Below are 57041 nucleotides of genomic sequence, written 5' to 3'. Positions count from 1 at the left end.
GTTGCTGGGCCATGGCCATCGCGTACGGCGTGACCCACTGGGGCAGCCCGTCATTGATGAACTTGCTCCACACCTCGCGGAGTTCGCCGAGGCGATGAGCAGACTGCTCGCTCTGCTCATATCTCGACTCGAACTTCACCTGCTCCGCCAGGGCGAGCCTCTGCAGCTCCCGTACCTCTGCCGGCATGTCGACCCGGACCCGCGCGCTGCAGCTGAGATACACGCCGTCCTCGTCGGGCACGCCGGCCAACGCCGCTTCCACCGCCTGCTGGATCGCACGGGAGACGGGTGGCTCGGCCGCACCGGGCCGGAACGGAGGGAAGTCGCGGGCGATCGGGCGCGCCGAGGTCATGAGTTCGGCGGTGAGGTCGGGCAGTCGCGCGTCGAGTTTGGCGTCGAGCCGAGCGGGGGCGACCACACCGGTGGCGCAGAAGCAGAGATCGACAGTGATGGAGAAGTCGTATGAGTCGCCTTTCGCGGGCGTCGTGAACGTCACGCTTCTGACGCGGTTGACGGTCTGCGTCGCCGGGAGGTCAATCTGGGGGACCCCCGTCGATGTGTTGGGCGGCTCGCCGATCAGATTGCGCAGAACTCGGCCAATCCAGCGCCTCACCCGGCCGCGCCGGGGCCTGGAGGGGTCGATATGCGATGACACGCCGGTCATGGCGTTTCCTCCTGATTGGGGGACAGTGATGAGGAACGGGCAACCTGCCGCTTCGCTTTGCGGAAAGCCCAGATGCGTCGGTGGAAATCGAGGTTGTCGGCCAGGGCCGAGCTACTGGCTCGGATATCGGCGAGGAGCTTTTCGGTCAGTGCGGCGGACTCCGCGGCGGCCGGGTCTCCGCGGAGCTCGTCAGCTTGATCGCACCAGCGCCGCAGCGCTTCCCAGGGCGCCTCGTCCCGCTGCCCGGCGTCCAGGGCGTTGCGCCACAGGGCCAGCACCGCGTCGTAGAGGTTGTCCTGGACACTGGTCAGCTCGATGAGCAGCGGCCATCGGCTGGCGCCTTCTTTGCGGGCCAGCTCGAGCAGTGACCTCGCCGCCGCCTTCCGCCAGCGCCAGTGGGGCAGCCCGGCCCACCTGGCGAGGGCCTGGATGACCTTCTCCTGGGCACCTGCGGCGAAGACGTCCAGCAGCGCCCGCTGGACGATATTGGCCAGCTCACGCTCCACGTGATCGATGGAGGCGTCGCGCCGGCCGTCCCACCGGCGAACCCGGCCACCGACGATCTCCTCCATCCGGGCCAGCGCCTCGTCCGGATCCTTCGCCCCGAGAAATGTCCCGTAGGCGGCCATCGCGGCCGCCAGGAGCCGGACGTTGTTGCTGTGTGCCCAGCCTTGCACCAGACCCCGGACACGTCGCGCGAACCGGCCCTCCGCGGCGACCGCCAACGCTTCCAGCGCGACCGCGGCCGACTGCCGGGGGCGAAATCCACCGTTGAGCGCCCAGACGTGAATGACCTCACGGACCACGACGTCGAAGTCGTAACACGCGAGCTGCGCGGCGGCTTGTGCGGCCTTGACCCTGACCCGCTTGATCGGATGCGCACCGAGCCCGCACAACCAGTCGAGCAGCACGTCACGCTCGCCGACGTGGTCCTGCCAGATGACTTCCAGCAGGGGGATGGCCAGCCTCGGATGTGCCAGCCGGAAGATCTGCCCGGCGCCACTGTCAGCCTGGTCTCCTACCAGATCGACGCAGGCCGACCAGTATCTCGGCCCGTTGAACCAGTCGACCTTCGGCACTTCCGTCTGGATGCCGTTCGGGACGTGCAGCTCGGCCAGCCGCTTCGCTTCACGCACCACGGTTCCCGCGGACAGGTCGTACATCACCGCCGTGGCCACCAGCAGGATGCGGTGCCACAGTTCGCCCTCGTTGAGCTCCTGTTGCGCCTGGCCGAGTTTGGCCGTGGGCTCGCCTTTCAGCAGTTCCTGGTCCGGCAGACCGCTGGCCATGTCTGCCAGAACGTCCGCGGCGAGCATCGCGGCGTCCCGCGGGACCCTGCAGCGCTGCAGCGCCATGCGTACATCTGGAAGCGCACATAACGCGTCGACACGGGACGGCGGTCGGCTCGCGAGGTGCTTCTTGAAGATCGCGTCCAGCGGCGGTGGCGTGTAGGGCACCAACCAATCCGCTTTGAGTGCGGCAGATCCCTTGGGTTCGTTGACGCTCACGAGGATCAGCACGCTGTGCCGCTGCTCAAGGTCGGCGCCGATGGACCCGAACCAGGCGATGTCGGGTGCCGCGACGCTCTCCGGCAGCACGAGGATGAACGCCTTGCCCGCGGGCAGCGCCGATCCGTCGATACTCGAGATGTCGTCGGTCGCGAGGATGTGCACATTGCCCCGCGCGGTCTGACCCACGCGTTCCAGGTGACGGGCCGCCGTTGCGATCGCGGCCGTGGTGCGGCCGGAACCGGACGGCCCGACCAGGCACTGCACGGGTGAGACACGCAGAGCGTCGAGCAGCCGCTGCGCGCAGGAGGGCTGGACGTATGCGGTGACCAGCTTGCTGAGCACATGCCCTGGCACCTCACCGGAGCGGGGAACCACGGAGGTCTCGCCACCGAAGATGCTGATCTGTTCCGCCTGGAACAGTCGTGCCCGGTCACCGGTCATCATGCTCAGATTGCGAATGCCGTGTTGCCGGTCGGCCTGCGCAGCTCGGTCGTCGGTGCTGTCCTCATCCGGCTCGGGGTCGGCGTCCTCCAGCTTGTTCGGTGCGGAATCCGCCTCCGTGGATCCGCCGGGCTGAGCCGTTTCAGCGCTCTCTTCGGACGAGCCGAACTGCGTGGCGAATGAGGTGGAGTCACCCTCGCTGAGGTCGACGTCCGGTGTGGATACGACGTCCTCGGGCTCCGGCGACTCGGCCTCGTCCGGAGCCTCGCTCACGTGTTATCAGACCCTTCGTTGTATGTGATGTGTTGCGCGACGAAGGACCTGGCGTGTTCACCCGTCTGGTAGACGTTCGTGCCGGTGAAACTTGGCGCGGCCTGGGCGGCCGCGTCGCCGGTTGCTGCGTGAGCGACGGCTTCCGCACCTTCGAGATTCAGTGTCTCGTCGTCCTGCTTGATTTGCCGATGCATTTCCTTGGTCTCCTCGTCCGGGCTGCTTCCGTGCTTTTCGGAGAGCACATCCTGAAGCTTTACATACACCATGATCGCTTCCTTCTTCTGGCCTGATCGGAAATGCGCGAGCATGCGCAGGCGGGCCAGTTCCTGGTCGTCGGAGCCGTAATCGTCGGCAGCGAGCAACGCCAACTCGGGGAGTAGTCGCCGGTGTTGCCCACAGCGCATCTCCGCGTCCAGGCAGAGCATGAGCGTCGCCCGGTAGTCCAGCTGCATGGCACGGATTCGGCCTTGTAACTGGCGTTCTTCACGCTCCAGCGGCGTGCCGCCGAGCAGGCCGGCGGGACTGCCCCATTCGGCCAGCGCCAAGCGGCCGAGTCGGGCCGCCTCGTCTGCACGACGATCGTTGAAAGCCACTTCGGCGCGGGCCCGCAAGGCCCGGAAACGGTGGTAGTCGACCTGATGAGCCGCGACCTTGAGTTCGTAGCCGATGTTGTGAGAGGTGGCGAGGACCGCCGCGCCGTCCACGCCCGCCTTGGTGAACGCGGCGCGGATTCGGTTGACGTAGTTGTAGACCAGTTCTGCCGGGTTCTCGGGAACTTCTTCCTCCGGCCATAGCCGCTCAATGATCTGCGACTTTTCGACGAGCCGCCGCTCGATTGCCAGGTTCGCGAGCAGCAGTCGCTGTTTACGGTCGCCGAGATTCACCTCGGAGTCGTTGACGAACAGCTTTATCTTGCCGAGCACTCTGACATCGACATGCATACAGAACGCCTCCAGATCTCATGTGGAGAGTCGCGGAGAAGAGTTACAGATTTCCCCAGGAGATTCGACCTCGGCGACAGGCGCCATCACAGAAAGAGCGCGAGAAAGAGGTCGAAAAAATGTTCGATGAGCAGGCATCAACGCCGCAGTTCCGGACCGCCTGCGAGGGTGCGGGCACCTGTGTGGAGGTTGCGACGCTGGCCAACCAGGTCCTGGTGCGTGACTCGAAGGACCCGAACGGGGCCGTGCTGGCATTCACGGTGAGCGAGTGGAGCGACTTCGTCGCCGGCGTGAAGCGCGGCGTGTTCGACATCGCGTGATCAGGATGGGTGCCGGGGCGGCCCCCTCAGTCCGCCCCGGCTCCCGGCCTGCGGGTTCCCGTTCACTGAACCGCCTGCATCTCCGCGATCAGGTCGTGCAGCAGGCGACGCGCAGCGTCCCCATACACGGCGCGGCGACTCAGCGATGCCCAGCGGCGTCGATACGCGTCGACATCCGGCTCATGCCGGACCTGGAGATTGCCATGGATCATCTCGACGTTCACGAGATCGTCGAGCTCGTCGTCAGCCGACTCGTAAACGGTGAACGCGTGTGAGTAGGGCACCACCGCCTGGGTCGCGTATGGCAGCAAGCCGATGGTGAGGTTGCTCAGCGTGCTCAGCGTGCTGATCCGGTCCAGCTGTGCGGCGAGCAGCATCGGCGGCCCCGGCCGCCAGCGCAGCGCGCCCTCGGTGATGAGGAACAGGAAAGTCCGTGTGTCGTCGAAGAGCAGCAACTGCCGGTCGAGCCGGGCGGCGATGACTTCGGCAAGATCGTCAGGCCCGTACGGCACCTCCTCGAACGACTCGAAGACACGCCGGGCGTAATCGGCCGTCTGCAGGAGACCGGGGACGACCGAAGGTTGGAACGTCAGGATTCTGGCCGCCCCTCGCTCGGTCTCCTCGATCTCGCCCTGGATGTGGCCCTGGGCGGACAGCTCGCTTCGCCATCGTTGGATGCTGCCGTGGGCGGCGTCGGTGAGCGCGAGGAGCAGTTCGCTCAGGTCGTCCGGCGCACCAACCGCATCCACCCAGGCCTGGACCTCAGGCATTGACGGGACGGAAACGCCGGCTTCGATGCGGGAGATCTTCGATTGGCTCATCCCGATTTTCCTGCCGAGGTCACGACCCGACAGGCCAGACCGGGTGCGGGCATGCTTCAGCTCCTCGGCGAGGCGCCGTCGGCGCTCGTCCAGGGACCAGGCGGAACCACGCTCTGTCACCAATTCTCCAAAGATCGAACGACGGGGCCTCGCTAGCATCCCTTGATGCGCAGCGATTCGTCGATCATGAATCAAGCAGGAGGTCGATTCACAGTGAACCATTTTGATGCAAGCTGTCAAGAGGGCTTCTCGTCGCCGACGATGATCACGTGGCGAGTGTCGGGCGCCAGGTCCGGGCCGTTCGGCCCCATTCCGCCCGGCGGCGAGGTCATGATCCAGGCCGGTGAGGTGTTCGGGCGCGAGATTCTCGTCATTCAGGCGCGCAACGCACACGTGACGACGCACCCGGTGTGTGGCCTCGCGGATCATGAAAACGCCGCCCCGCGCGCCGAGGTGGAGACCCCGGCGCCACGCCGTGGCGGACGGATAGCTGTGGTCACCGCGCTCATCGGCGCCGTCGGGGTGATCGTCGCCGCATTGGTGGCGGGAGTGTTCACCGTCTGGCACGGCTGATGGTGCACCGCCGGCCTTGGCGAGGGGTGAACCCGCGCAAAGGCCGGCGGCCCGCGTCACCTTGACTTCGCTACATAGGCGTGGATGCACTTCCTCAGCTTCACCGAACATCACGAAAGTAAGGTTCGGCCGTTCCGGCGCAAGCGATCGGCGTCACGACAGCAATACCGGGCCGAACCCGGTTGACCGGCCGTCGTCCGTAGTCCGTCCGAGTCCACTCGTTGACCACTCGCCGACGAAGTATTCGGCTGGTCATCCTGGCAGTGCACGCAACATGGACCTGACATCGGTGTGCGCCGTCGATTGACGGCGGTCGGCACCTGATGGTCGAGCCCTCACCGCTGAATCCGACGATACGCACTGAACTTGGATAGCCGGACTCCCGGCCTGATGGGAGCATTCACAGCACGATTGGTCGGGAGCACACTCGTGCCGAAATCAGATGCATTGGGTTCGGTAGATCCGCGTACCGCATCGCCGGGGCGGCCCGTGCGTGCGGGGTCAGTCGCCGCCGGACATGGAGGCGCCCATGCCGTTGCCGGTGGTCAGGAACGAGGTCGGGGGCAGGGAGCCGTCGAGCGGGCGGGGGGACTGGGCGGTGACCGGGTCCGTGGTGCGGAACATCGACCTCGTCCAGGTGCCCTCGTCCCAGGTGTTGCGGCTGGACTGCACGGCCGCGTTGGCGCGGACCGCGGTCTCGTTGTCGATCGACACGGAGCTGCGCAGGGTCGCCGGGGCGTCGGTCACGGCGAAGCCGGTGGCGCCGTTGCGGAAGGCGGTGTTGTTGGTGAGCTGCAGGGCCGCGCGGTTGCCGCTGTCGGTGAAGCCGTGATGGACGTTGTCCCAGGCGGCGTTGTGGCGCAGCCGGTGCGCGGCCGCGGCGGGCGGGCTGCCGCCGCCGAGCGTGAAGCCGTTGCCGTTGCTCTGCCAGTCGCGCACGCCCCAGCGGTTGACGCCGTTGCCGAAGGCCCAGTTGTACTCCAGCGTCACCGGGCTGCGGAAGTCGCCGAGGTCGAAGCCGTCGTCGGCGTTGTCGAAGGCGCGGCAGCCGCGGATGAGGTTGCCGTCGCCGTCGCCGAACTTCACGCCCAGGCCGATGCCGGTCTGGCCCTGGTCGGCGGGGTTGCGGTTGCGGTAGAAGTCGCTGTCCAGGACCTGGTTGCCGACGGTGCCGTCGTCGCGCAGGGTGAGGCCCGACTCCACGTTGTCGTGGACGGACAGGCGGCGGAAGACGTCGTGCTTGCAGGAGAGGCAGACGTACGCGTGGCTGCGGGAGCCCTTGATCTCCAGGCCCTGCACGGTCCAGTAGTCCGCCCGCTGGGTGATCGCCCACTTGTCGGCGGGGATGCGCGAGGCGTCGATCACGGGTGCCTCGTCGCGGTAGTTGGTGAGCGTGATCCGCTGCTCGGCGGTGCCGCTGGTCGTGATGGTGACCGGGTCGGCGGGCCGGTAGGTGCCGCCCCGCAGCGTGATGGTCTGCCCGGGCCGCACCAGCGCGACCGCCGCCGAGAGCGTCGCCAGGGGGCGGTCGATCGAGCCGTCCCCGGTGTCCGCGCCGGTCGGTGACACGAAGATCTCGCCGGTGGTGCGGGCCGGCGGGGCCGCGGAAGAGGCGGCCGGCGGCGCCGGGGAGGCGGCCGAGGGGGCGGCGGGTGCCTGCGGCGCGGACACGGCCGGTGCCTCACGCCCGTCCGGCGTCTCGTACACCGCGAACGCGAAGCCGCCGCCCGCCACCACGGCCACGGTCGCGATCGCGGCGGCCTTGTGCTGGAACAGCTGCAGCAGAGACGTGCCGGGCAGCGCCGCCTTCGTGAACACGGCCGGCACGGCGACCGCGCCGATCCCGTGCAGCAGCCGCTCCGGCGGGATGAGCCCGTGCCGGTGGCCGCCGCAGCCGGTGCACTCGCGGACGTGCCGGGACAGCCGCTTGCGCCACAGTGGCCGGGCCACGCCGTTCCAGCCGTCGACGACGGTCGCGAGGCCCTCGCAGCGCGGGCTCGCCGCGAGGGCCCGGACGATCGCGCGGGCCGTCTCGAGCTGCGCCTTCATGCGCTGCAGGCGGACGGCGGCGTGCGGCTGGCCGATGCCGAGCGCGGCCGCGAGCTCGGTGCGGGTCAGGTCGCCGGCCGCCTCGTGCCACCACAGCGCGAGCAGGTGCCGGTCGCCGTCGTCGAGCCAGCGGGTCGCCTCGACCAGCTCGCGGCGCTGCCCGGTGAGCACCAGCTCGGTGACGGTGCGCTCGGCGAAGTCACCGGCCGGGTCGGGCACCTCGGTGAGCGCCTCCTGCCGGCGCGGGAACCCCAGCCGGCGGGCCTTGCGCAGATGGAGCTGGATCTCGCGGTACGCGATGGCGACGACCCACGAGCGGAACCGCTCCGGCTCGCGCAGGCCGCGCAGGTTGCGCACGACCCGCTCCATCGTCTCCTGCACGAGGTCGTCGACGTCGGCGTGGCCGTTCAGGGCCCGGCCGATCACGTTGTACACCAGCGGCAGGTGCGCGGCGGTCAGCTCCTCCAGCGCCGCCCGGTCGCCGGCCTGGGCCGCCGCGACGAGCTCGGCCGTCTCGACGATGGTCTCGGCCACCGGGCCTCCCGCCTGCGATGTTAACGCTCTCAACAGCCGCCGCATGGTTCCACGCCGCCCGGCGGGGTGTAAAGGGAGCGCCGTCGCGGCCAGCGGCGACGGGCGCAACTTTCAGAAAACACAGCGGTGGGCCCATCGCTGATCGCGATGAGCCCACCGTTGGTGGTGCCGGGTGTTACGCGACGGGGTAGTCCGCCAGGTAGATCGGCACGCCGATCATGGTGGTGTCGGCCGCGTTGCCCACGCCGTTGACGACGTGGTTGATGACGCCGGCGCTCAGGTTGACCGTCATGATGTGGTGCAGCTTGACGCCCGGGGTGTTCGGGGCCTCGAAGCCGTTCTCGGTCTGGATCGACGGGTTGTTCTGGTTGAAGACGTACACGCCCGCGCCGTACAGGTTGTGGGTCTTCACCTTGTTGTTGACCTTGTAGCCGGCGTAGCCCTTGACGCTGCCGTTCATCCAGTCGGCCTGCGTCGGCGGGTCGTACGGCAGCTCGTTCTGGTACAGGATCGTGGTGCCGCGCTCGCCGTTCCAGACGGTGTTGTACTTCTGGAAGTGCTCGACGAAGAGGCCCGTCGCGGTCACGTTGTCGCCGTTGATGATGGCGCCGTAGCGGCCGGTGTTGGTGGCCCAGCGCTGGTTGTCGCCGTTGACGCCGCCGGTGAAGCCCTCGACGCCGTGGTCGCCGCGCCACACCCAGGTGTGGTCGATGAGCACGTTGTCGCTGTTGACCTCGAGCGCGGTGTCGGTCTTGCCGATGTGCGGGCCGCCGACGCGGAAGTAGACGTCGGACAGCGTGGTCGGGTTCTTCGGGTCGCTGAAGCCCCAGCCGTGCTCCTTGCCGACGCGCAGCAGGACCTTCGACTCCTTGAGGCCGGCGTCGATGGTGACGCCCGCGACGATGATGCCCGGGACGTCGGCGACGTCGAGCGGGGTGGCGCCGTTGACCGCGGTCAGCGTCGCGTGCCCGATGCCGAGGACCACCTGGTTGGGCCAGCGGACCTCGATGCTGCGGGCGATGTCGTACATGCCGGGGGTGAGCAGCAGGTTCTTGCCGGCGAGCAGCGCCAGGTTGATCTTGGTGACCGAGTCGCCCGGCTTGGCGACGTAGAAGTCCGACAGCGGGATGGTGCGGCCGGCCGTCTGACCGTTGGCCCAGGAGAGGCCGCTGGTGTTCTTCTGCGCCGACGGGACGCGGACGTTGTACTTGCCCTTGGCGTCGACGAAGAGGTACGGCTTCTCCCGGCTGATCGGGGTCTGCGCGATGGTGGTGTACGGCGGGTTCGGGAACGCCGAGTCGTCCGGGGCGCCGACGACGCCCGAGAAGACCTGGTTCCAGACACCGTTGGACCAGTTGTCGACCTGGCTGTTGCGGGTCAGCCACTGCTGCTGCGAGCCGTTGACGATCGTCCCGGCCTTCGAGTCGGCGATGAAGCCGCCGCTGGCGTACTGCGGGCCGGCGGTGCAGTAGTCCATCAGCGACAGGTTGCCGCCGGTGACGTTGAGGCGCCGCAGCGAGACGGCCTGCGACACGGCCCAGAAGTTGGCCGAGCCGCGGCAGCCGTCCTGGCCCTTGCCGTTGACGTTGATCGACAGGTTGGACAGCGTGCGCCAGAAGTTGACCAGCGCGAGGCAGTTGCTGGTGCCGCCGTTCTCGAGGCAGCGGTTGTACACCTCGACCTTGCCGTTGATGACGACGTCGCCCGGGTTGGCGCCCAGGCCGGCGATCTCGGTGTAGTAGCCGACCTTGAACTGCAGCGGCTGGTCTGCCGTGCCGTACGTGCCGGGCTTGAAGTAGTAGGCGTACCGAGCGGTGCCCATCTCGTTGTCGACCTGCTTGGCGTAGGTCGCGTCCAGCTTCGCCTGGATCTCGCTGACCGGCGTGCTCGGGTCGAACACGGTGACGTTGGGGCCCAGGTCCTGCGACCCGCCGTTCAACCCGGGCGGGGTCGCGCCGGCCGCTGTCCCCATCGAGGCGGTGGCGGTCGTCAGCGCCAGGCTGAGCACGAACGCCCTGCCGACGTTGCGACGGCTCGACCACCGCCTCACGGAATGCTCGGACTGGATCGTCATACGGGTGCGTCCTCTCGATCGTGCGGGCGGGTGAGGTACACGGTGGATGGGGTGTGGGAGGAGCCGGCGGCGCATCGGCGTCCGCGTGTGAGAGCGCTCTCTCCAGCGTGTTGTTTCTACCGTGTAAATCCGCCGTGCGCTACGTCCGCGCGCCCTCGATTTCCACGAAACCGCTCGGCGGTCACGGGAAATGCGGACGTTCCGTGCGATCCATCCGGGCTGCGGCGATTTGTGAAAGCGCTCCAACGACCGGGTGAGACGGAGGGTGATTCTGCTGTTTCACCCGGTCCGGCCGGGATCGGTCATCGCTGATGGCCGCTACGGTCGTGCTATGTCTCCGGTGCTGGTCCGCCCATACGTGAGAGTCATCGCGCACCATCAGATTCCACCCGCGGCACACCCCAACAACGCACCGGCGGTGGCGCGCCCCGAACCGCCGGAATACCACCCACGGCATTCCTGGATGACCCTCGTGAATCCGGCACCGCCGGCATCGCCGGGCTCCCGGCCGGCGCATCGCCGGGCGGGGCGGCACCACCCCGCGTTCGCGTGGACGGTGCTGGTCGTGACGACCGCGACGACCGCCCTGGCACTGTCGGCCGGCGACCGGCCCGCGACGTCCGCGCCCTCCGCGGACTCCGCGCCAGCGTCCGGCCGGCTGCAGATGGCCGTCCTCCCGCCGCCGGTCGAGGCGGGCCTCGGGTCCGCGCCGGCCGCTGGGTCCGGTGCTGAGTCCGGCGCTGGGTCCGGTGCCGAGTCCGGTGTCGTGCCCGCGGCCGTCTCCGGCGCCGCGTCGGGGCCGCTGGTCGGGTCCGCCGGGCTCTGCCTGGACGCGTCCGTGCGGCTGCGCCGCTGCTCCGGCGCCGCGGCGCAGACCTGGACGCTCGTCGCCGACGGCACGCTGCGCACGGCGGGCCGCTGCCTGGACGCCTCGCTGCGGCTGGGCGCCTGCTCCGGTGCCGTCGCGCAGCAGTGGGACGCCGTCCGGGGCGCGCTGGTCACCCGCTCCTCGAAGCAGTGCCTGACGGAGTGGGGCGGCAGGCCGTACATCACCCGCTGCGCCGGCACGAGGCAGCAGCGCTGGCAGGTGCCGCCGGCTCCGGCACGGTGACCCGTCCTCCGGCGCGATCGCTCCCGCCGGAGCAGGAAGCGCTCGGTGCGGGCCGGCCAGCTCAGGATCCGGCCGCGCCCGTGTCGGGGTGGCCCGCCGGAACCCCGGCGGGCCACCGCCGTCTCAGGACAGCAGCGCCCGGACGCGGTCGGCGCCGACGGCGAGCAGCAGGGTGGGCAGGCGCGGCCCGGTGTCGCGGCCGACCAGCAGGTGGTACAGGAGCGCGAAGAAGCTGCGCTGCGCCACCTTCAGCTCGGCGGTCGGCTTGGTGTCCAGCGGGAGGCCGGCCATCACCTTCGGCACGCCGTAGAGCAGGGTGGTCAGGCCGTCGAGCGACCAGTGGTCGTCGAGCCCGGCCAGCAGCAGGCGCAGCGACTCGCGCTGCTCGGCGGTCAGCGAGTCGAGCAGCGCCTTGTCGGGCTCGTCGAGGACCTTGGTCCGCGACTCGGCCGGCACCTGCGTGTTCACCCAGTGCTGCGCCCGGTCGAGCCTCGGCCGGACCTCGTCCAGCGACGTGATCGGCTGCTCCGCGTCGAGGTCGCGCAGGATCCGCAGGGTCTGCTCGGCCTGCCCGGTGGTGATGTCGACGATGGAGGCGAGCGTCCGGAACGGCACCGTGCGCGGCGTCCGGGGCAGCTCCAGCGCCGCCGTCCGGGAGGCCCGCAGGTAGGCGGAGCGGTCGGCGGGGACCGCGGTGCCGGCCGTGTAGCGCTTCTCCAGCGCGTCCCACTCGTCGTAGATGCGCTGGATCTCCTGGTCGAACGCGACCTGGAACGACTGGTTGGGGCGGCGTCGCGCGTACAGCCACCGCAGCAGCGGCGCCTCCATGATCTCCAGCGCGTCGGCGGGCGTCGGCACCGCGCCGCGGGAGCTGCTCATCTTCGCCATGCCGCTGATGCCGACGAACGCGTACATCGGCCCGATCGGCTGCTCGCCGCCGAACACCTCGGTGACGATCTGCCCGCCGACCTGGAACGACGAGCCCGGCGACGAGTGGTCGACCCCCGACGGCTCGAAGATCACGCCCTCGTAGGCCCAGCGCATCGGCCAGTCGACCTTCCACACCAGCTTGCCGCGGTTGAACTCCGACAGCAGCACGGTCTCGGTGAACCCGCAGACGCACGTGTAGGTCAGCTCGGTGGTGTCGTCGTCATAGGACACGACGGTGGTGAGGTCGGTGCCGCAGCTGCCGCAGTACGGCTTGTACGGGTAGTAGCCGGTCGCGGCGGTCCCGTCGTCCTCGCTCGCGGCGCCGGAGCCCTCCACCGCCTCGGCCTCGGCCTCGCTCGCGCCTGCCGCGGCCGCCGCGGCGGGCTTCTTCGTCCGGTACCGCGCCAGGACCGCGTCGATCCGGGCGCGCTCGCGCATGGCGAGCAGGATCTGCTCGCGGTAGGCGCCGGACGTGTACATCTCCGTCTGGCTGATCCCCCGGTACTCCACCCCGAGCTCGGCCAGCGACGCGATCATGGCGGCCTTGAAGTGCTCCGCCCAGTTCGGGTGCTCGCTGCCCGCAGGCGCCGGCACGGCACTCAGCGGCTTGCCGATGTGCTGCGCCCACGACTCGTCGATCCCCGCGACCCCCGCGGGCACCTTCCGGAAGCGGTCGTAGTCGTCCCACGAGATGATGTGGACCACGTCGTGCCCGCGCCGGCGGATCTCGTCCGCGACCAGGTGCGGGGTCATCACCTCGCGGAGGTTGCCGAGGTGGACGGGGCCGGACGGGCTGAGGCCGGACGCGCAGACCACCGGCTTGCCCGGGGCGCGTCGCTGCGACGCCGCGATCACCTCGTCCGCGAACCGGTCGACCCAGTCGTTGTCTGTCTCACTCGCCACGATCGCCACTCTTCCGTCGGCAGCTGCATGGAAGAGGCCCCCCACCAGCGGCGGGGGGCCTCTTCATCGACCCTGCGCAAGCCTACTGTCCGGTGGTGCGACCGCGCACATCCGTTACCCCGGCCACGGGCGGCGCTCAGGTCACCTCCGCCGCGTCGGCCACCCCGGTCGCCTCCGCCGTGGCGGCCGTCTCGATCCGGTACGCCGCCGGCACCGAGGTGCCCTGCGCGGTCATCGAGAGCCCGAACGAGTCGAGCATGCCCGCGATGTACAGGATGCGCTCGGCCATCGGCGCCGGGTTGCGCAGCCGGCACTACCGGCAAATCGGGCCGGCGGCCGGACGTGTTACCCGATGGCCTGTCCACCGGCCGTCCCCGGCCGTCACCGTGACGCTCAGCGGGCCAGCTTGCGGTTGAGGTAGCGCTGCTCCGGCAGGCTCGCCGTGAGGCGGGCGGCGATACGGTACTGCTCGACCGCGCCGTCCGGGTCGCCGCTGAGGTCGAGCAGGTGGGCGCGGACCGCGTACAGCCGGTGATGACGCTGCATGGCGGGGTCGTCCAGCAGCGGCTCGAGCATGGCCAGGCCGGCCGCGGGTCCGTGTGCCATGGCGACGGCGACGGCGTGGTTCAGGGTGACGGCCGGGCCGGGCGCGACCTTGCTCAGCATGTCGTAGAGCACGCTGATCTGCAGCCAGTCGGTCTCCTCGTAGGTCGCGGCCTCGGCGTGGACGGCGGCGATCGCGGCCTGCAGCTGGAACCGGCCCACGTGCCCGCGGGGCAGGGTGCGCTCCAGCAGCTCGACGCCCTCGGTGATCAGGTCGTGCCGCCAGCGGAGCCGGTCCTGCTCGGCGAGCGGCACGAGGTCGCCGGCGGCGTCGACGCGGGCGGCGGACCGGGCGTGCGTGAGCAGCATGAGGGCCAGCGCGCCGGCGACCTCGGCGTGGTCGGGCAGCGCAGCGTGCAGCTGCCGGACCAGCCGGATCGCCTCCTCGGCGAGCTGCACGTCGAGCAGCGCCTCGCCCGACGTCCGAGCATAGCCCTCGGTGAAGACCAGGTGGCACACGTCGATGACCGCGGCGACCCGGTCGGGCAGCTCCTCAGGCGACGGCATGACGAAGCGCGCACCGGCCTGGCGCAGCGCGATCCGCGCACGGCTGAGGCGCTGCGTCATCGTGCGGGCCGGCACGAGGTACGCGGCCGCGATCTGCTCCACGCCCAGGCCGGCCACCGAGCGCAGGCAGAGCGCGACCTGCGACGGCCGGGTCAGCGCCGGATGGCAGCAGAGGAAGAACAGCCGCAGCGTGTCGTCGCCGTCCTCGGTCGTCGCCTCCTCCGTCGTGGCCGGGCGCTGGGCCGCGTCCAGCGTCTCGCGCCGGGTCCGGGCCGAGTCCGCCCGGGCCCGGTCGATCAGCCGCCGGGAGGCCACGGTGATCAGCCAGGCCCGCGGCGAGTCGGGCACCCCGTCGACGGGCCACCGGGCGGCGGCCACCTCGGCGGCGTCCTGCAGCGCCTCCTCGCAGTCGCCGAGGTCGCCGTACTTGCGCAGCAACGCCCCGAGGACGTGCGGCGCCTCCCGGCGCCACACGTCACCGAGCACCGAACCGGTCATTGGTCGTCGCCGCCGGGCCACATCATCGGGCGCAGCTCCACCGTCTCGTCCGGGCCGGAGAACCGGGCGGCGACCGCCTCGGCCCGCGCCTGGCTGTCGACGTCGATCAGGAAGAAGCCGGCGAGGTGCTCCTTCGCCTCCGAGTACGGCCCGTCGCTGGCGAGGGGCTCGCCGTCGCGCCACCGGTACAGCCGGGCGTTCGCCGGGTCGCCGAGCGCCTCGCCGCCGAGCAGCTCGCCGTTGGCCTGCAACTCGGTCATCACCTGCTCGAACTCGGCGTTCAGCCGCTTGCGGACCTCGCCGGGCAGTGCCTTGTGGGCCGCGAGGTAGTCGCTGGTCGGGTGGCCCCAGGGCTGCGGGTTCGAGTGGATCAGGATGACGTACTTCATCGGGCTCTCCTCGCGTGGACGACGGCAGTTTCCGTCGCTCGCCTGGTACGTCGGAGCGCCGCCTTCGATGTCTACATCCTCCACGGAAGTTTTTTCGGGCATCGCGCCGATCGCGGCTGGTGAGCCGAACGTGTTCACTAGCACACGAAGAGTGCTGGCCACCTGTCGAAGAGCCTTATTACCTAATTTGCTCCGGAAAGTACAACACCGCCCTACATTGCTAGGAGATGGCGCGTCGGCACCGTAGCTGGCGCCTCGCAACGGGGGGTTGGACGCAATGATTCAAGTGAGCAAACCGCGCGACCGCCGGGCAGGGCCCAGACGCGGCCTGCTCGGCTCGGCGGTTGTTCTGACGGTGGCGACAGGCTCCCTGTTGGTGGCCCAGCAGCCCGCCTCGGCGGCGGTCCTCGCCAGCGTCACCGGCGTGTCGGCGCTGGGTCCCAACGAGACGCTGGTCGTCACGGTGACCCCGGACGAGCCGAACGCCACGGACGTCAACACAAGCCCTGCCTACATCGTCAACGCGGACGGCCCGGACGCCGGCTCGTCGCCCGACCAGTCCTGCCAGGTCGCCGCGAAGGCCGGCGGTCCCTGCACGCTGACGGGGCTGATCGCCGGCACGACGTACACGATCACCGTCGACCCGCAGGGCGCCACGCTCGTCGCCGACGCCACCGTGACCGGTGTGATGACGCCCGTGCTGGCCCCGCCCGCCATCGGGACCCCGGTCGCCACGGGCAAGACCGGTGAGGTCAACGTGGTGTGGACCGGCGCGGCGAACGCCCTGTCCACCGTCGCCAACTACACCGCGACCGCCTACCTCGGTGGGGTCACGACGGGCAAGACCTGCACGAGCGCGACCAACGCGCTGAGCAACAGCTGCAAGATCACCGGCCTGACCGACGGCACGGAGTACACCTTCAAGGTCGTGACGAACGGCGCCAACTCGGTCCCGAACTCCGCGGCCAGCAGCGCCAGCGTCGGTGCCACGCCGGGTGTCGGCCCCGAGGCGCCGGTCGACGTGGTCGCCGCCACCACCACCGCGGGCGTTCCCACCGTGTCGTGGGGTGCCTCGCCGACGGCGGGCGTCACCTACACGGTCGACGCGTACAAAGAGGGCGTCGCCATTCCCGGCATCACGTGCCCCGTCGTCGCCGGTTCGATGGCGGTGACCTGTGGTGGCACCGCGGTCGCGCCGGGCTTCTCGTACGAGTTCAAGGTGACCGCCACCAAGGACGGGCTCAGCTCGGACCCCGCGGCCTCCGGCGCGATCTACATCCTGGGCACGGTGAACGACCCCACTGACGTCACCGTGACCGGTGGCGACGGCGAGGCGACGCTGACCTGGGTCGCGCCCGCGTCCGGCACCGTCGCCAAGTACCGGGCCGCCGCGATCGCCGGTGGCGTCGTCAAGTACTGCATCACCGACAAGCTGACCTGCACGATCACCGGTCTGACGAACGCGACCGTGTACAACACGGGCGTCATGTCGATCAACGCCAACGGCACGGCGTCGACCGGCGTCGCCTCCACGCCCGCGACGGTCACCCCGGCCGTGGTGCCGAAGCCGGGCCCGCCGGTCGTCACCCCGCCGGCCGACGACGACGTCTCCGCCACCTCGGCGACGCTCGCCTGGACCGCAGCCGCTCCCGTCGGTGGTGCCGCCGTCGTGTACTACGTCGCGACCGCCACCCCGTCCGAGCCCGCTCAGGCCAGCTCCGGCGCCCTGAGCTGCACCGCGGTCGCCCCGGCCGTCACCTGCACGATCAACGGCCTGGCGGCCGGCACCGCGTACGACGTCACCGTCGTCGCCTACGCCAGCCCGACGGCGTACAGCACCGCGGCCACCACCACGATCACCACCAAGGCCGCCGCGCCCGGCACCACCGGTGCCATGAGCGGCCCGATCATCGCCAACAGCGACGGCCTGCAGCAGATCTTCGCCCGTGGCGGTGACAACAACCTCTACACCAGCGTCCAGGCCGCCGACGGCACCTGGGGCGCGTGGACCAACCTCAGCGGCCTGATCTTCAGCGACCCGGTCGCGGTCAAGAACGCCAACGGCCGGCTCACGGTCTTCGCCATCGGCGGCGACCACGCGATCTGGTACCGGCTGCAGAACGGCGACGGCTCGTTCGCCTGGTGGGTCCGCCTCGGCAACTGGATGTACGCGGACGACATCGAGACCGCGCAGAACGCCGACGGCACCATCGCGGTGTTCATCCGGGGCACCGACGGCAACCTGTACTCGAACACCGAGATTGACGCCGCCGACCCGAGCCAGTGGAGCGGCTGGACCAACCTCAGCGGCCTGATCTTCAGCAACCCGACCGCCTTCACGCGGGCCGACGGGATCATGGAGGTCTTCGTCGTCGGTGGTGACGGCAAGGTCTGGCACCGCGTCCAGTCCGCGCCGAACTCCGGCACCTGGGACTGGTGGACCCACGTCTAGGACGCGGGCCGGCAACACGTAGCGGCGGACGCCCCGGGGCCCTCCCCCGGGGCGTCCGTCTGCCCGGACCCCCGGCATGATCGAGCCATGCGCGTCACGACACTGGGGGAGCTGGCCGTCGACGGCCGGCCGGTGAAGGGCGCACGGCTGGCGGCCGTGGTGCGGGCGCTGGTCGAGGCGCGCGGCCGGGCGGTGTCCGTCGGCGCGCTCGCCGACGCCGTCTGGGACGACGGCCCGCCCGACGACGCGCCCGGCGCGGTGCAGGCGCTGATCTCCCGGGCCCGGCGGCTGGGGCTGCCGATCACCGCGGCCCCCGGCGGCTACCTGCTGCCCGCGAGCGCCGTGGAGGTCGACGCCGTCGTCGCGAGGTCGCTGCTCGACGGCGGCCGGAAGGCGCTCGACGCCGGCGACCACGAGCGGGCGCGGGAGGCGGCCTGTGCGGCGCGGGCGCTGTTCCCGGAGGTGCCGGACCGCTCGACCCCGCTCCTCGCCGACGTCGCCGGCCTCGCCGCGGAGGCCGCCCTCGCCGCCGGCGTGCCCGCGGACGAGACCGATCTGCGCCGCCTCGTCGCGGACCAGCCGCCGCACGAGCCGTCGGTGGTGCTGCTGGTGCGGGTGCTCGCCGCGCAGGGCCGCGACGCCGAGGCCCTCGACGTCGTGGAGCGCCTGCGCGCCGCCCTCGCCGACGGCTACGGCGCCGACCCGTCCGCGGCGGTCGCGGCGGTGCACGTGGCGCTGCTCCGGGGGGAGCTCGCCCCGCGGGCGGAGCCCCGAACGGCGCTGCTGCCGGCGGGCTGGCGGCGGGCGGTGACGACCCTGGTCGGGCGCGACGGCGACGTGACCGCGGTGCGCGCGGCCCTGGCGTCCGCGCCGCTGGTGACCGTGGTCGCCGCCGGCGGAGCCGGCAAGACCCGGCTCGCCGCCGAGGTCGCCCGGCTGGCCGTGACCGAAGGGCGGCCCGTCCACGTGGTGGAGCTGGCCGCCCTGCGCACCGACGCGGACGTCCTGCCCGCCGTCCTCGCCGCGGTCGGTGCGGCGGACCTCGCGGCCGGCACGGCGCAGTGGCGGGGGGTGGATTCGCGGGAGCGGCTCCGGCTGGCCGTACAGGAGCTGCGCGGTCTTGTGGTGCTCGACAACTGCGAACACGTCCTGGACGGCGCGGCCGGCGCCGCCGCGGAGCTGACGGCGCTGGCCGAGGCGCCGGAGCTCGCCGTGCTCGCGACCAGCCGGGCGCCGCTGAGCCTGCCCGGCGAGGTCGTGCACCGGCTCGGGACCCTGGCGGACGACGCCGCGCTCGACCTCCTCGACGCGCGGGTCCGGGCCGGCGGCGGCGTGCCGGCCGACCCGGACCGGGCCCTGGAGCTGTGCCACCGGCTCGACAACCTGCCGCTCGCGCTGGAGCTCGCCGCGGCCCGGCTGCGGCACATGCCGATCGACGACGTCCTGGCCGGGCTCGCCGACCGGTTCGGGCTGCTCGACGCCGCGCTGCGCGGCCTGCCCGACCGGCACGCGAGCCTGTGGGCGCTGGTCGACTGGAGCCGCGAGCTGCTCGGCGGCGCCGACCGGGAGCTGCTGGAGCGGCTGGCGGTGATCCCGGCGCCGTTCACCGCAGCCCTGGCGGGCGCCGTGGTCGGCGGCCGGGACGTCCGCCGGGGGCTGGCGACGCTGGTCGAGCAGTCGCTGCTGGTCCTGGACGCGGGCGAGGACGGCGCGCTGCGGTACCGCATGCTGGAGACGGTCCGCGAATACGGCGAGGTGCGCCTCGACGGCGCCGGCACCCGCGACGCGGCGATGGCGGGCCTGGTCCGGTGGGCGGCGGCCGAGTCCGCCGACCTCGCAGCACGGTTCCGGTCCCCGGCACAGCTGCCGGCGTTCCGGCGCTGCTCGGCCGAGCAGGACAACCTCGTCACGGCGCTGCGCTGGGCGCTGGAGCACGAGGACGACGCCGCGACCGTCGACGTGATGCTGCCCCTGGCCCACCTGTGGACGGTCCGCGGCCTGCACGCCGAGGTCGTCGCCTGGGCGCTGCGGGTGTTCCGGGTCGGCGACCCGCTGGCGCGGCGCCGCTTCGCGCTCGCCTCGGTCGACGCCGATCGGGCCACCTGGCTGTGCCTGTTCACCGGGCTCAACGCGTTCGTCCGGGACACGACCCGCCTCTTCGCGCTGGTCCTGCGGATGCTGCGGGCCCTCGGCACGCGGCGCGCGGAGATCTCGGACCGGGCGTGGACGCTCGCCTCGATGGTCCGGCGGCTCGCCACGCCCTACCTCGACCACGCGGCCGGCGCGACCGCGCTCATCGCGGACCCCGACCCCTACGTGCGCGGCTTCGGCTACTACTTCCGGGCCACCGTCAAGGAGAACCTGGGCGCGCTCGCCGAGTCCGTCGCCGACGCGACCGCCGCGTACCGGTGCTTCGAGGAGGTCGGCGACCACTGGGGGATGGGCACCGCCGCGCAGAGCATCGGCGCCCGCGGCGGCCCGGACGCGCACGAGTGGCTGCGGCGCAGCGAACGGCACATGGACCTGCTCGGCGCCACCGAGGACGTCGGCTCGATCCGGGTGATGCTCGACGCGCGGGCGGCGTTCGGCGGCGACGCGGCCGCGGCGGAGCGGCTCAGGGCGGTGGCGGGCTCGCCCGACAGCCAGGAGCACGACGCCGGGCTGGCGTCGCTGGTGCTCGCCCAGCTGGCGATGGCGCACGGCGACCACCCCGGGGCGCTGGCGCACATGACGCGGGTCGTGGCCCTCGTCGACACGATGGAGCCGGCCGTCCCGCAGCTGCGGGTGCTGTACCGCAGCGCCGTGGCCGTGCTGTGCCTGGGGCTGGACGACGCCGACCGGGCCGCCGCGTTGCTGCTGCTGGCGCGGGACGAGGCGCTGTCCACGCAGGACGTGCCGATCCTGGGGGCGTGGGCCCTCGCGGGGGCGGCGCTGGCGGCTCATGGTGGGCTCGGTGCCGCCGACGAGCTGTGGACGCTCGGGCTGCGGGTCGGCGGCAACCCCGAGCACCTCTTCCCCGGCGGCGACTTCCCCCTCGGCTCCGGCGGCTCCGGCGGCTCCGGCGGCTCCGGTGGCTCCGGCGGCTCCGGTGGCTCCGGCGGCTCCGGTGGCGCTGGCGGTTCCGGCGGGGACGGCTGGGGGTGGCGCGAGCGGCCGGTGACCGAGGCCATCGACCGCATCCGCGCGCTGATGTCAGACCTTCTTGCGGTAGGCGGCTAGCGCGAGGGGCATGAACACCGCGACGAAGGCGGCGCACCAGCCGAGCGTCCACCACACGTGGTCGCCGACCGGGGTGCCGAGGAACAGCGCCCGCATCGACTCGACCAGGTGCGTCAGCGGGTTGACCTTCACGAACCCCTGCATCCAGCCCGGCAGCGTCGCCACGCCGACGAACACGTTCGACGCGAACGTCAGCGGCATGATCACCAGGAAACCGATGCCCTGCACCGCGCCGGACGTGCGCACCAGCATCCCCACGAACACCAGCGCCCAGCTCAGGCACAGGCCGAACAGCACCGCGAGCAGGCAGCCGGCGACCGCGTGCACCGGGCTGGCGTGCAGCCGGAACCCCATCAGGTAGGCGAACGCGAACGTCGAGATGCTCACGACGACGTACCGGACGACGTCGCCCAGCACGGCGCCGATGAGCGGCGCGGAACGGGCGATCGGCAGCGACCGGAACCGGTCGAAGATGCCCTTCTCCAGGTCGCTGTTGAGGTTGACGCCGATCGAGATGGCGCCCATCGCGACGGTCTGGGCCAGGATGCCCGGCATGAGGAACTGCAGGTACTGGTGCGTGCCGCCGGCGACCGCGCCGCCGAAGATGTAGACGAAGATGACCATGAACAGGGCCGGCTGGACCGTGACGTCGATCAGCGCCTCCGGGGTCCGCCAGGTCTTGATCAGGCTGCGTTTCGTGAGCTCCAGCGAGTGGCGTACGCCTCGGAACGGGCCCTTGTGGACCTTGTTCTCGGGCAGGACGGCTACGGCGGTCATGCGGCTGCGACCTCTTCCTTGGGCTTGCCGGTCAGGGTGAAGAAGACCTCGTCGAGGCTGGGCAGGTGCATCGAGAGCTCGGTGACGGCGATCCCCGCCGTGGCGAGCCGGGCGACGGCCTCGGTGAGTGCCTCGTCGCCGGCGACCGGCACCGACAGGACGCCCTTGCGGGTCTGCTCGGCGGTCTGCCCGCCGGTGGCGACCGCGGCCAGGATCAGCCCGGTCTTCTCCAGATCGGCCGGGTTCGTGGGGCGCACCTCGAGGGTCTGCCCGCCGACGATCCGCTTGAGCCGGTCCGGCGTGTCGTTGGCGATGACCCGCCCGTGGTCGATGACGGTGATCTCGTCCGCGAGGGCCTCGGCCTCCTCCAGGTACTGCGTGGTCAGCAGCACCGTCGAACCGTCGCGGACCAGGGTGCGCACGACGCCCCACATGTCCTCGCGCTTCGACGGGTCCAGGCCGGTGGTCGGCTCGTCCAGGAAGATCACGTCCGGCCGGCCGACGAGGCTCGCGGCCAGGTCGAGCCTTCTCCGCATGCCGCCCGAGTAGGTCTTCGCGGGCCGGTCCGCGGCCTCGGTCAGGTCGAACCACTCCAGCAGCTCCGCGGCCCGCGCCTTCGCCGCCGGCTTGCGCAGGTCGAGCAGCGTGCCGAACAGCACCAGGTTCTGCCGGCCGGTCAGGTCCTCGTCGACGCTCGCGTACTGGCCGGTCAGCCCGATCCTGGACCGCACCCGCTGGGCGTCGCGGACGACGTCGGCGCCGCCGATCCGGGCGCTGCCGGCGTCCGGGCGCAGCAGCGTCGACAGGATGCGCACGGCGGTGGTCTTGCCCGCGCCGTTGGGGCCGAGCACGCCGTGCACGGTGCCCCGGGGGACGGCGAGGTCGACGCCCTGCAGCGCCCTCGTCTCCCCGAACCGCTTGACGAGGCCCTCGGCCTCGACCATCAGATCCGTCATGCCACCACCGTGCGCGGGCCCGCTGACACGGGACCGACACGGCGCCGACACGACTTTTGAACCCCGTGCCGGGCGGCGAGCATCTTCCTGTGTGACGCCGGTTGGTTTTCGTGGAGGTCACCCTTGCGCGCCGAACAGGAGCACGAGTACGTCGAGTACGTCCGGGCGCGGATCCCGCGGCTGCACCACGTCGCCTACCTGATCCTCGGTGACGGCGACCGGGCAGACGACGCCGTGCAGAACGCGCTCACCGTGCTGTACCGCCGCTGGCACCGCATCGCGGACGTGTCGAACCTCGACGCGTACGTGCACACCATGGTCGTCCGGGTGTGCCTCGCCGACCGGCGGCGGCCCTGGTCACGGGTCCTGCTGCGGGACGCCGCCCCGGACGGCCCGGTGGCCGGCGGCGAGGGGCGGGTCGACGAGCGGCTGCTGATCCGGCAGGCCCTCGACCGGCTCCCGGAGCGCCAGCGGGTCGTCGTCGTCCTGCGCTTCCTGTGCGACCTGCCGGTCGCCGAGGTCGCCCAGCTGATCGGCCGCTCCGAAGGCACGGTCAAGAGCCGCACCGCCTATGCGCTGGCCGCCCTGCGCCGCGCGATCCCCTCGACCACCTGGAGCGCGCCATGATCTTCGTTTTGTCGCTTTCTGCCGTCCGGGGTGCGTCATGATCGACGAGCAACTTCGTGACTACGCCCGGCGTACCTCCAGCGCCTCGCGCCTGCGCGCCGAGGACGTCCTGGTCCGTGCCCGCCGCTCCCACCGGCGCCGGCAGGTCGCTCTGTCGGCGTTTTCCGCTCTTGTACTGGTCGCTGTCGTCGCCGTGGCCCTGCGGCCGTCCGGGGCCCGGCCGCCCGTGCCCGCGATCACGGGTGCCGCGCCGGACGGCTGCTCGGTGCGGTCCCTGCCCCTGCCCGCCGGCATCACCGGCGGCTCCGTCATCGCCGCGGACCCGACCGGCCGGTACGTCCTCGGCGTCCCCTTCCCGAACGACGACATGGCCCCCGCCGTGACGATCCTGTGGACCGACGGCACCCCCCGGCTGCTGCCGACCGGGTTCGCCGGGACCGCCGTGAACGCCTCCGGCCTCGTCGCCGGCATCAGCGGCCGGCTGGAGGCCCGCCGTGCCGCCGTCTTCCGCGACGGCGCCGTGGCGGACCTGCCCGCCCCCACCGGCGCGATCATGTCCGAGGCCGTCGCCGTCAACGCCCGTGGCGAGATCGCCGGCACCGCGTACCTCCCGGGCACCCCGGACTTCTCCGCCCGCGCCGTCGTCTGGCCCCCCGGCCAGGGCATCCCCAAGCTGCTGCAGTCGGGCGGCAAGGACACCTTCGCCGCCGGTGTCGCTGACGACGGCACGGTCGTCGGCACCATCGGCACCCGCGAGCACCCGTACCGCTGGACCGCGGCCGGCGCCGGCACCGCCCTCCCGCTACCGTCCGGCTACCGCGGCGGCGAGGGCCAGGCGGTCACCGGCGACTGGGCGGTCGGCTCCGCCTCCACCAGCCGCGGCGGCGAGGACGGCAAGGACGAGCTCACCGCCGAGTCCGTCGTCGTGCGCTGGAACCTGCGCACCGGCGCCCTCGACCACGGCATGCGCATCGTGCCCACCTCGGTGTCCGCCGCCGGCGCCCTGGCCGGCCGCGTCGGCAGGGACGAGCCCGGCATCTGGCGGGACGGCACCGTCGTCCCGCTGCCGATGCTCACCGGCGGCACCCGCGGCGCCGCCGCGACCATCGTCGGCGACGGCCACACGGTGGCCGGCTGGAGCGCCACCGCGTCGGGCCTCCCCGCGCCGGTGCTCTGGCAGGGCTGTTGAGGGTCTCTAGGCTTGAGCTCATGTATGTGCCTGCGCACTTCGCCGCCCCGTCCGAGGCAGCCGTCCACGAGCTGCTGTCCCGCCCGGCCGCGAGCGACCTGGTCACGTGGGACGGCCGGCAGATGGTGGCGACCACACTGCCGCTGCTCTTCGACCCCGACGCCGGCGCCCTGCTCGGACACGTGGCCCGCAACAACACCCAGTGGCAGCACACGGCCACCGAGGCGCTGGTCATCGTCCGCGGCCCGGACGCGTACGTCACCCCCTCCGCCTACGCGACGAAGCACGAACACGGCCGCGTCGTGCCGACCTGGAACTACATCACCGCCCACGTCTACGGCACGCTCATCGCCCACGACGACCCCGCCTGGACCGAGACCCTGGTGCGCCGCCTCACCACCCTCCACGAGTCCGCCCGCCCGTCCCCCTGGTCGGTCGACGACGCCCCCCGCCCCTTCATCGAAGGCCAACTCCGCGCCATCGTCGGCGTCGAGATCGCCATCACCCGCATCGAAGCCAAGTGGAAGCTCAGCCAGAACCGCTCCCCCGCCGACATCGCCGGCGTCCGCGCCTCCCTCGCCACCGGCACGACCCCCGAACGCCAGGTAGCCGCCGCGATGTCAGACACCCCCCACTCACCCGCCTGACTCGCTGGCTGGTGTTGCGGGCCAGCGGCTGGCCGTCCCGCCACGCCGACGCGTGTCACGGTTGGACGCGGCGGCGCCTGTGCCACGTCGCGGGCCAGGGCTGGCCGATCCCGCCGGTGCCGACATGCGTTGGGGCTGGGACGCGGCTGCGCGCGAGCGGTGTGGTGGGGGTGTGGTTGGGCGTGGCGCGGCGTTGTCGGTCGGGGGTTGGGCCGTGCTGCCGCGCTGATGAGCGTTGAGGTTGGGCGTGGCGGTCTGTGGGTGGCTTGGTCAGGGTGGGCGGCCCCGTGGTGACGACGCGCGTTGGGGTCGGGCGTGGCTGCGCGCGAGCGGTGTGGTTGGGCGTGGCGTGGCGTTGTCGGTCGGGGGTTGGGCCGGTCTGCCGTGCTGCCGCGATGATGAGCGTTGAGGTTGGGCGTGGCGGTCTGTGGGTGGCTTGGTCAGGGTGGGCGGCCCCGTGGTGACGACGCGCGTTGGGGTCGGGCGTGGCTGCGCGTGGGTGGCGCGGCTGGGTGATACCGCCGTGATCCTCCCGCTCGCGTCGAGGTTCGGAGGCGGGAGGGCGCGCCGCGGCGTTGTGGGTTGCAGGGCGGCGTCGTGGGTCAGGGGTTGCGCCGTTCCGCCGTGATGACCCGTGCCGAGGCTGGGTCTGGTGGAGCGTAGGCGGCGTGGTTAAGGCGCAGCTGGGTGCTTCCGCCGTGATGATCCCGCGCGCGTTGAGGTTCGGGGTCGCCGGGCGTGGTGCGGTGCTGTGGGCAGGCGAGGCTGTTGTGACGACGGGCGTTGAGGTCGCGCGTGGGCGGTGTTGTGGGTTGTGGGCAGGCGAGGCTGTGGTGCGGGGCGGACGCCCCGCTCACCGATGCCGCGGCGTTGTTGGTCAGGGGGTGGGGAGGTGGCAGACGGCCTCGATGTTGTTGCCGTCGGGGTCGCGGAGGAAGGCACCGAAATAGTTGGGGTGGTATTCGGGGAACAGGCGCGGGGCGTGGAGGACCTCGGCGCCTAAGGCGACGCCCGCCTCGTGGAAAGCGATGACCGTGTCGCGGTCAGCGGCGCAGAACGCGACGTGGACCTCGCGCTGGACGACGTCGACGGTGACCGGGCCGAGCCAGAAGTCGGGCTTGGTGACTCCGTAGCCGGCGACGCCGGGGAACTCCATCATGCGTTTCGCGCCGAGCGGAGCCAGCACAGCGTCGTAGAACGCCTTGCTGGCAGCGAAGTCGGCGACCTGGATCCCAAGATGGTCGAGCATGCCTCCATTCTAAGAAACCGACCGACACTTTCCGTGGGACCGGCGAAGGGCTCAGCCGATGCGCTCCACGACGTTGCCGTCGCTGTCGCGGATGAGGGTGGGGCGGACGTCGACGATGAGGCCGGGGGCCTCGGGGACGGGGGACGCGCCGGCCAAGGGGACGAGGACGCCGGTCAGGTTGTCGAGGGCTTCCTCCGTCAGGACGATCCTCAAGAGGGTGCCGTCGCTGTTGGTGCCGAGGCCGAAACTGCCGGAGGAGAACTCGACGCTGCTGTCGGGGCCGTCGACGACCAGGGTCCGGCCGAATCGCAGCCGGCCGCGGAGGATGGCGGCGATGCGTTCGACCGCGTGGGCGCCGACGATGAGGCGGTACCCGTCGCCGTCGGGCAGCCAGGCGAACTCGGCGACGGCCAGGCTGCTCGTGGAGGAGCCGTCGCGGCGCCGGCCGGCGGCGACCTTCTCGGCGAACGCGGGAATGTCGGTGAACGAGGTGCGGCCCAGATCGGTGATGAACAGCGGCGCGTATCCGGCGGCGAGCTTGAGCACGGCCTCGGTGCTCCAGGTCTGGGTCGCCGCGTATTCGCCCAGGGTCAGCCCGAACACCTGCAGGAATCGCACTCTGCCGAACGGGGTGTCGATGACGCCGAGCTCCGGATCCTCGACGAAGGAAATCGCCCGGATCCGGGTCTGGTACTCCAGCGCGATCGGACCGTTGAGGTCCATCTGATGATTGGGCGCGAAACCGTTGCCGCTGCTGAAGTTGTACCGGGCGAGGTTCTGCAGGAAGTTGGCGGCCCAGACGGGCGGCTCGGTCTCGCCCGGCGCGCGACGCACCCGGAATGTGAACTCATAGCCCCAGCCGGACCATTCCGCGTCTGGATTCGGCGCCGAATACAGCTCGCTCATGCCGTAGCTGACGATGTGCCAGTGCGGGACCGGTGTGTCGCGGGCGTAGAAGCTGATTCCGTCCAGCGGATCCGGGCCGCCGAGCGACCATTTCAGCAGCGTGGCGTAGTGCTTGGGCTCGATGCCGGGGTAGAGGCGGTCGAGCGCGGCGTCGATGGCGTCCCAGCCAGGTGCGTCGGAGGTCACCAGCCGACCTAACCACAGTTCGGAAATCCTTCAACCCTTGGTGCGACTAGGGTTGAGGCATGGCTCGTACCATCGCGACGAACACCGACGTGGACCGCTCCGGACTGATCGAGTTCCTCCGCACCCGGCACCGGGCATTGATCATCACCACTCGCGCGGGCGGGCGACCGCAGGCCTCGCCGGTCACCAGCGGCGTCGACGCGGAGGGGCGGATCGTCATCTCGACGTATCCGGAGCGCGCCAAGGTCCGCAACGCCCGCCGTGACGAGCGTGTCTCGGTCGTCGTGCTGTCCGACGAGTGGAACGGCCCTTGGGTCCAGGTCGACGGGGTCGCCGAGGTGCTGGACCTGCCGGAGGCGTTGGAGCCGCTGGTCGAGTACTTCCGGTGCATCTCCGGCGAGCATCCCGACTGGGACGAGTACCGGGAAGCGATGCGCCAGCAGGGCAAGTCGCTGCTGCGCATCACGATCGAGTCGTGGGGGCCGATCGCGACGGGTGGGTTCCCCGCGCGGCTGGCCTGACCCGCCGCGGCCTGCCTGACCCGCCGCGGCCCGCCTGACCCGCGCCGGCCTGACTGACCCGCGCCGGCCTGACTGGCCCGCGCCGGCCTGACTGGCCGCGGCCTGCCCGGCTATCCGGCGTGGGTGTCGACGGCGGTGAGTCCGTCGGCGAGCACGGCCAGGGCATCGTCGGGGCGGCGCATCGCGGTCAGCAGGTCGGCGAGATCGAGGGAGAGCTGGGCGAGCTCCCGCCGCGGCCCGGTCCCGTGATGGATGGCGATCGCGGCGCGGAGGTGCCGCTCGGCCGCCTCGAGATCGCCGGCGTCCTGGCTGAGCAGGGCATGGACCCGGTGCGCACGAGCCCGGCGCACCTCGGCCGTCGACCCGCCGCCACCGGTACGGTCGCGACGGTTGCCTTCGAGGTCCGAATCGGCATCGCCGTCGCCCCCAGCGGTGCCGCCGTGAGCGCCGGTGCCGGGGGTGATCAGAGCATCCGCGTCTGGCGCGATCGCAGGATCCGCTGCCGACAGCAGGGCGCGTGCCGTCGTCGGATCGCCCAGCGCCCGGTGCACCTCCGCCAGATCCACCAGCGCGTCCAGCGCCGCCGGCCCCGTCGACCGCTGCCGCGCCGCCGTCAGATCGGCCAGCGCGCCCGCCAGATCGCCCGCCGCCAGCCGCGCCCGCGCGCGGATGCGGAACGCGCCCGCGATCTCGTCCGCCAGCCACGACTCCAGCACCGCCGCCCCGGCCGCGGCCAGCGCCGCCCGCGCCTCCGGCAGATGGCTGGACGCCGCCAGGGTCCGGGCCGTCGCCACGAACGCGGACACCGCCGCAGCACCGGGCCCGGCCAGCGCGAGCGCGGTCGACGCCGCCGGTGCCGCGTCCTCGCCCAGGTCGTGCTGGCACAGCGCGAGCAGCGCGTGCACCGCCAGCACCGACGCCGGATCCGGCAGCCCGGCACGGTGCAGCTCGTCGCGGAAACCCGTCAGCAGGTACGCGGCATAGCCCGGATCACCCTGCAGCCGCGCGCACAGCGCGAGCCCGGCCACCGCGGGAGTCCGCAGATGGGCCAGCGTCGGCGGGACCAGCCGCCGGGCCCGCTCGAAGTGCCCGACGGCGTCGTCGGGCGCGCCGGCCGCCAGGCGACGCCGGCCGAGCACGACTTCCGCCGCCGCCCGGCGGGTGTCGAGCGCGGTCGGGTCGGTGGCGAGCTGCTCGTACCAGAGCTGGGGCTGCACCTCCTCAAGCAGATCGATCTCGATGGACAGCGCGTCGCCGGGGTGGCGGCCGGTGGTGAGCTGCGTGACGTCGACGTGGAGGCGGGCCGCGAAGTGTGCGAGCGCGTCGCTGGACGGGACGCGGTGACCGTTTTCGACGGACGAGACATAGGCGGCGGTGTAGTTGGGCTCGGCGAGGTCGCGCTGCGTCAACCCCTTGCCGGTGCGCAGCGCCTGAATCCGCTCACCGACGCCGCTCACAGCGCCCCATCCTCGAACACGACGCCGCTCACAGCGCCCCACCCTCGAACACGACGCCGCTCACAGCGCCCCACCCTCGAACACGACGCCGCATCACAGCGATCCGCCCTCAGGCAGCCGGGCCGCGGCGAGCAGCCCCCGCCGGAAGCTCTCCGCCGCACCCTCGACGTTACCCCCGGCCCGCCGCTGCTCGCCCAACAACCTGCTCGTCGTCACGAGTTCGGCAACGAGCCCTGACTCTTCGTAACGATCCGCGGCGGCGCTGAGCAGCTCGTCCGCGAAGGGAGACCCGGGGGAGCGCGCGCCCGCGATCCGGCCGAGGATGCGGTCGGCCTCGGCCATGCACTCCTGGTGAAGGGTGCGGCGGCAGATGTCGGCTGCCTCGGCCGCGAGCCGCTCGGCCTCGTCCAGGTCGCCGTCGAGCCGGCGCGCCTCCGCGAGCTCGAGGGTCGCGCCGGCCAGGTCCTGCACGGCGCCGACCTCGCGCAGGATCGCCCTGGCCTGCTCGAAGCGGTCCGCGGCCTCGCGGACCTGCCCGACGCGGCGCAGCACGTACCCGTGCGCCCATTGGCAGATGCCGATCTCCCGGGTGAGCCCGAGCGAGGTGTAGATCGCGAGCGCCTCGCCGAGCAGCCGCTCGGTGTCGGCGAGGTCGTGGTCGCGCCGCAGCTGGGCGACGGTGACGCTGAACTGCGCGAGCCACTCGCGGTTGCGCACCCGCGGCAGCAGCGGCAGCGCCTCCCGCTCCAGCCGGCGGGCCCGCTCCCGCCAGTCCAGCTCCAGGAACGTGTACACCAGCGCGCTCGTCAACCGGACCTGCGCGTCGGGATCGGGGTCGGCCGCGGCGCGGACGGCGCGCAGCTCGGCCTCGAGCAGCGTGATCGCCTCGCCGGTGGCGCCGGTGATCTGCAGGCAGTAGGCCTCCCGCGCGACCACCGCGGCGCGCAGCGTGACGTCCTGCCGCTCCAGCAGGGTCTTCGCGCCGGCGTACCGCTGGATCGCCGCACCCACGTCGCCACGGTGCAGCGCGACGTCGCCGGCGAGGTGGACCGCGCGGCACTGGAGCTCCGGCAGCGCATACCGGCGCGCCAGCTCGGCGACCTCGTCGGCCTTCGCCGCCGCCTCGGCCGTGCGGCCGCGGGACAGCTCCCGGCGAGCCTCGGCGAGCTCGCCGGAGAGGGTGCCGGCCAGGTTCGCCGGGCGGCCGTGGCGCAGGTCGTCGGCGTCGACCCCGAGCGCGCCCGCGATGTGGGCGAGCGTCTCGGCATTCGGCACGCGCACGCCGCCCTCGATCGCGGCCAGGAACGCGCGGGTGTACCGCGGCTCCGCCACCTCCCGCTGGGTCAGCCCGCGGTCGAGGCGCAACCGCCTGATCCGCGCGCCGAGCGACTCGTCCTCCGTCACCGCGTCACCTTCCCACATCACCTGTGTATTGACAGCCGCCTGTGCGCGTCCTAGCGTTCACGCAACAACGACGGTAACTGGAGTTAACAAGCCAGTTGCGCACCTCCCACGATCTCCGGCGTCGGGATGCCGGGTGCCTCCCCCGTCCCGATGCCGGACACCACCGCCAGCACCCCCAACGCTGCACTTCCGGGAAGGAACTGCGATGCGCAGAACTGCCCTGGTGCTGTCCGTCACCGTGACCGCCGCCCTGGTCACGACCGGCGTACTCACCCACAACGCCCTGGCCGGCACCGGCGTCGCCGACACCGCGGCGGCGCCACCGGCCGGGGTCGCACCCGCCGTCTTCAGCGCGATGCAACGCGACCTGCACCTCACCCCGGCGCAGGCCCGCGACCGTCTCACCCTCGACGGCCGCGCCGCGACCACCCAGCAGGTCCTCCGCACGACCCTCGGCGCCCGCTACGGCGGCACCTGGGTCGCCGCCGACGGCAGGACCGTCACCGTCGGCATCACCGATGCCGGCCAGCAGCAGAGCGTCCGCAACCTCGGCGCGACCCCGACCCTGGTCAGCCGCAGCGAGGCGCAGCTCGACGCGATCGTCGCCAAGCTCGACCGGCACTCGTCCGCCGCGCCGCGCACCGTCAAGGGCTGGTACGCGGACCTGCCCACCAACTCCGTCGTCGTCCTCGGATCCGGCGCGCAGGGCTTCCTGGCGGCGGCCGGCGTCGACCAGGCCGCGGTCCGCGTCGAGGCGACCAACGAGGATCCGAGGCCGTACATCGACGTGGTGGGCGGCAACGCGTACTACATCGGCAGCGGCACCAGGTGCTCGATCGGCTTCTCCGTGAACGGCGGCTTCGTCTCCGCCGGCCACTGCGGCACCACCGGCGCCCGCACCACCCAGCCGAGCGGCACGTTCCGCGGGTCGAGCTTCCCCGGCAACGACTACTCGTGGGTCCAGGTCGACGCCGGAAACACCCCGCGTGGCCTGGTGAACAACTACAGCGGCGGCACCGTCGCCGTCGCCGGGTCGACCGAGGCGGCCGTCGGCGCCTCCGTCTGCCGCTCCGGCTCCACCACCGGCTGGCACTGCGGCACGATCCAGCAGAAGAACGCGTCCGTCACGTACTCACAAGGCACCGTGACCGGGCTCGTGCGCACGAACGCCTGCGCCGAGCCGGGCGACTCCGGCGGCTCGTGGCTGTCGGGCACCCAGGCGCAGGGCGTGACCTCCGGCGGCTCGGGCAACTGCACCTCCGGCGGCACCATGTACTACCAGCCCGTCAACGAGATCCTTCAGGCGTACGGGCTGACCCTTGTGACCTCGGGTGGCGGCCCGGGTCCGACCGCGACGGCCACGACGACGAGCCCGCCGCAGGGCGGGACGTGGGCGCCGAACACCGTGTACGCGACCGGCGCGACCGTCACCTACGGCGGCCGGTCCTACCGCTGCCTGCAGGGCCACACCTCGCAGGTCGGCTGGGAGCCACCGAACGTACCGGCGCTGTGGGCGTGACGGTTTCGACTTAGTTCGCGGGTATGGGGAGGAGCGGGCCCGACAGCGTCGTCGGGCCCGCTCCGCGGTGTTGCAGCCGGCTGCGCACCTCACCGGCCTTCGGGTGGGCGAGCACGTCCAGGGTGCTCAGCGACCGGGTCCACGCCGCCCGCGCCTGATCCCACCGGCCCGCCGCGGCCCAGGTGTCACCGAGCCGGATCGACGTGTCGGCCTCGTTGAACCGGTCGCCCTGCTCCGCGTAGCGCAGCAACGCGTCCTGATAGCGCTCGATCGCCCGGTCATGGTCGCCGAGGCGGTGGTGGATGTACCCGAGGCTGTCCAGCGTCGCCGCGACACCGGCCGCGTCGCCGAGCGCCCGTTGCAGCTCCAACGCCTCCTCGCAGCACTCGAGGGCCACGTCGTGGTGCCCGAGCCGGGCGCGGTGCCAGCCCACCGAGTTCAAGGCCCGGGCCTGCCCGACCGGGTCGTCCGCGAGCCCGAACAGCTTCAGCGCCCGCTCGTCGTGCGCGACCGCCTCCGCGAACCGGTCCTGCGTCTCCAGCAGCCAGGCCAGCGCGTGCTGGCACCGGGCCGCCCCCGCGTGGTCGGCCAGCTCGACGAACAGGTCGAACGCCACCCGCAGGTGCCGCCGCGCCTCCTCGTGCCGCCCGCTGCGGATCAACCCGCCGGACAGGCTGCGGTGCGCCAGCGCGAGCGCCGCCCGGTCACCGAGCCGCTCGGCGGCGCCGACCGCGGCCCGCTGCGTGGCGATCCAGTCGCCCCAGCGCCCGCTCCTGTCGAGGTGGTCGGCCATCGCCCAGGCCAGGCGCCACGCCTCCCGGTCCGCCCCGCATGCCACCGCCAGCTGCACGGTGCCGATGAGCGCCGTCCGCTCCTCCTCGAACCACGCCGCCGCCTCCCCGTCCGGGACCTTCCGCGCGGCGGGTGCGGGCAGCCCCGCCGGGTCCCGCGAAGGATTGAGCGCCATCGCCGCGGCCGTGGCCGCCTCGACGTAGTGCGAGATCAGCCGCTTCCGCGCGGCGGCGCGCTCCGAGGCGGGGTCGGCGACGCGGGTGAGATCGGCGGCGTACGCACACAGCAGGTCATGCATGCCGAACCGCCCCGGAAGCCCCTCGATCACCAGCTGCGCCCGTACAAGCTCCGCCAGCAGCGGCAGGACCGTCTCGCGCGGCAGCCCGGCGATCGCCGCGGCGGCCGCGATCCCGAGCTGCGGGCCTGGGTGCAGGCCGCCGAGCCGGAAGAGCCGCTGCGCGTCGGGGCTGAGTCGCTGGTACGACCACGAGAACACCGTCTCGACGTCGGCCTTCGGGTCGTCGGACCGCAGCGCGTCCAGCCGGCTGCGCGCCCCCGTCAGATCCGCGGCGATCGCGGCGAGACTGAAGTCCGGATGCAACGCCGCCCGCGCCGCCACGACCGACAGCGCCAGCGGCAGCCGCGCACACGCCGCGACGATCGCGTCGACCGCCGCCGGCTCCCGCTCCGCCCGCGCCGCGCCGATCCGCCCCGCGAGCAGCGCCCTGGCCTCGCCGACGTCGAGCAGGTCGAGCGTCACCGGATACGCGCCGTCGGCCACCACCAGCTCCGTCAGGTCCGACCTGCTCGTGACCAGCGCGAGCGCCGCCCCCGTGCCCGGCAGCAACGGCCGCACCTGCTCAGCCGTCGACGCGTTGTCCAGCACGATCAACATCCGCTTGTCGCGCAGGAGTTGCCGGTACCGCCGAGCCCGCGCCCCGGCGTCCGCGGGCACCTGCGCCGGCGGCACCCCCAGTAACCCCAACGCGACACCGAGCGCGTCGAACGGGCTGACCGGGTCGCGGCTGCTCGGCCCGAACCCACGCAGGTCCAGAAACAGCTGACCGTCCGGAAACGTGCTCGTCATCCGATGCGCCCAATGTACGGCCAGCGCCGTCTTCCCGACCCCCGCCGTCCCCGACACCACGATCGCCCGCCGCCGCCGGTCGAGCAGCCCGTCGAGGTGCGCGAGCTGCCCCGTCCTCCCGGCGAACATCACCAGATCCGCCGGCAACTGCCGCGGCGCCTCCTCCCCCTTGGGCACCCCGGCCGCCCGCAGCTCCTCCACCCTGTCCCGCGCCGACGCCAGCGCCCGCTGCTCGTCCGGCGTGGCCCCGAGCAGCCTGACCAGCTCGTCGAACCGATCCGTCGGCGGCAGCACCCGCCCGGCCAGATACTCCCCGACGATCCCGTGCGACCACCCCGTCAGCGCCGCGATCCGCCGGTACGTCAACCGTGGCTGCCCCGCCTGCCCCGACTCCCGCACCCGTAGCTCCCGCAGCACCCGAGCAAGCTGCCCCATGGTGCCGACCTTCGCCGCGTCCTCGAGCAACTCGTCCACTGCCGCCGATCCCTCACGTCGCGCCCGCCCACCCCCGCGCCCTGCCAGTGTCGCGCGCCCCCGCAACCCGCCGGTCCCCGCGAGCCCGCGTTTCTTGATCGAAGGACGGTTCTGGTCACCCCGACGACCGGATCCATCCTTCGATTAAGAACGCTCGGACCGTGGCAGCCGGACCTGTCCGCCAATCTGCGACCGGACGCGGTGCCGGCCGTGATCGGCTGAGCATGGAATCCGGGGCAACATCTTGCGGGCACATGGACGCGGCGATCGCTCCGTCCCGGTGGCTGACCTGCGACTGCCGGCTCAGCGGCTGTGCCGCGATCGCCTCTTCCCGCCGGCCGGGTGCGGATGCCGGCTCAGATCTGCGGACGTGCGGCCCCCTGCGTTCGGCGTGCCCGGGCGGCTGGGCGTGTGCGCTGGCCCGATGCCTGGCGCCCGCGGGGGACCGTGATTGTGCATCCCGATACGTGGACCACGAGTGCCAGTTCAACGCCTGCGGACGTGTGGGAGTCCGCGGCCGCCTTCTTCCCGCGCCGCCGCGAAGGCACCGGCTCGAACCTGCGGACGCACGGCAGGCAGCGAACGCCTTGCCACGAGTGCCAGTTCAACGCCTGCGGACGTGTGGGAGTCCGCGGCCGCCTTCTTCCCGCGCCGCCACGAAGGCACCGGCTCGAACCTGCGGACGCACGGCAGGCAGCGAACGCCTTGCCCCGCGACTGGATGCGGGTGCCGGCCCACACCTGGGAAGCGCACGGTCCGGTGACCGCCACCCACTCCGGCGGCGGCCGCGGGTGCCGGCTCAGCAACCACGGAGGCATCCCGGCTGGGCGCCGCTGTCCGTCCTGCCTGCAGCCGCCGACACCGCCATCCACCCTTGGCGCGGGCTTCCGACACCCGGGGCGGGACAGACTCCCCGAGCTGAGCTGAGCTGAGCTGAGCTGAGCCGAGCCGAGGCGGCGCGGTGCGAGTCGCGGTGTGGGGCGCGGGGCGGGGCCCCGGTGCGAGGCGCGGTGCGAGGCGGTGCGAGGCACGGCGCGAGGCGGTGCGGTGCGGGGCGCGGTGCGGGGCGCGGTGCGGGGCGCGGTGCGGGGCGCGGTGCGGTGCGGGGCGCGGTGCGGTGTTGGCTCAGGTCATGGGTCTGCGGTCTGGTGAGGGCCTCCTGTCTGCGGCCGGGTGTGGGCGCGTGGTGGGTGAGAGGTCGGGGAAAGTGGGTCACTGGAGGCGGCGGATCTCGCGAGGAAGGCCGCGCATCCAGGCGCGCAGCAGCGGAGCGACGGTGCGGACCAGCGGGCTGGCGGGGGCGTCGTCGATCGGGGAGGTGAGGGTGTCGGCGGCGAAGATGAAGGGGTCGATCAGCGGGGTGGGGCGGTGCCTGTCGTGGAGGTCGCTGCGCTGCAGGGCGTCCTCCACCAAGGTGCGGAAGGCGGCGGCCGGGACGTCTTCGCGGACGGCACGGATGGCCTCGTGGAGGTGGCGGCGGACGCCGAGCTGCTGCTCGTGGGCGGGGGAGCCGACGCCGACGAGGAAGGTGAGGTAGGTGCGGGTGAGGCGGCCGTCCTCGCGGTCGAGATAGCACTCGACGGAGCGGGTCCAGCCCGCGCGGGCGACCGAGAACCCGAGGCCGGCGACGGTGCCGTCGGCGGCGACGAGGCGGTGGCAGCCGCCCGCGCGCTGGGGGCCGGCGAGCTCCGGGGACCAGACGGGGCGCCGGGCGCCGGCGGCGACCATGCGCTCGACCGCGGCCGCGGACGCGGCGGCGACCCGGCCGCCGGCGACGCTGCCGAGGCCGAGGACGACGGCTGGGGCCATGGGGGTGGTGGCGCGCTCGAAGCTGGGGATCACGTCGGAGAGCAGGACGGCCTCGAGGGTGCTGCCGGCCGTGACGTGGGCCATCGGGTCGCCGATGGTGAGGGCGGCCATCGACACGAACGCGGCGCCCGCGAACTCGGCGTCGGTCGGGTCGTCGTCGGGGACCAGGGCGGCGGGCCCGCCGAGGATGCGCCGCAGGAGGGGGTCGACGTCGCCCACGACCGCGGCGAAGAGACCCGGCGGACCGGCCGCGGTCGAAGGAGCGCGCCGGTGCGGCGTGCGGCGGTGGACAGACTGCTGACGGTGCCTGCGCTTGTGGCTACGACCACGACTCCCCGGACCCATGCCAGCAGTCTGCACCTACCCCCCGACAAAAAATCGCCGCACACACCGTCAATCCCCGTGCCGACCTGCGCAAAACAAAATCACAGCGGCCAGGTCCGCCGGGCGGCTGAGCATCGGCCAGTGGCCGGTCGGCAGTTCGTGGACGCGGTAGTCGCCGCGGTCCAGGCCGGCGAAGAAGGGGTGGTCGCCGTCGATCATCTGGTGCACGGTGGCGGCGTCGAACGTCGAGCAGATCAGGTCGGTCGGCGGCTGCGCCGGGGACGCGAGCCGCAGCGGCGACAACGCGCTGGCCAGCGGGTGCGGGACGGCGCGGGTGAACTGCGCGGGGTGCAGGCCCGCGAACTGCACCGGGTCGTCGGCGGGATCGAATGACGGCGGCGGGATGAACACGCCGTCGGGGGAGGCCGGCGGGGACACGTCGGCCTGCGAGACGCCGTCCGGCACAGGGCCGCTGTCCACATAGATCACTCGTGAAACCTTCACAAGGTCCGCCGCGCCGCGGACCGGCAGGCCGCCGTAGCTGTGGCCCACCAGTACCACCTCCGCGGCATCCGCGACGGCGGCGGTGACCTGCGAGATGTGGTCGTCGAGGGTGGCGCCCGCGCGCAGGTCGAGGCTCAGCGCGGTCACGTCGTGGCCGGCGGAGCGCAGCGGCGCGGCGACCGCGTCCCAGGCCCAACCGCCGAGCCACATACCGGGAACAAGGATGAAGTGCGTCATGCCCCGACCGTAGGACGATATCCGGGCGGATCCCGCCCTGATAAAGAGTCCTGATAGGAAGAAGAACATGTCGACCGGCAAGGTGCTCGCGATGCTGGAGCTGCTCCAGGCGCAGCCCGGCCTGACCGGGCCCGAGCTGGCGCGCCGCCTGGAGGTCGACGGCCGCACGGTCCGCCGGTACGCCACCACCCTCGCCGACCTGGGCGTCCCGGTGCAGGCGGAGCGCGGGCGGTACGGCGGCTACCGGCTGCTGCCCGGGTACAAGCTGCCGCCGCTGATGCTGACCGACGACGAGGCGGTGTCGGTGGTGTTCGGCCTGCTGGCCGCGGAACGGCAGGGGGTGGGGGCGCCGGCGGCGCTGGCGAAGGTCGAGCGGGTCCTGCCGGCCAGGCTGCGCGAGCGGGTCCAGGCGGTCCGCGAGACGCTGGGGTTCACCGCCGTACACGCTGAGAAGAAGGCTCCGGTCGAGCAGCTGCTCGCGCTCGGCGAGGCGACCCGCGCGCACCGGCGGGTCCGGCTGGCATACCGGTCGTGGCGCGACGAGGACACCGAGCGCGACTTCGACCCGTATGGCGTCGTCGTCCACAACGGACGGTGGTACACCGCCGGGCACGACCACCGCAGCGGCGAGATCCGCACGTTCCGGCTGGACCGGATCCGGTCGATCACGAGCCTGCAGGTGTACTTCGAGCCGCCGGCCGACTTCGACGCCGTGGCGCACGTGCTGCGGAAGCTGGCGGCGGTGCCGTTCCGGCACGAGGTGGAGGTGGTGTTGCGCGCGGAGCTCGCCGACGCCGCGAGCCGGATCCCGCCGGCGGTCGGGACGCTCGCCGTGCACCCGGACGGCGTGCTGCTGACCTGCCGCGCCGAGCGCCTCGACGGCATGGCGCGGATGCTTGCCGGCCTCGGCTGGGACTTCACGATCAGGCGCCCGGAGGCGCTGCGCGACGAGGTGCGCGCGCTGGCCGCCCGCCTCGGCGAGAGCGCCGGGCGCCCCGTGGCTGAGGCGGCCGAAGGGTGAGCGTCAGTCCCGGGACAGGGCCGTGCTGAGCACCACGGACGCCACCAGCGAGCCGATCATCAACCAGACCAGCCGCCACGTCCACTTGTGGCCGAAGTTGAGTGTCCACCCGACGCCCTGCCGCTTCGGCACGAACAGCGCGGGGTCGTCCGGGTTGACGTAGAAGACGCCGCGCCACGCGCGCGGGTCGGCGCTCATCCCGCGCGCGTCGCCGCCGTCGCGACGCTTCGGTGCCGGGACCGCGACGATCGCAAGGGCGAGGACGGCGACCATGAAGGTGATCGCGAGGATCTCGGCCAAGGCTGCGTGGTTCACCATTCGAGCGTGCCACCGGTTGTCACGGTTCTTCAAGTGCGACGCGTCATAAGGTACGCCCGCTGCACATCGTTGCCGGCCAATGCGGCGGCCCGGCCGAACGCCTCCCGCGCCTCGGCGACGCGGCCGAGCCGGTTGAGCAGATCACCCCGCACGGCGTGAAACACGTGGTAGTCGGGCAGATCGAGGGCCTCGACCAGGGCCAGCGCCGCCTCCGGTCCGGTCACCTCGGCGACGGCGACCGCACGGTTGAGCGCCACGACCGGTGTGGGTGACAGGTGCAGCAGCTGGTCGTACAGGCGCAACACCTGCGGCCAGTCGGTGCTCGGCCCGTCGGTGTGGACGGCGTTGATCGCGGCCTGCAGCTGGTAGACGCCGGGGCGGTCGAGCTCCAGGCATTGTCTGACGAGTCCGTGGCCCTCCGCGATGAGGCCGGCGTCCCACTGGCCGCGGTCCTGGTCGCGCAGCAGGACGAGCGCCCCGTCCGGCCCGGTGCGCGCGGGTCGCCGCGCCTCGATGAGCAGCATCAACGCGAGCAGCCCGGTGACCTCGGGCTCGTCCGGCAGCAGCCGGTGCAGCAGGCGGCCGAGCCGGATCGCCTCCGCGCACAGGTCGTCGCGGACGAGCCGTTCGCCGGAGCCGGCGGTGTACCCCTCGTTGAAGATCAGATAGATGACGGCGAGGACGGGCGGCAGCCGCGCGGGGAGCTCCTCGTCCGACGGCACCCGGTAGGGGATGCGGGCGTCGCGGATCTTCTGTTTCGCCCGCACGACGCGTTGTGCGACGGTCGTCTCGGGCACGAGCAGCGCCTGCGCGATCTCCGCGGTGGACAACCCGCCGAGCAGCCGGAGCGCCAGTGGCACCTGCGCGCCCATCGACAGCGCCGGATGGCAGCAGGTGAAGATCAGCCGGAGCAGGTCGGGACCCTCCTCGGGAGGGCCGTGCAGCCGCGCCGCCTCCTGGTGCTTCCCGGAGCGCTTGGCCTCCCGGCGCAGCCGGTCGATCGCCCGGTTGCGGGCGGTGGTGATGATCCAGCCGGTGGGGCTCGGCGGCGGGCCTTCCGCGGCCCAGTGGGCGACGGCCGCGGCGAACGCCTCCTGCACCGCCTCCTCGGCGAGGTCGATGTCGCCGAGCAGCCCGACCAGGACGGAGACGGCGCGCCCGTACTGCTCCCGGAAGACCCGCTCCACCGAGGTCAACGGAAGGGCCGGACCTCGATCGGCAGCCGCGAGGCGCGCATCAACCTGTCCGCCCACGCAAGCGCCGCCGCGCGGTCCTCGACGGCGATGACGCAGAACCCGCCGAGATGCTCCTTGCCCTCGGCGAACGGGCCGTCGCTGACGAAGCCCGGCCGCAGCACGGTCGCCGTCGACGGCGGCAGGAGGCCACCGGAGAACACCCACACGCCGGCCTCGCGCACCTCCCGGTCGAACGCGGTCACGTCCGCGTCGATCGCCGCCATCTCCGCCGGCGACGGGGGCTCGCCCTCGCTGGGCTCGATCACGCTGAGCAGGTACTGCCGCATGGTCACCTTTCTACCCCAGCGTCCACGTATTCTTTTCTGCGGCATCTTCACGGAAGGGGATTTCAGGTGAGCAGCGAAACGCTGGAGTTTCAGGCCGAGACGCGGCAGCTCCTGCAATTGATGGTCCACTCGATCTACTCGAACAAGGACATCTTCCTGCGGGAACTGATCTCCAATGCGTCCGATGCCCTGGACAAGCTGCGCCTCGAGTCGCTGATCGACAAGGATCTGGAGGCCGACACCTCCGACCTGCACATCGCCCTCGAGGTCTCGGCCGAGGACCGGACGCTGACGGTCCGGGACAACGGGATCGGGATGTCCCGCGACGACGTCGTCCAGCTGATCGGCACGATCGCGAAGTCGGGCACGGCCGAGATGCTGCGCAAGATGCGCGAGTCGAAGGACGCCGCCGCGAAGCAGGAGCTGATCGGGCAGTTCGGGGTCGGGTTCTACTCGACGTTCATGGTCGCCGACAAGGTCACGCTGGTGACCCGGCGGGCCGGCGAGAAGGGCGGCACCCGCTGGGAGTCCGCCGGCGAGGGCACGTACGAGATCGAGCCCGTCGACGACGCGCCGCAGGGCACCTCGGTGACGCTGCACCTCAAGCCCGAGGACACCGACGACCAGCTGCACGACTACGCCGCGGACCGGAAGATCCGCGAGATCGTCAAGCGCTACTCGGACTTCATCGCCTGGCCGATCCGCCTCGGCGACTCCGACACGCCGCTGAACTCGATGAAGGCCCTCTGGGCGCGGCCGCGCAGCGAGGTCAGCGACGAGGAGTACCACGAGTTCTACAAGCACGTCTCGCACGACTGGACCGATCCGCTCGAGACGATCCACATGAAGGCGGAGGGCACGTTCGAATACGAGGCCCTGCTCTTCATCCCGTCGCGGGCGCCGTTCGACCTGTTCATGCGCGAGGGCAAGCGCGGCGTGCAGCTCTACGTGAAGCGCGTCTTCATCATGGACGACTGCGAGGCGCTGACCCCGCAGTACCTGCGCTTCGTGAAGGGCGTCGTCGACGCGCACGACCTGTCGCTCAACATCTCGCGCGAGATCCTGCAGCAGGACCGGCAGATCCAGGTCGTGCGGCGGCGCCTGGTGAAGAAGGTGCTCTCGACGCTGACCGAGATGCGCGAGTCCAAGGAGAAGTACCTCGGGTTCTGGGGCGAGTTCGGCCGGGCGCTCAAGGAAGGCCTGATCGACGACGCCGACAACCGCGACGCCCTGCTCGACCTGCTCCTCCTGCCGTCGACCGCGTCCGGCGAGCTGACCTCGCTGCGCGACTACGTGTCGCGGATGAAGGAGGACCAGAAGGACATCTACTACATGACCGGCGAGTCGCGGGCCATGGTCGAGCACTCGCCGCACATGGAGGCGTTCCTCGCCAAGGGCTACGAGGTGCTGATCCTCACCGACCCCGTCGACGAGGTGTGGGTCGAGCGGATCACCGAGTTCGACGGCAAGCAGCTGCAGTCGATCGCCAAGGGCCAGGTCGACCTCGGCGCCACGGAGACGCCGGCCGAGCAGCAGGAGGAGTTCGCGCCGCTGCTCAAGTGGCTCGGCGAGAAGCTCCAGGACGACGTGAAGGACGTGCGGCTGTCCTCGCGGCTCACCACGTCGGCGGCCTGCATCGTCGGCGACGAGCACGACATCACGCCGACGCTGGAGAAGATGTACCGCGCGATGGGGCAGGAGCTGCCGCGCACCAAGCGGATCCTGGAGCTGAACCCGACGCATCCGCTGGTCACGGGGCTGCGCTCGGCGTTCTCGGCCGCGCCTGACGACGAGGGGCTCGTGGAGACCGCGGAGCTGCTGCACGGGGTGGCACTGCTCGCCGAGGGCGGGGAGCTCGCGGATCCCGCGCGCTTCACCCGCCTGGTCGCGGACCGCCTGGCGCGTTCGCTGTGACGGCCCCGTCGGAGGACGGCCTGCGGGCCGCCGAGCGCCGCCTGCAGGCCGCGCAGCTGGTCGGCGACGTGGCGGTGCTGGACGAGGTGCTCGACGAGCGCCTGGTCTTCACCGGCCCCGACGGGCTGCTGTACGGCAAGGGCGACGACCTCCACCTGCACCGCTCCGGCGAGCAGAAGGTCACGAAGGTCGAGGAGGAGGACCTGATCGTCCTCGTCCACGACCGGACCGGGGTGACCTGCTTCCTGGGTCAGCTCGCCGGCACGTTCAAGGGCACCTCGTTCGCGGCGCGGATGCGGTACACGCGGACCTGGGCCTTCGCCGAGGAAACCGGATGGCGGCTGGTCGCCGCGCACGCCAGCATGCTGTGACATGAGGACCGTCTCCCTTGTGCTCGTCTCGTCCGGCGGCGACGTGCTCGGCGCGTTGCCGCCGTTCGAGGTCGAGATACCGTGGTGGTCGGAGATCGCGTCGGTGGTCTCCGCCGCCCGTGCGCGGTTCGGGGTGACGGTCACCGTGCTGCGGCTGCTGTCCACGTCGCTGCCGGAGCAGCCGGGCGGGTCGGTCACGTATCTCGCTTCCGCGCCTTCCGCGCCCGCGGGCGTGCTGCCGTTCTCCGGCATGTTGTCGTCGCATCCGTTGCGTGCTGCTTACGCGGCGGTGGGCGGGCCCACACGGTCACTCGAATGGGCTTCGTCACATATTTCCGAAATTTCGGACATGGTACAGGTGAAGACCTGGAACCTGTCGTCGCTGTGGCGGCTGGAGACCGGCGGCGGCACGGTGTGGCTCAAGGAGCTGCCCGCCTTCCTGCGTGCCGAGACCGCCGTGCTGAGCTGGCTCAACGCGGTGGCGCCCGGCGCCGCGCCGACCCTGCTCGCCGCCGACGGCGAGGGCCGCCAGCTCCTGTCGCACCTGGACGGCGAGGACCGCTTCGGCGCGCCCGAGGCCGACCGGCTGCCGATGGTCGACCTGCTGCACGACCTCCAGCTGCGGTTCCTGCGGGACCAGCCGGTGCTGCCCGGCATCCTCGACCGCCGCGGCGGCCTCCTCCTGGAGCAGATCACCGCGGCCGCCACCCCCTGGCTCGGCCGGATCGACGGGCTCGAGGCGGTCCTCGACGCGCTGCCCACGCGGCTGTCGGCCGTTGCCGCGTGCGGGGTGCCGGAGACGCTCGTCCACGGTGACTTCCACCCCGGCAACGTTCGTTCTGCGGCTCATGTACCGCCGGCGGTGCTGGACTGGGGCGACGCCTACCTCGGGCATCCCGGGTTCGACATCCTCCGGCTGTGCGGCGGTCTCGAGTCGTCCGAGGCGCTGCTGGCGCGGTGGTCCTCGTTGTGGCGCGCCGCCGTGCCCGGCTGCGACCCGTCACGGGCGGTGACGCTGCTGCGCCCTGTGGCCCCGCTGCTCGGCGCCGCCGTCTACGCCAACTTCCTCGCTAACATCGAGCCAGATGAATGGCCTTACCATGCCGAGGACGTCCCGAGCTGCTTGAAGGCCGCCGTCGGAAATTTTGTCGTACCGATGCTGTAGAACTACCGGCGTCAAGGATCGTCCGACGCTGGAGGTCGATGGCTGTGGACGTTGAGCGGCGCTCGGTAGCGCCCATCATCCCGCCGGTGAAGCCGCGCAAGCTGGCCAAGGTGCCGTTCGTCGAGCTGGCCGACGGGCGGTTGCAGGGGGTCGTGTCGAGCGGCTCCGACGTGGAGCGGGTCTATGTCTCCTCGATCGGGGCCGGCAGCCACGGCCTGAGCTGCAGCACCAACAACAACCGCCCCTGCGGCGGGCTGCGCGGGTCCTATCCGTGCAAGCACCTGCAGGCGCTGCTCGACGAGGCGGTGCTGCAGTATGGCGCCGACCGGGTCGCCCGCTATCTGCGCATCGACGCCGAGCCGGGCGCGAGCCTCGCCGGCGCGTTGCGCGCGCACCACGAGCCGTCCCCCGCGGCGACCGTGTTCAGCAGCTTCCTGCGCCACCTGGCCTATCTGGAGCTGCCCGACACCACGCAGCCCGTGCCCGAGCTGCACTGGTTCCCGTCGGTCGGGGCGGCCCGATGATGATGCCTGAGACCCACTCCGGGCGTGCCCCGGGGCTCCCGTCCCGGCCGGGTGGTCCGCTGCTGCTTGAGATCGCGCCGGGTGCGCCCGGGGCACCTGACCTGGCGGCTCGTCCGTCGGCGGCCCCGGGTCCGGCCGGGTGGTGCGCTGATGCTTGAGACCCAGCTCGGCGCATTGCTCGCCGACCCCGCCCCGGGCGTGCCCGAGGCCCTCGACCTGGCCGGCTCCGTCGACCAGGCCCTCGCCGACGGGCTCGCCAGGGTCTCCCCGTCCGTGTTCACGGGCCTCGCCGACGCGTTCGCCGGCAGCCCGCTGCGCGACAGGGTCGCCGAGGCCGCTGACAAGATCGCCGCCGGGTCGATCTCCGACGAGCACCTGCTCGCCCTGGCCGGCGCCCGGTCGGCGCTGTTCGGCGCCGTCCACGACGCGCTGCTCGCCCAGGCCGACGCGGCGCTCGGCCGCACCCGGCCGGCGTGGCCCGCCCGCGCCGGCGGCGACGTCGCGGCCGCCGGCAACCTGCTCGCGGGCAGCCGCTCCTGGCTGCGGGAGCTCGCGATCACCGGCTGGCGCGGCGTCGACCACGACCTGGTCACCACCGCCGGCCAGATCATCGCGGCGACCCTCGCCGAGCCGCGGCTGCGCCGCCTCGCGACGCTGCTCGACGGGCTCGCCGCGGAGCTGCGCGCGTGCAGCCCGATCGCCACCATGGACCGGCTGCCGCTGCGGCGCTGGGGCGACCTGTGGAGCCGCGCGATGCTCCTGGCCCAGGACGGCGGCCGGGCCACCGCGTCCGAGCCGGTCAGCGGCCGGCTCCTGCTGCTCGGCGCCGACGTCCACGAGCACGCGACCGCCGTGCAGATCCAGGTGCACGGCATCCTCGAGACCCCCGGCGCCGCGCCGCGCCTCGTGCGCACCAGCGTCGCCGCCGCGAAGGTCGACACGATCGTCGGGCCGGCCGTGTGGCGGCTGTTCGCGGGGCACCCGGTGCTGCTCGGCGCCCTCGCGGAGCGGCTGACCCTCGACGTCACCGACCTGCCGCTGCTCGACAGCGGCGACCTGGTCTGGAGCGACGCGCAGGCCAAGGCCGGGCCGCCCGCCGACCCGTTCGCCACCGCCCGGGTGCTGCTGCCCGGCGCGGTCGCACCGGCGGTGCCGCCGCTGGAGCGCCACCCGGCCCGCATCGGCGAGCCCGTCCTCGTCGAGGGCTATGCGGCCGACGGCGGCACGTTCACGCTCGGCGACCAGACGATCGCCGTCGACACGACGCGGCTGCCGTCGTGCGGGCCGCTGACCCCGCAGCTCGTCGCCGCCTCGCAGGCCTGCATCGGCCTGCTGCGGTGGGACGGCGGCTGGTCGTTGCAGCCGGTCGCGGTCCTCACCATGGTCAAGCGCCAGCCCGTGGCGACCCACACCACCGACTGGGCCCTCGGCCCCACCGACCCGAAGGTCGTCAAGGCGGCCGCCGCGGCCGGCGACGCGGTCGCCGTCCTGCGCGAGCGGGCCGGAAGGTTGCTGCGCCGATGAGCGACGAGAACCGTCGCCAGGTCCTCTACTGGCGGATGCTGTCCCGGGTCTTCCAGACCGACGAGCAACAGGCGCTGGAGGCGGCGAGCGTCGCCATCGTCGAGGACATCGGCCTGCCCCCGGCGCTGCTCGACCCCGCCGTCTCCGTCGACAACCTGGTCCAGCGCCATCCCGAGCTGGCCGGCGCCTTCGACGGCCTGATGACCCCGGCCGACCCGACCTCGGGCACTCCGGCGGGGCCTTCGGTGGCTACTGGTCCGGGCGCCTCCGTGGGCGCTGCGCCGGGCTCGCCCTCGGGCCCGCCGGCGGGCGCTGCCGCGGCCACTGGGCCGGGCTCTGCCGCGGCCACTGGGCCGGGCTCTGCCGCGGCCACTGGGCCGGGCGCTGCCGCGGCCATTGGGCCGGGCTCTGCTGCGGCTACCGGGCCGGGCGCTGTAGTGGGTTCTGGACCGGGGTCGCCCTCGGACGGTTCGGCGGGCACTGCACCCGGCGCGTCATCGAGCGGTTCGGCCGGCACCGGGCCGGAAGCCCCGGCGGGCGCCGGGGAAGACGACTCGCCGCGCGCCGGGGAAGACGCTTCGGCGGGCGCCGGGGAAGACGCTTCGGGGGGCGCTGGAGCAGCGGCGTTGCCAGGCACCCCGGCAGGCGCGGCTTCGGGCACCTCGCTGAGCGTGGTGGGCGCGGCGGGTGACGAGGTGCGGCGGGCGGCGCTGGTGTCCAAGCTGCTGATCAACGTGTTCGCGACCGGCAGCGGCAGTGTGAGCGCCGGGCAGCTGGCCAACTGGCAGGCCGACGCCGGGTGGTTCGAGCGGGCGCTCGGCATGAAGCCAGGGGAGCTGCGCGGCAAGCCCAACGCCGGCGGGCTCGCCGGGGTGCTGGGCGGGCTCGAAGGTGACCTGGTCAAGCGGATGCACCTGCGGGAGGTCCTGGCCAACCCGGCGCTCGCCAAGCAGCTGACGCCGAGCATGTCGCTCATCGAGCAGCTGCTGCGCGACAAGAGCAACCTGTCCGGCGTCGCCCTCGCCAACGCGAAGGCGCTGATCCGCCGGTTCGTCGACGAGGTCGCCGAGGTGCTGCGCACCCAGGTGCAGCAGAGCAGCGCCGGCGTGATCGACCGGTCCGTGCCGCCGAAGAGGATCTACCGCAACCTCGACCTCGAGCGCACCATCTGGAAGAACCTGACCAACTGGAGCCCCGACGACGAGCGGCTCTACGTCGACCGCCTCTTCTACCGGCAGACCGCGAAGCGCACCACGCCGGCGAGGCTCATCGTCGTGGTCGACCAGTCCGGTTCGATGGTCGACTCGATGGTCAACTGCACCATCCTCGCGTCGATCTTCGCGGGGCTGCCGAAGGTCGACGTGCACCTGATCGCCTATGACACGCGGGCGTTGGACCTGACGCCGTGGGTGCACGACCCGTTCGAGGTGCTGCTGCGCACGCGGCTCGGCGGCGGCAACGACGGGCCGGTCGCGATGGCGATGGCCCGTCCGAAGATCGCCGACCCGAGCAACACGGTGATGGTCTGGATCTCGGACTTCTACGAGTTCGACCGGTCGCAGCCGCTGCTGGAAGGCATCCAGGCGGTGCACCGCTCCGGCGTCAGGTTCATCCCGATCGGCTCCGTCAGCAGCGGCGGCCAGCAGAGCGTCAACCCGTGGTTCCGGCAGCGCTTCAAGGACATGGGCACGCCCGTGATCTCCGGCCACATCCGCAAGCTCATCACCGAACTCAAGAACTTCCTCGCATAGGAGACCCGACATGACCGACATGCTCCGCGCCCCCGCCGAGGTCAAGTATGCCGATGAGCTCGACTGGCTCGAGTCGATCGACGACGGGCCGAAGCCGTTCTCGTGGCGGTTGAGCCCCAAGATGGTCCGCCTGTTCGTGCTCGGTTCGGAGCGCGCGGACGGCCTCGACCGTGAGGTGTCGCAGAAGTGGTTCGGCGACCGCAGCTTCGTCGAGCGCAGCATCGTGACGCTCGCGTCCGACCGCGGCCTGCTGCTCATCGGCGACCCCGGCACCGGCAAGAGCTGGCTCGCCGAGCTCCTCGCGGCGGCCATCTCCCGCAACTCGACGCTCGTCGTGCAGGGCACCGCCGGCACGACCGAGGACCACATCAAGTACTCGTGGAACGTCTCGATGGTCATCGCCAAGGGCCAGTCCCGCGCGTCGATGATCCCGTCGCCGATCATGACGGCGATGGAGCGGGGCGTCATCGGCCGGTTCGAGGAGCTGACCCGCTCCACCAGCGACGTGCAGGACGCGCTGATCTCGATCCTGTCCGAGAAGTACGTGTCGATCCCCGAGCTCGACGACGACAACATCGTGTTCGCGCAGCCCGGCTTCTCGATCATCGCGACCGCGAACAGCCGGGACCGCGGCGTCAACGACCTGTCGTCGGCCCTCAAGCGCCGGTTCAACTTCGTGCGCATCCCCGTCGTGACCAACAAGCGCAGCGAGGCGGAGATCGTCCGGTTCCGCACCACGGAGCTGCTGCGCCGGCACCAGATCGAGCTCGACGTGCCGCCCAACCTGCTCGACATCCTGCTGCAGAGCTTCGCCGACCTCCGCACCGCGGCGGCATCGGCGACCAGTGACGACGAGAAGCTCGAGTCGGCGCTGTCGACCGCCGAGCAGATCGGCGTGCTGGAGGACGCGATCCTGCACAGCACGTTCTTCGGCGACCGGACCCTGCGGGCGCAGACCCTCGCCGGTTCGCTCGTCGGGTCGCTCGCCCGCCGCAGCCCCGAGGACCTCGCGATTCTCAACAAGTACTGGCACGGCGTCGTCGAGCCGCGCAGCAAGCAGGACGGCGGGGACTGGCCGGCCTTCCTCGAAGGCGGCCGCGAGGCGATCGCCACCTTGTCATGAGCGAGCCGTTCGGGGCCTTGCGGCAGCAGCTGGTCGAGGCGGCGACCGCGTTCGCCGGCTCGCCCGGCGCCGTGCCCGGGATCCTCTCCGGGATCGTGGACGACGTCGACCGGGCGCTGCGCGAGGAGCTGGAGATCTTCCCGGTCTGCCACCACTCGCCGGCGTCCGCCCTCGCCATGGTCCGCAGGCTGCGCGAGAAGCAGCCCAAGGTGATCTACCTGGAGCTGTGCGAGGACCTGGCACCGCTGCTGACGGAGCTGCGCAACTGCCGGCTGCCGGTGGCGTTGCAGGCGTTCGCGTCGGAGCTGGACACGTTCCCGAAGGACTGGGGGCCGCTCAGCGTCATCGCGCCGATCACCGAAGCGTCCGCCGAATACCAGGCGATCGCGTACGCGCTGGAGACCCCCGGCGTCGAACTGGTGCTGGTCGACCGCTCCACCGACCACGTCTTCCAGTGGCAGCCGCGTACCTCCGGCGCGTCCGGCGAAGAAGCCCCGGCCGACGCCGAGCCGTCCGGCGCCGGGTCGGGTGTCGCGCCGTCCGAGGCCGACGCGTCGGACGCCGAGGACGCCGGCGCGCTGCACGGCGACGCGGTCGGCATCGAGATCGGCGACCTGCGGCCGCGCTTCGCCGAGCTGGAGACGCACCTGCTGCACCACGGCAAGGTGCGGCACTGGTCGGAGTGGTGGGACCAGTACGTCGAGCAGCCGCTCGTCGACGCCGACTACGCCACGTACCGGCAGGTCATGGTGCTGATCGGCAGCCTCTTCCGGCGGCTGGCGCCCAGCGACACCGAGCGGGTCACGGTCGACGAGGACCGCGAGCGCTACATGTGGACCCGCATGCGAGAGCACCTCGCCACCTCCGGCGTCGACCGGGCCGACTGCCTGTACGTGTGCGGCGCCTTCCACGCCGCCAGCCGGGTCGAGCAGTTCGGCACCGGACCGGACGCGGCGCCGTTCGAGATCAGCCCACGCACCGCGACGAAGTGGCTGTACGGGCTGATCCCGTCCAGCCACTCGGCGATCGAAGGCCAGTTCGGGCTCGCCTCCGGCTCGGTGTCGATCGCGGCGGCGACCTGGGCCAAGGCGGTCAGCCGGTCGAAGCTCGCCACGTTTCAGCTCGAGGGGCAGCGCGGCGGCAAGAAGAAGCCCGCCCGCCCGGCCGCCGCGCCGGTCGAGACGGCTCCCGTCGCCGACCAGCTGACCCAGTTCCTGGCCAGCCCGCCCGACCTGCACGGGTTCGACGAGGAGGAGCTGCTCGGCTGGTCCGTCGACATCGTCCGGCTGGCCCGGCGCAACGGGTACCTCGCCAGCACCGCCGACGCGATCGCCGTCTTCGAGACGTCGATCCTGCTCGCCGGCATGCGCAACCGGGCGCGGCCCACGCCGTACGACTTCCAGGACGCGGCCGTCACCTGCATCGAGAAGGACGTGGTCCCGGGCCGGCGCGACGTGCGGCGGCTCTGCGAGATCCTGCTCGGCGGCGACCGCGTCGGCCAGGTCGGCTACGAGGCCCTGCCGCCACTGGCTCGCGACGTCTACGACCGGCTCGCCCCGATCGGCCTCGACCTGCGCAAGAGCACGGTGCAGCGGGCGCTGCTCGACCTCAACGGGCAGCCCGAGCTGGTTCCCTGCTCCCATCTGCTGTGGATGCTGCGATACCTGCTGCCCGACGGCGCCGTCCGGCCGATCATGGGCTCGCGGCGGCTCGGCGAGCGGTCGGTCCAGGAGAGCTGGGACCTCTCGATCGGCAAGCATCAGCGGTACATCATCGAGCTCGGCTATGAGGGCGTCACCGTCGAGCAGGTCGTGGAGCGCAGGCTCCGCCGGTCCGTGTACGCGCCCGACGCGACCGCCGCCGTCGCCCTGCGCGCCGTCGAGGACTCGATCCTGTTCCTCGGCAGCCGCAGGTTCACCGACGAGCTCGGCGCGCGGGCCGTCGAGCTGCTCTCCGCCGAGCGCACCGTCGACGACGCCCCCGACGTCCTGCGGCGCATCCGCCGGCTGCTGGCGCACTACCGGTCGACCGAGCCGGAGCTGCCGTCGTGGTGCGCGTCGTTCGTCACCACCGGCTACGCGCACTACTGCACGCTCCTGCCGACCGCGTTCGTCGACGACGAGACCGGGGTCCGGCAGGTCGGCGCGATGCTCGGCTTCCTCTTCACCATGGAGGGACTGGCGCTGTCGCTCGGCTGCGACCGGGCCCAGCTGGAGCTCGCCGTCCGGCAGTCGCACCCCGAGTCGCCGGCGAAGGTCGCGCTGCTCTGGGCCGCGCAGCACCAGCTCGGCCTGCTGCCCCTGGCGGACCTGCGGGCCCGCTGCGCCGACCTGCTGGGCAACCCGCTCGTGGTGCCGACGTTCCCGCAGTACCTGAGCGGGTTCGTCCAGGCGCTGGAGCCGGTGCCGAAGCTGGCCGCGTTCGTGGTCGAGGTGATGTCGGACGCGTTCGCCCACCTGCCCGACCCGGTCCTGCTGCCGTGGCTCCCGACGCTCATCACCACGCTGCGCGACCAGGCGGGCGAGCTCGTGCCCGTCCTGATCCGCGAGGCCGGCCGGACGTTCCCCGGCACCCTGCCCGCCGTCGACGCCTGGGCCCCGCCCTGGACCGTCACCGCGCCTGCCCCGGGTGCCGCGGCCCACGGCGGCGGTGCCATCGGCGACCTCGGTGACCTTTTCGGAGGCGGCGACGGGTTCGGGCCCGGGTCGGAGCGGTGGGACGCGGCCGTGCCGGTCATGCGGCTGCTCGCCGGGCACCCTTCGGCGGCTGACGGGATCGCCGGCGTGCTCGGGGTCCCGGGTGCCGGCGGCGAGAGCCCCGGCTGGTCGGACCTCGAACTGCTCGCGGCGTCCGCCGCCCCGGGGCAGGCGTCCGCCGTGAGCTCGGCGGGTCCGGGGCCGTCCGCCGTGCGGGCGCTGCTCGCCGACCACCCCGCGACGGGGGAAGCCCTGGGGGTGCTCTTGGCGGTGGGGTGACAGCGAGGCCGCACCGGTCGGGGCTACGCGATCCCGAGGCCGTGCGGTCGGGCTACGCGACTTCGAGGCAGCGGCGGGCGGCGGTGCGGTCGCCGGTCGGGCGCTGCGGCCTCGAGGTCGCGGTGGTGAGGTGCTCCGGTGGCAGGGCCGGCAGATCGGGGCGACGCGGCCTTGAGGCCGTGGTGGTGAGGTGGCCGGTGGCGGGGGCGTGCCGGTCGGGCTTCGCGACTTCGAGGTAGCGGCGGGCGGCGGTGAGGTTGCCGGTCGGGTGCTGCGGCCTCGAGGTCGCGGTGGTGAGGTGCTCCGGTGGCAGGGCCGGCCGGTCAGGCGACGCGGCCTTGAGGTCGCGGTGGTGGGGCAGCCCCGGTGGCGAGGCCGGCCGATCGGGGCGGCGCGATCTTGAGGCCGTGGTGGTGAGGTGGCCGGTGGCGGGGGCGTGCCGGTCGGGCTACGCGGCTTCGAGGTAGCGGCGGTGCGGCCTTGAGGTCGCGGTGGTGAGGTGCTCCGGTGGCAGGGCCGGCCGGTCAGGCGATACGGCCTTGAGGTCGTGGTGGTGAGGTGGCCGGTGGCGGGGGTGTGCCGGTCGGGCTACGCGGTCTCGAGGTAGCGGCGGGCGGCGGTGAGGCGGCCGGCGGCGAGGTCGGCTTCGGGGAGCCAGAAGGAGACGTTGACGACCTCGCCCCAGGCGGTGCCCGGCTCGGCCTCCAGCTGGAGGAGCGGGCGCAGGCCCGGCAGGTGCAGGAACGCGTCCCGCTGCCAGCCGAGCACCTGGTGGCGGGGCGGCCGGCCGGCGGTGTCCTCGGCGTGTTCGCGGGCGGTCATCGCGGCGATCGGGTCGAGGGCGAAGACGTGGGCGAGGGCGGGCGCGTCGTACGGCGGGACGGACCCCACCCGGTCCGCCGCCAGGCACAGCGGCGGGACGACCAAGGTGCCCGGCGGTGCGGGGCGCGGGGGCAGCCCGGCCGGGACGTGCAGGACCCGGCAGCCGTCGTCGAGGGCGTCGCCGAACCGGCCCTCCGCGGCGGTGGACGACCCGTCGCGGAGGAGCGGCCGCAGGTCCTCGAACCGGTCGGCGGTGGAGCGCTCCTCACCGGGGAGCGGCCGCGCATCCCCGGACCGGCCCGCGGCGGAGGACTCGTCGCGGGAGAGCGGCTGCGCGTCAACGAACCGGCCCGCGGCGGAAGACTCATCGCGGAAGAACCGCTGCGGGCCGGTGACGGAATCGTTGCGGGGGGACGGCTGCCCGTTCCTGAACCGGCCCGCTCCGGAGGAGTCCCTGAACCGGTCGGCGGTGGAGGAGTTCCCGGACCGGGCGGCAGCGGGGGGCTCCTCGTGGAAGAAGAGCAGCTCGCCGGTGCGGGGGAGGGTCCAGGTGTCCGGGAGCACGGCGGCGAGGTCGGCGCAGTCGAGGCGGGCGAGCAGGACCATGGGGGTGCCGTGGTGGGTGGGCCATTCGGTCCCGCGGGGCAGGCCGGGCAGGCCGCCGTAGCGGTGGGATCGGGTCGCGGCGGCTTCTGGGATCACCGTGAGGGCAGCCGCCGGCTCGATCAGGGACTCGAACAGGTGCATGCGGTGAACCTCGCGGGCGGGGAGGTGCGGAGCGGACAAGCGGCGCGGCAGGTGGCGCGGCGCCGGGAAGCGGAACTGGCACCGGGACTTTAGCGTGGATGTATGGACTCCTCGGCCATCGTCATCGGTGGTGTCGCCTGTTTCGGGGTGGCGATCGTGCTGATCGTCGTCACGGCGGTGGTGTCGGCGCGGCGGGAGCGGGAGCGGGTCGAGGCGCTGCGGGTGTGGGCGAAGCGGCACGGTTGGCAGGTCGTGGTGAGGCCGCAGGTCGACTGGGGACGGCGGATGCCGGGGCGGAACCGGCGGGGCGTGTCGCTCGCGCTGTTCAGCACGGTGGGCGGGCGCCCGGTGAGCATCGCCGACTACTCGTACACGACCTCGTCGACCTCGACGGATGCCAACGGGACGACGCACACCACGACGACCACGCACCATCATGTCGCGGTGGTGGTGCGGCTGCGGATGCCGCGGCCGACGGTGGCCGTGCACAAGCGGGGCGGCGGGTCGAAGCTGTGGCGGTCGCTGTTCGGGGACAAGGCGACGGCGATCGGTTTTGAGGCGTTCGACGGCGCCTACCGGGTGAACGCGAGCGACCCGAGCCTCGTCAGAGCGGTGATCGGCGGCCAGCTCGTGGCGGAGCACGTCGCCGGGTGGCTGCCGGACTGGAGCGTCGAGGGCAACGAGCTGCTGACGTTCTTCCAGGGGCGGCTCGGCGCGCCGGACAACATCCCAGGGCAGGTCGCGCCGCTGCTGAGGGTCGCGGACCTGATCGAGACCCACGCCAGGAGCTAGAGCGCGTCGTAGCGGGCCTGCGCGGCGGAGATCCCCGGCATCTCGGACTCCACGAGGTCGATCAGCTCCATGAGTTTCGTCGCGATCCGGCGGCCGGTGTCGGTGAGGCTGTACTCGACGCGGGGCGGGATCGTGCTCTGCACCGTGCGCAGGACCAGGCCGTCGCGCTCGAGGGCGTGGAGGGTCTGCGACAGCATCTTCTCGCTCACGCCGTCGACGCGGCGGCGCAGCTCGTTGAACCGGTGCGTGCCGCCCAGCAGCGCCGCCATCGACAGGATGCCCCAGCGGCCGGCGACCGTGTCCATGACGGGTCGCGACGTGCAGTTCCTGGCGAAGACGTCGAAGACCAGCTCCTCGTACGACATGAGACAACGGTAACTCAAGGTTTGCACTTTCCAGAAGTTAGTGCTTACTGTGGGAGAGTAACCAGGACGAGGGAGTTCTCATGACCATCACCGTCACCGGCGCCACGGGGCAGCTCGGCCGCCTGGTCGTCGACCAGCTCAGGCAGCGGGGCGTCGACCCGGTCGCCGCGGTTCGCGACACCACGAAGGCCGGCGGCAGGCACGCCGACTACGACAAGCCGGAGACGCTCGTGCCGGCGTTCGAGGGCACCGACCGGCTGCTGTTCATCTCCGGCAGCGACGCCGGCCGGCGGCTCGAGCAGCACCGGGCCGTCGTCGACGCCGCCGTGAAGGCGGGTGTGGGCCACATCGTCTACACGAGCATCACCAGGGCCGACACGTCGGCGAACCCGCTCGCGCCCGAGCACAAGGCGACCGAGGAGCTCATCGTCGCGTCGGGGCTGCCGTACACCTTCCTGCGCAACAACTGGTACTTCGAGAACTACACGGCCGGCCTGGCCACCGCGCTGCAGCACGGCGTGATCCTCGGCGCCGCGGGCGAGGGCCGCGTCGCCGCCGCGACCCGCGAGGACTTCGCCGAGGGTGCCGTCGCGGTGCTCACCGGCGAGGGGCACGAGGGGAAGATCTACGAGACCGGCGGCGACGCCACCATGTCGCTCACCGACCTCGCCGCCGAGGTCACCGCGCAGTCCGGCACCAAGGTGGTGTACCGGGACCTGCCGGCCGACGACTACGCGCAGGCGCTGATCGGGTTCGGGCTGCCGGAGCAGTTCGCGCGGCTGCTGGCCGCGGCCGACGCGTCGATCGCCGCCGGTAGCCTCGACGTGCCCGGCGCCGACCTGTCGACGCTCATCGGCCGCCCCACCACGACCCTCGCCGACGCGGTGGCGGAGGCGCTGAAAAGTCTGAAGAGCTAGGGAACGCATCGGCGCCCCCAGGCGTGTGTGTGCTGTGGGGACGCCAGTCATGACCGCGACAAGCAACGACTTCGAGTCGTTCTACCGGTTCGAAGCCGATCGGCTCTACCGCGCGCTCGCCGTCACCCTCGGCGATCCGCAACTGGCCCGCGAGGCCGCGGATGAGGCGATGGCACGCGCCTACGCCCACTGGGGCCGGGTCCGTGACCACGACAACCCGGGTGGATGGGCGTTCCGCGTCGGACTCAACTGGGCCACCTCCTGGTGGCGCAAGGTCCGGCGGGAGCGCCCGCTGCCGTATCCGGACCCCGACGCGGGCGCCGTCGGCGGCGTGAAGGAAGGGCCCGACACGCATGCCGGCGCCCTCGCCGCGCTGCGCCGGCTGCCGCTGCCGCAGCGGGCCGTGATCGTCTGCCGGGTCCTGCTGGACCTGTCCACCGTGGAGACCGCCACCGTGCTCGGCGTCGCCGAGGGCACGGTCAAGAGCCGGATGGCGCGCGGCCTAGCCGAGCTGCGCCAGTCGCTGGGTGAGGAGCAGGGATGACGACCGGAGACATCACCGAGGTGATCCGCCGCGCCGCCGATGCGCTGCCCGCCGCGGATTCGGATCTGGATGCTGTGCTGCGAAGGCACCGCCGCAACCGCCGGCGCAAGGCGACGGCCGCGCTCGGGGCGGTCGCCGTGACGGCCGTGGCGGCCATCGCCGCAATCGTCGCGATCAATCCGGACGGGACGGCCGTCGGGCCGGCAGCCCAAAGCCGGACAACCCAGGACCTGGCCCTAGGGCAGATGCAGCGCCTGCCGCTCAACGCCGGCTGGGCGCTGGGGCCGGACAAGAGCGGCGGCAAGGTCACGGTCCCGCAGGTGCGCGCGCTGTACGAGCTCGGCGCCGACAGGCAGCTGGACGGCACCCCCGTCCCCGAGATCGTCGACGACGTCCGGGCCTGGGTCCCGCTCGACGACGGCCGCTCCGTGGTCCTCGGCGGCAAGAACCTCAAGCCCGGCGTCAGCCGCGAGGACGGCCCCGACGTCAGCGACTTCGCGATCCGCCTGCTGGTGCTGGACGCCGGCGGGCAGGTCGGCCTGCAGCGGGAGGTGCGCGTCCAGGGCCAGGACGTCGAGCTCCTCGGCGCCACCGCGACGACCGCCTACCTGTACCGCACCCCCGGCCGGATCATGGCCCACGACCTCGCGACGGGTGCCGAGCAAAGGCTCACGGGCCTCGAACCGGTGCCCTCCTGGGAGACGCACAGCCTGACGGTCCAGGGTGGCCTGCTCCTCGCGGCCCCGCATGCGTCATGCGGGCTGACGGCCGCCGCGCTGGACACCGGAAAGCAGCTGTTCGCCGCATACCTGCCCTGCGCGGCGACGCGGGTCATGCGGCTCTCGCCCGACGGCCGCACCCTCGCGGTGGCGCTGAGCGACCCCGCAGGGGTCGTGACCCTGTTCAGGATCGACGTCGCGACCGGGAGGGTCGGCACGACGCCGGTCACGCGGGGCGAGAGGTCCGGCGTGCTCGGCGTGGGCTGGGCCGGAGGCACCGTCCGGGTGGTGTGGCTGCGCCTGCCCGCGACCGGCGCGCACCCGCTGAGCGAGGAGCTCCGGGTCACGGACGTCTAGGGCGCGTTTCATAACGGGTCAGAGCCACTCGCCGATGATGGTGATGGTGAGGACTGCCTGCCAGCGGACGGCGAGTTTGTCGTACCGAGTGG

General features: G+C 72.3%; 46 protein-coding genes and 2 pseudogenes (1 of these 48 running past the window's edge). 24 read left to right on the top strand and 24 right to left on the bottom strand.

The annotated features are described in order from the left end of the window. The 3 genes in view from AB0I21_RS31520 to AB0I21_RS31510 are tightly spaced (each overlapping or abutting the next) and all read right to left on the bottom strand, a layout consistent with a single transcriptional unit that may run on beyond the window. Positions 1 to 664, bottom strand: partial view of a hypothetical protein gene (locus tag AB0I21_RS31520; RefSeq protein WP_360566600.1) — the 5' portion only. The gene continues 227 nt to the left of window position 1, outside the view; only the first 664 of its 891 coding nucleotides appear in the window; it begins with the start codon at positions 662 to 664; its stop codon lies beyond the left edge, outside the window. After that, positions 661 to 2889, bottom strand: a complete 2229-nt coding sequence (locus AB0I21_RS31515; RefSeq protein ID WP_360566598.1) for a hypothetical protein — start codon at positions 2887 to 2889, stop codon at positions 661 to 663. The genes AB0I21_RS31520 and AB0I21_RS31515 overlap by 4 nt, the downstream gene beginning before the upstream one ends. Then, positions 2886 to 3830, bottom strand: coding sequence for a BTAD domain-containing putative transcriptional regulator (locus AB0I21_RS31510; protein ID WP_360566597.1), 945 nt, complete (start codon positions 3828 to 3830; stop codon positions 2886 to 2888). Before AB0I21_RS31510 ends, AB0I21_RS31515 begins: the two co-directional genes overlap by 4 nt. A gap of 119 nt (positions 3831 to 3949) precedes the next feature. On the opposite strand from AB0I21_RS31510, the gene AB0I21_RS31505 reads away from it, so the two are divergent. Continuing rightward, positions 3950 to 4150, top strand: a complete 201-nt coding sequence (locus AB0I21_RS31505) for a DUF397 domain-containing protein (RefSeq protein ID WP_344501228.1) — start codon at positions 3950 to 3952, stop codon at positions 4148 to 4150. Positions 4151 to 4212: 62 nt separating this feature from the next. On the opposite strand, the gene AB0I21_RS31500 is transcribed toward AB0I21_RS31505, so the two are convergent. Next, a complete protein-coding gene (locus AB0I21_RS31500; protein ID WP_360566595.1) occupies positions 4213 to 5091 on the bottom strand; it encodes a helix-turn-helix transcriptional regulator in 879 nt (292 codons plus the stop codon). 45 nt (positions 5092 to 5136) lie between these two features. Here AB0I21_RS31500 and AB0I21_RS31495 point away from each other — a divergent pair, with 45 nt between their 5' ends. Beyond that, positions 5137 to 5544 carry a hypothetical protein gene (locus tag AB0I21_RS31495; protein WP_360566593.1) on the top strand — a complete coding sequence of 136 codons (408 nt, stop codon included), beginning with the start codon at positions 5137 to 5139 and terminating at the stop codon, positions 5542 to 5544. A gap of 501 nt (positions 5545 to 6045) precedes the next feature. Here the strand turns inward: AB0I21_RS31495 and AB0I21_RS31490 are convergent. Both AB0I21_RS31490 and AB0I21_RS31485 read right to left on the bottom strand, forming a co-directional pair. Beyond that, complete coding sequence (locus AB0I21_RS31490; RefSeq protein WP_360566592.1) at positions 6046 to 8127, bottom strand: sigma-70 family RNA polymerase sigma factor; 2082 nt, start codon at positions 8125 to 8127, stop codon at positions 6046 to 6048. Between the two features lie 175 nt (positions 8128 to 8302). Further along, positions 8303 to 10177, bottom strand: a complete 1875-nt coding sequence (locus tag AB0I21_RS31485; protein WP_360566590.1) for an adenylyl cyclase — start codon at positions 10175 to 10177, stop codon at positions 8303 to 8305. A 589-nt stretch (positions 10178 to 10766) separates the two neighbouring features. On the opposite strand from AB0I21_RS31485, the gene AB0I21_RS31480 reads away from it, so the two are divergent. Next, positions 10767 to 11312, top strand: a complete 546-nt coding sequence (locus AB0I21_RS31480; RefSeq protein ID WP_360566588.1) for an RICIN domain-containing protein — start codon at positions 10767 to 10769, stop codon at positions 11310 to 11312. Between the two features lie 123 nt (positions 11313 to 11435). On the opposite strand, the gene lysS is transcribed toward AB0I21_RS31480, so the two are convergent. The 4 genes from lysS to AB0I21_RS31460 all read right to left on the bottom strand — a co-directional run bounded on the left by lysS (position 11436) and on the right by AB0I21_RS31460 (position 15142). Further along, positions 11436 to 13145 (bottom strand): lysine--tRNA ligase, encoded by a 1710-nt coding sequence (gene lysS, locus AB0I21_RS31475; protein WP_360566586.1) that lies wholly within the window; start codon positions 13143 to 13145, stop codon positions 11436 to 11438. Positions 13146 to 13281: 136 nt separating this feature from the next. Next, the gene (locus tag AB0I21_RS31470; protein WP_360566585.1) at positions 13282 to 13434 is read right to left on the bottom strand and encodes a hypothetical protein; all 153 of its coding nucleotides are present in this window, start codon (positions 13432 to 13434) and stop codon (positions 13282 to 13284) included. Positions 13435 to 13538: 104 nt separating this feature from the next. After that, positions 13539 to 14753: a DUF6596 domain-containing protein gene (locus AB0I21_RS31465; protein WP_360566583.1), complete on the bottom strand. Its 1215-nt coding sequence runs from the start codon at positions 14751 to 14753 to the stop codon at positions 13539 to 13541. After that, positions 14750 to 15142, bottom strand: coding sequence for a YciI family protein (locus AB0I21_RS31460; RefSeq protein WP_360566581.1), 393 nt, complete (start codon positions 15140 to 15142; stop codon positions 14750 to 14752). Before AB0I21_RS31460 ends, AB0I21_RS31465 begins: the two co-directional genes overlap by 4 nt. A gap of 376 nt (positions 15143 to 15518) precedes the next feature. Here AB0I21_RS31460 and AB0I21_RS31455 point away from each other — a divergent pair, with 376 nt between their 5' ends. Beyond that, entirely contained in the window at positions 15519 to 17594 is a 2076-nt protein-coding gene (locus AB0I21_RS31455; protein ID WP_360566579.1) for a fibronectin type III domain-containing protein, read from the top strand. A gap of 87 nt (positions 17595 to 17681) precedes the next feature. Continuing rightward, positions 17682 to 20813, top strand: a complete 3132-nt coding sequence (locus AB0I21_RS31450) for a BTAD domain-containing putative transcriptional regulator (RefSeq protein ID WP_360566578.1) — start codon at positions 17682 to 17684, stop codon at positions 20811 to 20813. Here the strand turns inward: AB0I21_RS31450 and AB0I21_RS31445 are convergent. Next, positions 20787 to 21590 carry an ABC transporter permease gene (locus tag AB0I21_RS31445; RefSeq protein ID WP_360566576.1) on the bottom strand — a complete coding sequence of 268 codons (804 nt, stop codon included), beginning with the start codon at positions 21588 to 21590 and terminating at the stop codon, positions 20787 to 20789. The two genes, AB0I21_RS31450 and AB0I21_RS31445, sit on opposite strands and share 27 nt — an antisense overlap. Next, a complete protein-coding gene (locus AB0I21_RS31440) occupies positions 21587 to 22546 on the bottom strand; it encodes an ATP-binding cassette domain-containing protein (protein ID WP_360566574.1) in 960 nt (319 codons plus the stop codon). The genes AB0I21_RS31445 and AB0I21_RS31440 overlap by 4 nt, the downstream gene beginning before the upstream one ends. A gap of 123 nt (positions 22547 to 22669) precedes the next feature. Between AB0I21_RS31440 and AB0I21_RS31435 the strand changes: the two genes are divergently transcribed. The 3 genes from AB0I21_RS31435 to AB0I21_RS31425 are packed head-to-tail and all read left to right on the top strand — an operon-like array spanning position 22670 to position 25009. Then, positions 22670 to 23173, top strand: coding sequence for a SigE family RNA polymerase sigma factor (locus tag AB0I21_RS31435; RefSeq protein WP_360566572.1), 504 nt, complete (start codon positions 22670 to 22672; stop codon positions 23171 to 23173). 37 nt (positions 23174 to 23210) lie between these two features. Continuing rightward, the gene (locus AB0I21_RS31430) at positions 23211 to 24362 is read left to right on the top strand and encodes a hypothetical protein (protein WP_360566570.1); all 1152 of its coding nucleotides are present in this window, start codon (positions 23211 to 23213) and stop codon (positions 24360 to 24362) included. A 20-nt stretch (positions 24363 to 24382) separates the two neighbouring features. Then, on the top strand, positions 24383 to 25009 hold the full coding sequence (locus tag AB0I21_RS31425) for an FMN-binding negative transcriptional regulator (RefSeq protein WP_360566568.1): 627 nt from the start codon (positions 24383 to 24385) through the stop codon (positions 25007 to 25009). An 877-nt stretch (positions 25010 to 25886) separates the two neighbouring features. Here AB0I21_RS31425 and AB0I21_RS31420 read toward each other — a convergent pair. Continuing rightward, on the bottom strand, positions 25887 to 26258 hold the full coding sequence (locus AB0I21_RS31420) for a VOC family protein (RefSeq protein WP_360566566.1): 372 nt from the start codon (positions 26256 to 26258) through the stop codon (positions 25887 to 25889). A 51-nt stretch (positions 26259 to 26309) separates the two neighbouring features. Then, positions 26310 to 27350: a suppressor of fused domain protein gene (locus AB0I21_RS31415; protein ID WP_360566565.1), complete on the bottom strand. Its 1041-nt coding sequence runs from the start codon at positions 27348 to 27350 to the stop codon at positions 26310 to 26312. Between the two features lie 59 nt (positions 27351 to 27409). Between AB0I21_RS31415 and AB0I21_RS31410 the strand changes: the two genes are divergently transcribed. Further along, a complete protein-coding gene (locus AB0I21_RS31410) occupies positions 27410 to 27871 on the top strand; it encodes a PPOX class F420-dependent oxidoreductase (RefSeq protein WP_360566563.1) in 462 nt (153 codons plus the stop codon). Between the two features lie 110 nt (positions 27872 to 27981). On the opposite strand, the gene AB0I21_RS31405 is transcribed toward AB0I21_RS31410, so the two are convergent. Both AB0I21_RS31405 and AB0I21_RS31400 read right to left on the bottom strand, forming a co-directional pair. Then, entirely contained in the window at positions 27982 to 29328 is a 1347-nt protein-coding gene (locus AB0I21_RS31405) for a helix-turn-helix transcriptional regulator (RefSeq protein WP_360566562.1), read from the bottom strand. 93 nt (positions 29329 to 29421) lie between these two features. Further along, positions 29422 to 30732 carry a helix-turn-helix domain-containing protein gene (locus AB0I21_RS31400; RefSeq protein WP_360566560.1) on the bottom strand — a complete coding sequence of 437 codons (1311 nt, stop codon included), beginning with the start codon at positions 30730 to 30732 and terminating at the stop codon, positions 29422 to 29424. A 205-nt stretch (positions 30733 to 30937) separates the two neighbouring features. On the opposite strand from AB0I21_RS31400, the gene AB0I21_RS31395 reads away from it, so the two are divergent. Then, entirely contained in the window at positions 30938 to 32251 is a 1314-nt protein-coding gene (locus tag AB0I21_RS31395) for a carbohydrate-binding protein (protein ID WP_360566558.1), read from the top strand. A gap of 10 nt (positions 32252 to 32261) precedes the next feature. Here the strand turns inward: AB0I21_RS31395 and AB0I21_RS31390 are convergent, their stop codons facing one another. The 3 genes from AB0I21_RS31390 to AB0I21_RS31380 all read right to left on the bottom strand — a co-directional run bounded on the left by AB0I21_RS31390 (position 32262) and on the right by AB0I21_RS31380 (position 37478). Beyond that, positions 32262 to 34604 (bottom strand): tetratricopeptide repeat protein, encoded by a 2343-nt coding sequence (locus AB0I21_RS31390; RefSeq protein WP_360566556.1) that lies wholly within the window; start codon positions 34602 to 34604, stop codon positions 32262 to 32264. A 1212-nt stretch (positions 34605 to 35816) separates the two neighbouring features. Beyond that, positions 35817 to 36632 (bottom strand): hypothetical protein, encoded by an 816-nt coding sequence (locus AB0I21_RS31385; protein WP_360566554.1) that lies wholly within the window; start codon positions 36630 to 36632, stop codon positions 35817 to 35819. Positions 36633 to 36806: 174 nt separating this feature from the next. Next, complete coding sequence (locus AB0I21_RS31380) at positions 36807 to 37478, bottom strand: alpha/beta hydrolase (protein WP_360566553.1); 672 nt, start codon at positions 37476 to 37478, stop codon at positions 36807 to 36809. A gap of 67 nt (positions 37479 to 37545) precedes the next feature. On the opposite strand from AB0I21_RS31380, the gene AB0I21_RS31375 reads away from it, so the two are divergent. Next, positions 37546 to 38499: a YafY family protein gene (locus AB0I21_RS31375; RefSeq protein ID WP_360566551.1), complete on the top strand. Its 954-nt coding sequence runs from the start codon at positions 37546 to 37548 to the stop codon at positions 38497 to 38499. A gap of 3 nt (positions 38500 to 38502) precedes the next feature. Here AB0I21_RS31375 and AB0I21_RS31370 read toward each other — a convergent pair whose 3' ends face one another. The 3 genes from AB0I21_RS31370 to AB0I21_RS31360 are packed head-to-tail and all read right to left on the bottom strand — an operon-like array spanning position 38503 to position 40339. After that, positions 38503 to 38814: a DUF5808 domain-containing protein gene (locus AB0I21_RS31370; protein WP_344501255.1), complete on the bottom strand. Its 312-nt coding sequence runs from the start codon at positions 38812 to 38814 to the stop codon at positions 38503 to 38505. A 32-nt stretch (positions 38815 to 38846) separates the two neighbouring features. Beyond that, on the bottom strand, positions 38847 to 40013 hold the full coding sequence (locus tag AB0I21_RS31365) for an RNA polymerase sigma factor (RefSeq protein WP_360566550.1): 1167 nt from the start codon (positions 40011 to 40013) through the stop codon (positions 38847 to 38849). After that, entirely contained in the window at positions 40010 to 40339 is a 330-nt protein-coding gene (locus AB0I21_RS31360) for a YciI family protein (RefSeq protein WP_360566659.1), read from the bottom strand. The genes AB0I21_RS31365 and AB0I21_RS31360 overlap by 4 nt, the downstream gene beginning before the upstream one ends. 66 nt (positions 40340 to 40405) lie before the next feature. Here AB0I21_RS31360 and htpG point away from each other — a divergent pair, with 66 nt between their 5' ends. The 9 genes and pseudogenes from htpG to AB0I21_RS31315 all read left to right on the top strand — a co-directional run bounded on the left by htpG (position 40406) and on the right by AB0I21_RS31315 (position 51686). Beyond that, entirely contained in the window at positions 40406 to 42253 is a 1848-nt protein-coding gene (htpG, locus tag AB0I21_RS31355; protein ID WP_360566548.1) for a molecular chaperone HtpG, read from the top strand. Continuing rightward, positions 42250 to 42624 (top strand): nuclear transport factor 2 family protein, encoded by a 375-nt coding sequence (locus AB0I21_RS31350; protein ID WP_360566546.1) that lies wholly within the window; start codon positions 42250 to 42252, stop codon positions 42622 to 42624. Before htpG ends, AB0I21_RS31350 begins: the two co-directional genes overlap by 4 nt. A gap of 1 nt (position 42625) precedes the next feature. Next, positions 42626 to 43789, top strand: coding sequence for an aminoglycoside phosphotransferase family protein (locus AB0I21_RS31345; protein WP_360566544.1), 1164 nt, complete (start codon positions 42626 to 42628; stop codon positions 43787 to 43789). A 38-nt stretch (positions 43790 to 43827) separates the two neighbouring features. Next, positions 43828 to 44313 carry a hypothetical protein gene (locus tag AB0I21_RS31340; RefSeq protein ID WP_344501261.1) on the top strand — a complete coding sequence of 162 codons (486 nt, stop codon included), beginning with the start codon at positions 43828 to 43830 and terminating at the stop codon, positions 44311 to 44313. A gap of 150 nt (positions 44314 to 44463) precedes the next feature. Beyond that, positions 44464 to 45837: a hypothetical protein gene (locus AB0I21_RS31335; protein ID WP_360566543.1), complete on the top strand. Its 1374-nt coding sequence runs from the start codon at positions 44464 to 44466 to the stop codon at positions 45835 to 45837. Beyond that, positions 45834 to 46052 (top strand): annotated as a pseudogene (locus AB0I21_RS31330) (VWA containing CoxE family protein); the annotation flags it as partial. The gene AB0I21_RS31335 and the pseudogene AB0I21_RS31330, both read left to right, overlap by 4 nt. A 477-nt stretch (positions 46053 to 46529) precedes the next feature. Beyond that, a pseudogene (locus tag AB0I21_RS31325) lies at positions 46530 to 47588 on the top strand (VWA domain-containing protein); the annotation flags it as partial. Between the two features lie 10 nt (positions 47589 to 47598). Continuing rightward, positions 47599 to 48711, top strand: coding sequence for an AAA family ATPase (locus AB0I21_RS31320; protein WP_360566541.1), 1113 nt, complete (start codon positions 47599 to 47601; stop codon positions 48709 to 48711). Further along, on the top strand, positions 48708 to 51686 hold the full coding sequence (locus AB0I21_RS31315; RefSeq protein WP_360566540.1) for a DUF5682 family protein: 2979 nt from the start codon (positions 48708 to 48710) through the stop codon (positions 51684 to 51686). The genes AB0I21_RS31320 and AB0I21_RS31315 overlap by 4 nt, the downstream gene beginning before the upstream one ends. A 588-nt stretch (positions 51687 to 52274) precedes the next feature. Here AB0I21_RS31315 and AB0I21_RS31310 read toward each other — a convergent pair. Beyond that, entirely contained in the window at positions 52275 to 53255 is a 981-nt protein-coding gene (locus AB0I21_RS31310; protein ID WP_360566538.1) for a DUF1963 domain-containing protein, read from the bottom strand. 102 nt (positions 53256 to 53357) lie between these two features. Between AB0I21_RS31310 and AB0I21_RS31305 the strand changes: the two genes are divergently transcribed. Next, complete coding sequence (locus AB0I21_RS31305) at positions 53358 to 54047, top strand: hypothetical protein (protein WP_360566536.1); 690 nt, start codon at positions 53358 to 53360, stop codon at positions 54045 to 54047. Here AB0I21_RS31305 and AB0I21_RS31300 read toward each other — a convergent pair. After that, positions 54044 to 54412, bottom strand: coding sequence for a helix-turn-helix domain-containing protein (locus AB0I21_RS31300; RefSeq protein WP_344501268.1), 369 nt, complete (start codon positions 54410 to 54412; stop codon positions 54044 to 54046). The two genes, AB0I21_RS31305 and AB0I21_RS31300, sit on opposite strands and share 4 nt — an antisense overlap. Before the next feature lie 80 nt (positions 54413 to 54492). Here AB0I21_RS31300 and AB0I21_RS31295 point away from each other — a divergent pair, with 80 nt between their 5' ends. The 3 genes from AB0I21_RS31295 to AB0I21_RS31285 are packed head-to-tail and all read left to right on the top strand — an operon-like array spanning position 54493 to position 56949. Next, positions 54493 to 55329, top strand: coding sequence for an SDR family oxidoreductase (locus tag AB0I21_RS31295; protein WP_360566534.1), 837 nt, complete (start codon positions 54493 to 54495; stop codon positions 55327 to 55329). A gap of 49 nt (positions 55330 to 55378) precedes the next feature. Beyond that, positions 55379 to 55873 carry a SigE family RNA polymerase sigma factor gene (locus AB0I21_RS31290; RefSeq protein ID WP_354889786.1) on the top strand — a complete coding sequence of 165 codons (495 nt, stop codon included), beginning with the start codon at positions 55379 to 55381 and terminating at the stop codon, positions 55871 to 55873. Then, complete coding sequence (locus AB0I21_RS31285) at positions 55870 to 56949, top strand: hypothetical protein (RefSeq protein ID WP_360566532.1); 1080 nt, start codon at positions 55870 to 55872, stop codon at positions 56947 to 56949. Before AB0I21_RS31290 ends, AB0I21_RS31285 begins: the two co-directional genes overlap by 4 nt. The last annotated feature ends 92 nt before the right edge of the window (positions 56950 to 57041 follow it).

Origin of the sequence: Dactylosporangium sp. NPDC050588, assembly GCF_040654975.1 — a bacterium.
GTDB classification, from domain to species: domain Bacteria; phylum Actinomycetota; class Actinomycetes; order Mycobacteriales; family Micromonosporaceae; genus Dactylosporangium; species Dactylosporangium maewongense.
The sequence above is the reverse complement of the archived record's forward strand: the minus strand, read 5'-3'. Positions and strand labels throughout refer to the sequence as shown.

What these genes read in the sequence shown, in the direction of transcription:
- AB0I21_RS31310 (WP_360566538.1), bottom strand. Translation starts at nt 53,255, where the DNA reads ATGCACCTGTTCGAGTCCCTGATCGAGCCGGCGGCTGCCCTCACGGTG.
- AB0I21_RS31305 (WP_360566536.1), top strand. Translation starts at nt 53,358, where the DNA reads ATGGACTCCTCGGCCATCGTCATCGGTGGTGTCGCCTGTTTCGGGGTG.
- AB0I21_RS31360 (WP_360566659.1), bottom strand. Translation starts at nt 40,339, where the DNA reads ATGCGGCAGTACCTGCTCAGCGTGATCGAGCCCAGCGAGGGCGAGCCC.
- AB0I21_RS31335 (WP_360566543.1), top strand. Translation starts at nt 44,464, where the DNA reads ATGCTTGAGACCCAGCTCGGCGCATTGCTCGCCGACCCCGCCCCGGGC.
- AB0I21_RS31460 (WP_360566581.1), bottom strand. Translation starts at nt 15,142, where the DNA reads ATGAAGTACGTCATCCTGATCCACTCGAACCCGCAGCCCTGGGGCCAC.
- AB0I21_RS31315 (WP_360566540.1), top strand. Translation starts at nt 48,708, where the DNA reads ATGAGCGAGCCGTTCGGGGCCTTGCGGCAGCAGCTGGTCGAGGCGGCG.
- AB0I21_RS31450 (WP_360566578.1), top strand. Translation starts at nt 17,682, where the DNA reads ATGCGCGTCACGACACTGGGGGAGCTGGCCGTCGACGGCCGGCCGGTG.
- AB0I21_RS31290 (WP_354889786.1), top strand. Translation starts at nt 55,379, where the DNA reads ATGACCGCGACAAGCAACGACTTCGAGTCGTTCTACCGGTTCGAAGCC.
- AB0I21_RS31445 (WP_360566576.1), bottom strand. Translation starts at nt 21,590, where the DNA reads ATGACCGCCGTAGCCGTCCTGCCCGAGAACAAGGTCCACAAGGGCCCG.
- AB0I21_RS31345 (WP_360566544.1), top strand. Translation starts at nt 42,626, where the DNA reads ATGAGGACCGTCTCCCTTGTGCTCGTCTCGTCCGGCGGCGACGTGCTC.
- AB0I21_RS31420 (WP_360566566.1), bottom strand. Translation starts at nt 26,258, where the DNA reads ATGCTCGACCATCTTGGGATCCAGGTCGCCGACTTCGCTGCCAGCAAG.
- AB0I21_RS31395 (WP_360566558.1), top strand. Translation starts at nt 30,938, where the DNA reads ATGCGCAGAACTGCCCTGGTGCTGTCCGTCACCGTGACCGCCGCCCTG.
- AB0I21_RS31300 (WP_344501268.1), bottom strand. Translation starts at nt 54,412, where the DNA reads ATGTCGTACGAGGAGCTGGTCTTCGACGTCTTCGCCAGGAACTGCACG.
- AB0I21_RS31320 (WP_360566541.1), top strand. Translation starts at nt 47,599, where the DNA reads ATGACCGACATGCTCCGCGCCCCCGCCGAGGTCAAGTATGCCGATGAG.
- AB0I21_RS31410 (WP_360566563.1), top strand. Translation starts at nt 27,410, where the DNA reads ATGGCTCGTACCATCGCGACGAACACCGACGTGGACCGCTCCGGACTG.
- AB0I21_RS31375 (WP_360566551.1), top strand. Translation starts at nt 37,546, where the DNA reads ATGTCGACCGGCAAGGTGCTCGCGATGCTGGAGCTGCTCCAGGCGCAG.
- AB0I21_RS31470 (WP_360566585.1), bottom strand. Translation starts at nt 13,434, where the DNA reads ATGGCCGAGCGCATCCTGTACATCGCGGGCATGCTCGACTCGTTCGGG.
- AB0I21_RS31465 (WP_360566583.1), bottom strand. Translation starts at nt 14,753, where the DNA reads ATGACCGGTTCGGTGCTCGGTGACGTGTGGCGCCGGGAGGCGCCGCAC.
- AB0I21_RS31495 (WP_360566593.1), top strand. Translation starts at nt 5,137, where the DNA reads ATGCGCAGCGATTCGTCGATCATGAATCAAGCAGGAGGTCGATTCACA.
- AB0I21_RS31505 (WP_344501228.1), top strand. Translation starts at nt 3,950, where the DNA reads ATGTTCGATGAGCAGGCATCAACGCCGCAGTTCCGGACCGCCTGCGAG.
- AB0I21_RS31510 (WP_360566597.1), bottom strand. Translation starts at nt 3,830, where the DNA reads ATGCATGTCGATGTCAGAGTGCTCGGCAAGATAAAGCTGTTCGTCAAC.
- AB0I21_RS31440 (WP_360566574.1), bottom strand. Translation starts at nt 22,546, where the DNA reads ATGACGGATCTGATGGTCGAGGCCGAGGGCCTCGTCAAGCGGTTCGGG.
- AB0I21_RS31285 (WP_360566532.1), top strand. Translation starts at nt 55,870, where the DNA reads ATGACGACCGGAGACATCACCGAGGTGATCCGCCGCGCCGCCGATGCG.
- AB0I21_RS31425 (WP_360566568.1), top strand. Translation starts at nt 24,383, where the DNA reads ATGTATGTGCCTGCGCACTTCGCCGCCCCGTCCGAGGCAGCCGTCCAC.
- AB0I21_RS31340 (WP_344501261.1), top strand. Translation starts at nt 43,828, where the DNA reads ATGGCTGTGGACGTTGAGCGGCGCTCGGTAGCGCCCATCATCCCGCCG.
- AB0I21_RS31380 (WP_360566553.1), bottom strand. Translation starts at nt 37,478, where the DNA reads ATGACGCACTTCATCCTTGTTCCCGGTATGTGGCTCGGCGGTTGGGCC.
- AB0I21_RS31430 (WP_360566570.1), top strand. Translation starts at nt 23,211, where the DNA reads ATGATCGACGAGCAACTTCGTGACTACGCCCGGCGTACCTCCAGCGCC.
- AB0I21_RS31295 (WP_360566534.1), top strand. Translation starts at nt 54,493, where the DNA reads ATGACCATCACCGTCACCGGCGCCACGGGGCAGCTCGGCCGCCTGGTC.